Source organism: uncultured Erythrobacter sp. (genome assembly GCF_947499705.1).
GTDB lineage: Bacteria > Pseudomonadota > Alphaproteobacteria > Sphingomonadales > Sphingomonadaceae > Erythrobacter.
On the sequence record NZ_CANMPJ010000001.1, the window covers coordinates 2,664,090 to 2,715,731 of the forward strand.

The 51,642-nt window shown below is 60.3% G+C and carries 54 protein-coding genes (1 of these 54 cut by a window edge); 35 read left to right on the forward strand and 19 right to left on the reverse strand.

The genetic code is table 11. From position 1 onward, the window contains the following. A protein-coding gene (locus Q0837_RS12490; RefSeq protein WP_298469564.1) for a murein L,D-transpeptidase catalytic domain-containing protein crosses the window boundary here: on the forward strand, positions 1–7 show its 3' end. Its footprint begins 692 nt before the window's first position; only the last 7 of its 699 coding nucleotides appear in the window; the start codon falls outside the window, past its left edge; the stop codon is at positions 5–7. A gap of 7 nt (positions 8–14) precedes the next feature. After that, positions 15–431: a hypothetical protein gene (locus tag Q0837_RS12495; RefSeq protein ID WP_298469566.1), complete on the forward strand. Its 417-nt coding sequence runs from the start codon at positions 15–17 to the stop codon at positions 429–431. A gap of 9 nt (positions 432–440) precedes the next feature. On the opposite strand, the gene Q0837_RS12500 is transcribed toward Q0837_RS12495, so the two are convergent. Beyond that, complete coding sequence (locus Q0837_RS12500; RefSeq protein WP_298469568.1) at positions 441–1,820, reverse strand: L,D-transpeptidase family protein; 1,380 nt, start codon at positions 1,818–1,820, stop codon at positions 441–443. 178 nt (positions 1,821–1,998) lie between these two features. Between Q0837_RS12500 and Q0837_RS12505 the strand changes: the two genes are divergently transcribed. After that, the gene (locus Q0837_RS12505; RefSeq protein ID WP_298469569.1) at positions 1,999–2,952 is read left to right on the forward strand and encodes a DMT family transporter; all 954 of its coding nucleotides are present in this window, start codon (positions 1,999–2,001) and stop codon (positions 2,950–2,952) included. Between the two features lie 74 nt (positions 2,953–3,026). Here the strand turns inward: Q0837_RS12505 and Q0837_RS12510 are convergent, their stop codons facing one another. Then, the gene (locus tag Q0837_RS12510; RefSeq protein ID WP_298469571.1) at positions 3,027–3,185 is read right to left on the reverse strand and encodes a hypothetical protein; all 159 of its coding nucleotides are present in this window, start codon (positions 3,183–3,185) and stop codon (positions 3,027–3,029) included. A 274-nt stretch (positions 3,186–3,459) separates the two neighbouring features. Between Q0837_RS12510 and acnA the strand changes: the two genes are divergently transcribed. The 6 genes from acnA (at position 3,460) to Q0837_RS12540 (ending at position 9,644) form a co-directional block, all read left to right on the forward strand. Beyond that, positions 3,460–6,132 carry an aconitate hydratase AcnA gene (gene acnA / locus Q0837_RS12515; RefSeq protein ID WP_298469573.1) on the forward strand — a complete coding sequence of 891 codons (2,673 nt, stop codon included), beginning with the start codon at positions 3,460–3,462 and terminating at the stop codon, positions 6,130–6,132. A 9-nt stretch (positions 6,133–6,141) separates the two neighbouring features. Then, positions 6,142–6,594, forward strand: a complete 453-nt coding sequence (locus Q0837_RS12520; protein WP_298469575.1) for a rhodanese-like domain-containing protein — start codon at positions 6,142–6,144, stop codon at positions 6,592–6,594. 116 nt (positions 6,595–6,710) lie between these two features. Then, complete coding sequence (locus tag Q0837_RS12525; RefSeq protein WP_298469578.1) at positions 6,711–6,983, forward strand: hypothetical protein; 273 nt, start codon at positions 6,711–6,713, stop codon at positions 6,981–6,983. A 24-nt stretch (positions 6,984–7,007) separates the two neighbouring features. Then, on the forward strand, positions 7,008–7,295 hold the full coding sequence (locus tag Q0837_RS12530) for a hypothetical protein (protein ID WP_298469580.1): 288 nt from the start codon (positions 7,008–7,010) through the stop codon (positions 7,293–7,295). Positions 7,296–7,382: 87 nt separating this feature from the next. Further along, positions 7,383–7,892: a rhodanese-like domain-containing protein gene (locus Q0837_RS12535; protein ID WP_298469583.1), complete on the forward strand. Its 510-nt coding sequence runs from the start codon at positions 7,383–7,385 to the stop codon at positions 7,890–7,892. A 105-nt stretch (positions 7,893–7,997) separates the two neighbouring features. Further along, complete coding sequence (locus tag Q0837_RS12540; protein ID WP_298469585.1) at positions 7,998–9,644, forward strand: hypothetical protein; 1,647 nt, start codon at positions 7,998–8,000, stop codon at positions 9,642–9,644. Positions 9,645–10,604: 960 nt separating this feature from the next. Here Q0837_RS12540 and ruvB read toward each other — a convergent pair. The 6 genes from ruvB to ruvA form a co-directional block, all read right to left on the reverse strand. Further along, complete coding sequence (ruvB, locus tag Q0837_RS12545; RefSeq protein WP_298469587.1) at positions 10,605–11,651, reverse strand: Holliday junction branch migration DNA helicase RuvB; 1,047 nt, start codon at positions 11,649–11,651, stop codon at positions 10,605–10,607. Beyond that, entirely contained in the window at positions 11,644–12,108 is a 465-nt protein-coding gene (locus Q0837_RS12550) for a hypothetical protein (protein WP_298469589.1), read from the reverse strand. Before Q0837_RS12550 ends, ruvB begins: the two co-directional genes overlap by 8 nt. Before the next feature lie 4 nt (positions 12,109–12,112). Beyond that, the gene (locus tag Q0837_RS12555) at positions 12,113–12,790 is read right to left on the reverse strand and encodes a hypothetical protein (RefSeq protein ID WP_298469592.1); all 678 of its coding nucleotides are present in this window, start codon (positions 12,788–12,790) and stop codon (positions 12,113–12,115) included. Further along, positions 12,790–13,332 (reverse strand): DsrE family protein, encoded by a 543-nt coding sequence (locus tag Q0837_RS12560; protein WP_298469594.1) that lies wholly within the window; start codon positions 13,330–13,332, stop codon positions 12,790–12,792. Before Q0837_RS12560 ends, Q0837_RS12555 begins: the two co-directional genes overlap by 1 nt. Positions 13,333–13,338: 6 nt before the next feature. Then, complete coding sequence (locus Q0837_RS12565; protein WP_298469596.1) at positions 13,339–13,764, reverse strand: hypothetical protein; 426 nt, start codon at positions 13,762–13,764, stop codon at positions 13,339–13,341. A gap of 65 nt (positions 13,765–13,829) precedes the next feature. Then, positions 13,830–14,438: a Holliday junction branch migration protein RuvA gene (gene ruvA, locus Q0837_RS12570; RefSeq protein ID WP_298469907.1), complete on the reverse strand. Its 609-nt coding sequence runs from the start codon at positions 14,436–14,438 to the stop codon at positions 13,830–13,832. Between the two features lie 241 nt (positions 14,439–14,679). On the opposite strand from ruvA, the gene aroC reads away from it, so the two are divergent. Next, complete coding sequence (gene aroC / locus Q0837_RS12575) at positions 14,680–15,756, forward strand: chorismate synthase (protein ID WP_298469910.1); 1,077 nt, start codon at positions 14,680–14,682, stop codon at positions 15,754–15,756. Positions 15,757–15,891: 135 nt separating this feature from the next. Beyond that, positions 15,892–16,305: a BLUF domain-containing protein gene (locus Q0837_RS12580; RefSeq protein WP_298469598.1), complete on the forward strand. Its 414-nt coding sequence runs from the start codon at positions 15,892–15,894 to the stop codon at positions 16,303–16,305. A gap of 51 nt (positions 16,306–16,356) precedes the next feature. Here the strand turns inward: Q0837_RS12580 and Q0837_RS12585 are convergent, their stop codons facing one another. Further along, on the reverse strand, positions 16,357–17,169 hold the full coding sequence (locus Q0837_RS12585; protein WP_298469600.1) for an SDR family NAD(P)-dependent oxidoreductase: 813 nt from the start codon (positions 17,167–17,169) through the stop codon (positions 16,357–16,359). A 601-nt stretch (positions 17,170–17,770) separates the two neighbouring features. Between Q0837_RS12585 and Q0837_RS12590 the strand changes: the two genes are divergently transcribed. The 5 genes from Q0837_RS12590 to katG all read left to right on the forward strand — a co-directional run bounded on the left by Q0837_RS12590 (position 17,771) and on the right by katG (position 24,595). After that, positions 17,771–19,108: an NAD(P)/FAD-dependent oxidoreductase gene (locus tag Q0837_RS12590; protein WP_298469911.1), complete on the forward strand. Its 1,338-nt coding sequence runs from the start codon at positions 17,771–17,773 to the stop codon at positions 19,106–19,108. A 178-nt stretch (positions 19,109–19,286) separates the two neighbouring features. Beyond that, the gene (gene ahpC / locus Q0837_RS12595) at positions 19,287–19,853 is read left to right on the forward strand and encodes an alkyl hydroperoxide reductase subunit C (protein WP_298469602.1); all 567 of its coding nucleotides are present in this window, start codon (positions 19,287–19,289) and stop codon (positions 19,851–19,853) included. Positions 19,854–19,935: 82 nt separating this feature from the next. Next, complete coding sequence (gene ahpF / locus Q0837_RS12600; protein WP_298469605.1) at positions 19,936–21,525, forward strand: alkyl hydroperoxide reductase subunit F; 1,590 nt, start codon at positions 19,936–19,938, stop codon at positions 21,523–21,525. 64 nt (positions 21,526–21,589) lie between these two features. Beyond that, positions 21,590–22,228: a hypothetical protein gene (locus Q0837_RS12605; RefSeq protein ID WP_298469608.1), complete on the forward strand. Its 639-nt coding sequence runs from the start codon at positions 21,590–21,592 to the stop codon at positions 22,226–22,228. A 165-nt stretch (positions 22,229–22,393) separates the two neighbouring features. Next, positions 22,394–24,595: a catalase/peroxidase HPI gene (katG, locus tag Q0837_RS12610; protein WP_298469610.1), complete on the forward strand. Its 2,202-nt coding sequence runs from the start codon at positions 22,394–22,396 to the stop codon at positions 24,593–24,595. A 164-nt stretch (positions 24,596–24,759) separates the two neighbouring features. Here the strand turns inward: katG and Q0837_RS12615 are convergent, their stop codons facing one another. Further along, complete coding sequence (locus Q0837_RS12615; RefSeq protein ID WP_298469612.1) at positions 24,760–25,227, reverse strand: hypothetical protein; 468 nt, start codon at positions 25,225–25,227, stop codon at positions 24,760–24,762. A 102-nt stretch (positions 25,228–25,329) separates the two neighbouring features. On the opposite strand from Q0837_RS12615, the gene Q0837_RS12620 reads away from it, so the two are divergent. Both Q0837_RS12620 and Q0837_RS12625 read left to right on the forward strand, forming a co-directional pair. Continuing rightward, entirely contained in the window at positions 25,330–25,974 is a 645-nt protein-coding gene (locus tag Q0837_RS12620) for a hypothetical protein (RefSeq protein WP_298469614.1), read from the forward strand. 7 nt (positions 25,975–25,981) lie between these two features. Beyond that, positions 25,982–26,539 carry a hypothetical protein gene (locus Q0837_RS12625; protein WP_298469616.1) on the forward strand — a complete coding sequence of 186 codons (558 nt, stop codon included), beginning with the start codon at positions 25,982–25,984 and terminating at the stop codon, positions 26,537–26,539. Positions 26,540–26,548: 9 nt separating this feature from the next. Here the strand turns inward: Q0837_RS12625 and Q0837_RS12630 are convergent, their stop codons facing one another. Then, on the reverse strand, positions 26,549–27,364 hold the full coding sequence (locus Q0837_RS12630) for a LytTR family DNA-binding domain-containing protein (RefSeq protein WP_298469618.1): 816 nt from the start codon (positions 27,362–27,364) through the stop codon (positions 26,549–26,551). A gap of 187 nt (positions 27,365–27,551) precedes the next feature. Here Q0837_RS12630 and Q0837_RS12635 point away from each other — a divergent pair, with 187 nt between their 5' ends. Then, positions 27,552–28,112, forward strand: coding sequence for a DUF2306 domain-containing protein (locus Q0837_RS12635; protein ID WP_298469623.1), 561 nt, complete (start codon positions 27,552–27,554; stop codon positions 28,110–28,112). Positions 28,113–28,160: 48 nt separating this feature from the next. Here the strand turns inward: Q0837_RS12635 and Q0837_RS12640 are convergent, their stop codons facing one another. The 3 genes from Q0837_RS12640 to Q0837_RS12650 all read right to left on the reverse strand — a co-directional run bounded on the left by Q0837_RS12640 (position 28,161) and on the right by Q0837_RS12650 (position 30,661). Continuing rightward, entirely contained in the window at positions 28,161–28,733 is a 573-nt protein-coding gene (locus Q0837_RS12640) for a Smr/MutS family protein (RefSeq protein ID WP_298469625.1), read from the reverse strand. Beyond that, the gene (locus Q0837_RS12645; RefSeq protein WP_298469913.1) at positions 28,730–29,899 is read right to left on the reverse strand and encodes a murein transglycosylase A; all 1,170 of its coding nucleotides are present in this window, start codon (positions 29,897–29,899) and stop codon (positions 28,730–28,732) included. The genes Q0837_RS12640 and Q0837_RS12645 overlap by 4 nt, the downstream gene beginning before the upstream one ends. 114 nt (positions 29,900–30,013) lie before the next feature. Next, positions 30,014–30,661 (reverse strand): Tim44/TimA family putative adaptor protein, encoded by a 648-nt coding sequence (locus Q0837_RS12650; RefSeq protein WP_298469628.1) that lies wholly within the window; start codon positions 30,659–30,661, stop codon positions 30,014–30,016. A gap of 252 nt (positions 30,662–30,913) precedes the next feature. Here Q0837_RS12650 and secB point away from each other — a divergent pair, with 252 nt between their 5' ends. From secB to Q0837_RS12675, 5 genes are all read left to right on the forward strand, one after another. After that, a complete protein-coding gene (secB, locus tag Q0837_RS12655; RefSeq protein WP_298469630.1) occupies positions 30,914–31,450 on the forward strand; it encodes a protein-export chaperone SecB in 537 nt (178 codons plus the stop codon). A gap of 25 nt (positions 31,451–31,475) precedes the next feature. Beyond that, entirely contained in the window at positions 31,476–33,095 is a 1,620-nt protein-coding gene (murJ, locus tag Q0837_RS12660; RefSeq protein WP_298469633.1) for a murein biosynthesis integral membrane protein MurJ, read from the forward strand. Positions 33,096–33,266: 171 nt separating this feature from the next. Next, a complete protein-coding gene (gene trpS / locus Q0837_RS12665) occupies positions 33,267–34,286 on the forward strand; it encodes a tryptophan--tRNA ligase (protein ID WP_298469636.1) in 1,020 nt (339 codons plus the stop codon). A gap of 190 nt (positions 34,287–34,476) precedes the next feature. After that, on the forward strand, positions 34,477–35,133 hold the full coding sequence (locus tag Q0837_RS12670) for a DUF4136 domain-containing protein (protein WP_298469639.1): 657 nt from the start codon (positions 34,477–34,479) through the stop codon (positions 35,131–35,133). 118 nt (positions 35,134–35,251) lie between these two features. After that, positions 35,252–36,208 carry an energy transducer TonB gene (locus Q0837_RS12675; RefSeq protein ID WP_298469642.1) on the forward strand — a complete coding sequence of 319 codons (957 nt, stop codon included), beginning with the start codon at positions 35,252–35,254 and terminating at the stop codon, positions 36,206–36,208. A gap of 27 nt (positions 36,209–36,235) precedes the next feature. Here the strand turns inward: Q0837_RS12675 and dut are convergent, their stop codons facing one another. After that, complete coding sequence (gene dut, locus Q0837_RS12680) at positions 36,236–36,694, reverse strand: dUTP diphosphatase (protein ID WP_298469643.1); 459 nt, start codon at positions 36,692–36,694, stop codon at positions 36,236–36,238. Further along, complete coding sequence (locus Q0837_RS12685; protein WP_298469646.1) at positions 36,691–38,418, reverse strand: phosphopantothenate--cysteine ligase family flavoprotein; 1,728 nt, start codon at positions 38,416–38,418, stop codon at positions 36,691–36,693. The genes dut and Q0837_RS12685 overlap by 4 nt, the downstream gene beginning before the upstream one ends. A 265-nt stretch (positions 38,419–38,683) precedes the next feature. Here Q0837_RS12685 and Q0837_RS12690 point away from each other — a divergent pair, with 265 nt between their 5' ends. Further along, positions 38,684–39,091, forward strand: coding sequence for a hypothetical protein (locus Q0837_RS12690; protein WP_298469649.1), 408 nt, complete (start codon positions 38,684–38,686; stop codon positions 39,089–39,091). Here the strand turns inward: Q0837_RS12690 and ubiB are convergent. Next, positions 39,088–40,647 carry a 2-polyprenylphenol 6-hydroxylase gene (gene ubiB / locus Q0837_RS12695; protein WP_298469651.1) on the reverse strand — a complete coding sequence of 520 codons (1,560 nt, stop codon included), beginning with the start codon at positions 40,645–40,647 and terminating at the stop codon, positions 39,088–39,090. The genes Q0837_RS12690 and ubiB overlap by 4 nt on opposite strands. A 4-nt stretch (positions 40,648–40,651) precedes the next feature. After that, positions 40,652–41,419: a class I SAM-dependent methyltransferase gene (locus Q0837_RS12700; protein WP_298469654.1), complete on the reverse strand. Its 768-nt coding sequence runs from the start codon at positions 41,417–41,419 to the stop codon at positions 40,652–40,654. A 54-nt stretch (positions 41,420–41,473) separates the two neighbouring features. Here Q0837_RS12700 and mutM point away from each other — a divergent pair, with 54 nt between their 5' ends. The 5 genes from mutM to Q0837_RS12725 all read left to right on the forward strand — a co-directional run bounded on the left by mutM (position 41,474) and on the right by Q0837_RS12725 (position 46,035). Then, entirely contained in the window at positions 41,474–42,289 is an 816-nt protein-coding gene (gene mutM / locus Q0837_RS12705; protein ID WP_298469656.1) for a bifunctional DNA-formamidopyrimidine glycosylase/DNA-(apurinic or apyrimidinic site) lyase, read from the forward strand. A gap of 147 nt (positions 42,290–42,436) precedes the next feature. Then, entirely contained in the window at positions 42,437–42,697 is a 261-nt protein-coding gene (gene rpsT / locus Q0837_RS12710) for a 30S ribosomal protein S20 (protein ID WP_298469915.1), read from the forward strand. A gap of 444 nt (positions 42,698–43,141) precedes the next feature. Further along, positions 43,142–44,602, forward strand: coding sequence for a chromosomal replication initiator protein DnaA (gene dnaA, locus Q0837_RS12715; protein WP_298469659.1), 1,461 nt, complete (start codon positions 43,142–43,144; stop codon positions 44,600–44,602). Between the two features lie 134 nt (positions 44,603–44,736). Beyond that, complete coding sequence (locus tag Q0837_RS12720; protein ID WP_298469664.1) at positions 44,737–45,525, forward strand: HesA/MoeB/ThiF family protein; 789 nt, start codon at positions 44,737–44,739, stop codon at positions 45,523–45,525. A gap of 72 nt (positions 45,526–45,597) precedes the next feature. Continuing rightward, the gene (locus Q0837_RS12725) at positions 45,598–46,035 is read left to right on the forward strand and encodes a hypothetical protein (protein ID WP_298469667.1); all 438 of its coding nucleotides are present in this window, start codon (positions 45,598–45,600) and stop codon (positions 46,033–46,035) included. Between the two features lie 6 nt (positions 46,036–46,041). On the opposite strand, the gene Q0837_RS12730 is transcribed toward Q0837_RS12725, so the two are convergent. Beyond that, on the reverse strand, positions 46,042–46,740 hold the full coding sequence (locus Q0837_RS12730; protein WP_298469670.1) for an NAD-dependent deacylase: 699 nt from the start codon (positions 46,738–46,740) through the stop codon (positions 46,042–46,044). Between the two features lie 35 nt (positions 46,741–46,775). Here Q0837_RS12730 and dapB point away from each other — a divergent pair, with 35 nt between their 5' ends. The 5 genes from dapB (at position 46,776) to Q0837_RS12755 (ending at position 51,335) form a co-directional block, all read left to right on the forward strand. Beyond that, positions 46,776–47,516 (forward strand): 4-hydroxy-tetrahydrodipicolinate reductase, encoded by a 741-nt coding sequence (gene dapB, locus Q0837_RS12735; protein ID WP_298469673.1) that lies wholly within the window; start codon positions 46,776–46,778, stop codon positions 47,514–47,516. 39 nt (positions 47,517–47,555) lie between these two features. Further along, on the forward strand, positions 47,556–48,293 hold the full coding sequence (locus tag Q0837_RS12740) for a hypothetical protein (protein ID WP_298469676.1): 738 nt from the start codon (positions 47,556–47,558) through the stop codon (positions 48,291–48,293). Between the two features lie 42 nt (positions 48,294–48,335). After that, positions 48,336–48,986, forward strand: a complete 651-nt coding sequence (nth, locus tag Q0837_RS12745; protein ID WP_298469679.1) for an endonuclease III — start codon at positions 48,336–48,338, stop codon at positions 48,984–48,986. A gap of 99 nt (positions 48,987–49,085) precedes the next feature. Beyond that, positions 49,086–50,858, forward strand: coding sequence for a VWA domain-containing protein (locus tag Q0837_RS12750; protein WP_298469682.1), 1,773 nt, complete (start codon positions 49,086–49,088; stop codon positions 50,856–50,858). A 75-nt stretch (positions 50,859–50,933) separates the two neighbouring features. Continuing rightward, positions 50,934–51,335, forward strand: a complete 402-nt coding sequence (locus tag Q0837_RS12755; RefSeq protein ID WP_298469685.1) for a hypothetical protein — start codon at positions 50,934–50,936, stop codon at positions 51,333–51,335. Positions 51,336–51,642: the final 307 nt, after the last annotated feature.

Consider the following 51,642-nt stretch of genomic DNA (forward strand, 5'->3'; position numbering starts at 1 on the left):
GTTCTGATATTGCCGTGCAACGCACCGTTGAACTGACGGCGATTACTGTAGCAAGCCTCAAGGCTGCTTTCGTCGGCGCAACTTGCGTATCGATCTTTTTGCTCTGGTCTTTCGCCTCAGCGACACCCTCCCAAAGCTTGGGAGAGTTATTCTCTCTTGCGATAATTGGTTTCCCTTACGCGTTCATCGCTGGAAGCATTGGGACTGCCTTTTGTCTGCTTGCAATCGGACTGCCTCTCGCCATCGTCGCTCGGAACATATTGGCGCAGCCATCTGGATTTCTGATTGCTTTTGGGGGCGCAGTGCTTGCTTGCGCCACATTGGGAATTATCTTCGGAAACCTGCTGGCATCGGCTGTGTTTTTGCCCTTCGCGGTGCCCGCAGCGTACTTCTATCGCAGCGAGATATTGCTCGAACGTTCTCTATACTGAGAGAACACACTAACCCCCAGCCCGCGGGTCGTTCTCGATAACAATCACCTCATCATCGATCACATTGCTGCGATTGCCGACGCGTGGTTTGTCGAGGCTCGCCAGCACTGGCGCGTCGCGGCCGTAGATGTCCTTGAAGGTTTTCATCTCGCCATCGATGTCCGACGCCATCGTGAAATAGGTGATGTAGGCGGGCATCTTCTTCTCGATCATCACCTTGGTGTATTTGCCCGAGGTGGCGATTTCGACCGCTTCATCCTTGGTCGCGCCCTTGCCCAGGATCGCCATCGTGATCGCCAGTTCCAGCGCGCGTTCGGTGCGAATGCAGCCATGGCTCAGCGCGCGGCCGTCCTTGGCGAACAGGTGACGCGACGGCGTGTCGTGGAAGAAGATCGCATGCCGGTTCGGCATTTCCAGTTTCATCCGGCCCAGCGAATTGCCGGGACCCGGCTGCTGCACCACGGTGATCCAGCCATTGGCACCTTTGGTCGCCTTGTATCCGTTGCGCTTGGCCCAGGCAGGGTTGTTGAGCACGCGTTGGCCCAGCCCTTCGCCCTTCACGATCGACTGCGGGACGGTCCAGGTCGGATTGAACACCACGCCTGACACCGTCTCGGCGAGCTGCGGGGTCGCGGTGCGACCGGGCTTGCCTACGATGGTCTTGTAGGTGCTGATGATCTTGTCGCCGACCGTCAGACGCAGCTGATATTCGGGGACATTGGTGATCAGATATTGCTTGCCGAGATCGCGGGCGAGCCAGCGCCAGCGATCCATATTGGCGCGGATCAGCTTGCGCTTTGCCTTTTCGGTCGCAGGCGTGTTCGCAAGCTCTTCCCTTAGCCGCGCATAGTCGGGGTGAGTCGGGTTCAGCTTCGCGAGCGTACCCGCGACATCGCCGCTTTCGAGCGCTTCGGTCAGCAAATCACCGGTACGGAACGTGTCGCGGTCGGGATCGACCACAAACCATTGTTCACGCGCATCCATCGGTGTGCGGCCATCGCGTAGGTCCTCGACCAGCCAGACAAAGTTCTTCGAAGCCAGCTTGTCGAGCTCTTCGGACGGACCCGATGCCAGCGACACTTTGAGCGCTTGCAGATCGTAATCCAGCATATCGAGCCCTTCGGCGCCGATGCCTTCGATCACGTCGATCAGCGCAGCGGCATTGTCCGCCGTCCACGATTGCACCAGCGGACCGGGCGCGGAAAGGTCGCCCTGGACGACTTCGCCGGACACCATCTGCGGGAATGCTTCATCGAAGCTCGCGCCTTCGGCAGCGGTGGTTTCCTCGGCTTCAGGCTGCGGAGCGGCCTCATCTTGCGCAAAAACGCTGCTCGTTGCGATGGCTGCGAGCGCTGCTCCGCCTGCCAATGTGCTGACCCAAGTCCGCATAATCTCTCTCTAACTACCCCAATTGCACCGCCATGGCGGCTCATCTGTGATCAAACACAGCATATCGTGCGACAGACCTAAGTATCAACCAATACTGCTTTCGCTTGGATGAATCCCCCACAGCGAAGTGGATAGTGCGCGTGACCTTCCGGCATTCGCCAATTAGGGCGTCACGCCAATGACCTCTCAATCTGCCTCTTCGATGCTGTCGGCCCACCGGCTGATGCCGTTCGCGATCGCATTCGCAGGGGTGGGGCTGTTGTCGCTGATGGATGCCTTTATGAAAGAGGCGGCGCTGGCGACCGGGGCCTACACTGCGACGGTGCTGCGCTCGCTGATCGGTGCGGCGATGATCGCCCCGTTTTGGCTGGCGCGCAAGAATGGCTGGCCGACGCGCGACGTGATGAAGCTGCATCTGGAACGCGGCATAATCTCAGCCTTCATGGCGCTCAGTTTCTTCTACGCGCTGACCAAGCTGCCGCTGGCTGAGGCCATCGCGATCAGCTTCATCGCGCCGTTGATTGCCTTGTATTTCGCCAATGTCCTGCTGGGCGAGACGATCCGGCGCAGCGCGATCTTCGCCAGCATTCTCGGATTTATCGGCACAATCGTGATCATCGGCGGCAAGATCGGCGATGGAGAATTCGACCGCGACATTATCTATGGTCTGGCATCGCTGCTGTTTTCTGCCGTGCTCTATGCCTACAATTTCGTGGTGATCCGGCGTCAATCGCAGGTTGCGGGACCCGTTGAGATCGCGACCTTTCATAGCGGCGTTGGCGGAATAGTGTTGCTGCCGTTCGCGCCGTTCCTTTGGACTGCACCGCAAATCGACTCGCTCGGCGCTATTTCCATAGCCTCATTCCTCACCGTAACGGGAGCCATGGCAATTGCCTGGGCTTATGCCCGCGAAGAAGCGCAGGCGCTGGTGCCGATCGAATATTCCGGATTTCTGTGGGCCAGCCTGTTTGGATGGCTTTTCTTCCGCGAAGCAGTGACGCTGCCGACAATTGCGGGAACGCTGCTGATTGTGACCGGATGCTGGCTCGCAACCCGGCAACCAAGAGCGACTGGAGAGGAAACGCCGAAAAAAAATGACCGGGACGGCGAGGCGTCGCCGCCCCGGCCATAACCTTTTCGGACTTGGATGTCGGGCGCGGCTTTGCGCCCCCGTGCGACCCTGTGGGCTTGATTACTTTGTCGCCTTCATCGTGCGATCAAAAGCGTTTCGGAGCTTGCGGCCTGCGCCGTCTCTTCCGAAAAGGCGACGGCAGCACCAAAGCAGGCGAAAACCATAAGGGTCGCAGCGACTACACCGGCCCGAAGGCTGGATCTGCGCGCGTTCCACTCATCATTCTCGCTCATAGCGCCCCCGCCGCTTTGAGTGCATACCGTCGACAACGCTATTAGCCGGGGCGGCGCGATTCCCCGAGTTAACAATCGTAAATTCTGCGGTTGTCACGATTTTGAGGTCGGATTTTGCCGCCAATGTCGCAATCGACTCGCAACAGGCCGCCTGCCACTTGACCTCTCGCGCGCAGTCTAGCACTTGCCTCTGAGAGAACACTCTCCGGAATTGAATCACCCGGATTCTCCCCCGCTCTCCACGGGGGAACAGCCAAAAGGATGGAACGCCCCGATGACAGCTATCGGCAAGGACACGCTCGCAACCCGCTCAACCCTCTCGGTGGGCGGCAAGGAATACGCTTACTACTCGCTCGCCAAGGCGGCTGAGCAACTGGGCGATGTTTCGAAGCTCCCGAACTCGATGAAGGTGCTGCTCGAAAACATGCTGCGCTTTGAAGACGAAGGCTTCACCGTCGGTCGCGAGCACGCGCAGGCGATTGTCGACTGGCAGAAGAACCCCGTCACCGGAAACGAAATCCAGTACCGCCCGGCGCGCGTGCTGCTTCAGGATTTCACCGGCGTGCCTTGCGTGGTCGACCTCGCGGCAATGCGCGATGCGATCAAGGAGCTTGGCGGCGACACGCAGAAGATCAACCCGCAGGTTCCCGTCAACCTCGTGATCGACCACTCGGTCATGGTCGACGAGTTTGGCCATCCAAAGGCGATGGAAGCCAACATGGCGCTCGAATATGAGCGCAATGCCGAACGTTACGACTTCCTCAAATGGGGTTCGAAGAGCTTCGAGAACTTCTCCGCTGTGCCTCCCGGCACCGGCATCTGCCACCAGGTAAACCTTGAGCACATTGCGCAGGGCATCTGGTCGAGCAAAGATTCGAACGGCGAAATGGTTGCCTACCCCGATACCTGTGTCGGCACCGACTCGCACACCACCATGATCAACGGTCTGGGCGTTCTGGGCTGGGGCGTGGGCGGGATCGAAGCCGAAGCGGCGATGCTCGGCCAACCGATCTCGATGCTGATCCCCGAAGTCGTCGGTTTCAAACTGACCGGCAAGATGGCCGAAGGCGTCACCGCAACCGACCTCGTGCTGACCTGCGTGCAGATGCTGCGCGAAGTCGGCGTGGTAGGCCGCTTCGTCGAGTTCTACGGACCGGGCGTTGCCACACTTACCCTGGCGGATCGTGCAACCATCGCCAACATGGCACCTGAATACGGCGCGACCTGCGGCTTCTTCGGTATCGATGACAAGACCATCGAATATATGCGCCTCACCGGTCGCAGCGAAGAGAACCTCGCACTGGTCGAAGCCTATGCCAAGGAACAGGGCATGTGGTTCGATCCGGAAGCCGAGCCAGTGTTCTCGAACACGCTCTCGCTCGATGTGTCCTCGGTTGTACCGAGCCTTGCCGGGCCAAAGCGTCCGCAAGACCGCGTGATCCTTCCCGAGGTAGACGAACTGTTCAACGGGGACCTCAAGACGACGTACAAGAAAGACGCCCCGGTTCGCGTCGATGTTGCCAATACCGAGCATGACATTGGCGATGGCGATGTTGTGATCGCGGCGATCACCAGCTGCACCAACACCTCAAATCCAGACGTGTTGATTGCCGCTGGTCTGGTCGCGAAGAAGGCCGTCGAGAAAGGCCTGAAGCCGAAGCCATGGGTGAAGACCTCGCTCGCACCTGGTTCGCAAGTGGTCACCGACTACCTCGTGAAGTCGGGCCTGCAGGACGATCTCGATGCGATCGGTTTCGACCTGGTGGGCTATGGCTGCACCACTTGCATCGGCAATAGCGGTCCGCTCGCTCCGCCGATCAGTCAGGCGATCAACGGCAACGATATCGTCGCTGCCAGCGTCCTGTCGGGCAACCGCAATTTCGAAGGCCGCGTGTCGCAAGATGTGCGTGCCAACTTCCTGGCGTCGCCGCCGCTCGTGGTCGCTTACGCGCTGAAAGGCACCGTGACCGAAGACATCACCACGACGCCGCTTGGCCAGGACCAGGACGGCAACGACGTGATGCTCGCCGATCTTTGGCCGAGCAACGCTGAAATCGCCGAACACCGCGCGGCCAATATCGACCGCTCAATGTTCGAAACCCGCTATGCCAACGTCTATGACGGCGATGAGCACTGGCAGGCGATCACTGTCGAGCCATCGGACACCTATCAATGGCGCGCAGGCTCGACATATATCGCCAACCCGCCTTACTTCGAAGGCATGGAGATGACCCCGGCGCCAATCACCGACATTGTCGATGCGAAGCCGCTGGCGATCCTTGGCGACTCGGTCACCACCGACCACATCTCGCCCGCCGGCGCGATCAAGGAAGACAGCCCGGCTGGTTCCTACCTCAAAGGCAATCAGGTCCCGAAGAAGGACTTCAACTCCTACGGCTCGCGCCGCGGCAACCATGACGTGATGATGCGCGGCACATTCGCCAATATCCGCATCAAGAACGAAATGGTCCCCGGTGTTGAAGGTGGTGAGACCACTTACAGCGGTGAGCAAATGCCGATCTACGACGCGGCCATGAAGCACAAGGCGGACGGAACTCCGCTGATCGTGGTTGGCGGCAAGGAATACGGCACCGGCTCCAGCCGCGACTGGGCGGCCAAGGGCACGATCCTGCTCGGCGTTCGCGCCGTGATCGTCGAGAGTTTTGAACGGATCCACCGTTCGAACCTCGTCGGAATGGGCGTGCTGCCGTTGCAGTTCAAAGGTGGGGACACGCGCAAGACGCTGAACCTGAGCTCAGATGATACTTTCAGCATCAAGGGGCTGGATGGGCTGACCCCGGCGCAGGATGTCGAGATCGAAGTTACCCGCACCGATGGCTCGACCTTCAACTTCACCGCGCTTTGCCGTATCGATACCGCGAACGAAATGGAGTATTACCGCAACGGCGGCATCCTCCACTACGTGCTGCGCAAACTGGCAGCGTAAGGAAACCCGATGCGACGCGTGCTCCTCCCCCTTACCCTCACAGCGCTGGCGATCACCGCCTGCGCGCCGGAAAAAGAGGGCAAGGACAAGGAGCACGCACCGCTGCCATTCGGTTATGAGCTGGCATCGGCAAAGGCGGCTTCGGATTTCACCGAAAGCGCAGTCATCGACTTAGCAGCTGAAGAATTGGCTGCGATGCAGGCCAATGGGACCGTCCGGCTGATCGATATCCGCACGGCAGAAGAGGTCGCGGAGGGCTCGATTGCCGGGGCCGAACACATCGCAATGGATGAATTCGATCCTGCAGTGCTGGACCAGGCAGATGACCGCGAAGTCGTTCTTTATTGCCGTTCTGGACGCCGATCGCGCCTGCTTGGCGAGAAGCTTGCGGCCCAAACCGGCAAACCGATCAAACATTTAAGCGGCGGAATCGTCGCCTGGCGGGCCGCTGATCGGGACTGATCGGCGGTTCATGGAGTATTATGATACTCTGTGTCACATTGATGAGATGATCTGCACCTAAGATCAGGAGGATGTCGGAAAGGCTCTTTGAGCAACCGATGAAAGGATAAGGGGCAATGATGGAATTCACCGCAATTATCGCGAGCCTGCTGTTGGCCGCACAGGCACAGCCCGCTGTAGAGACTTCGGCCAAACAAGCTGAACCCAAGGCGGAAGAAGCGGCCAATGATGACGACAAGATCATTTGCCGCCGGACGGCAGTTGTTGGTTCGAAGTTCAAGAAGAAGATTTGCGGCACCAAGAAGCAGTGGGAAACACTCTCAAATCGCGGCACTGACACCACCCGGGAATTCCAGCGGCGCGGCAAAGGTCTCGAACCCGTCAACTAAACTGCGAAATAGGAGGCCATTAGCATGACCGTGTTCTCATCAAGCCTCGCCGCCTTGCTACTGTCTTTGCAAGGGCAGCCTGCTGCCGTTGAAACGTCGGCCACCGAAACTGAGGCCAAGACAGAACAAGCAGCCAACGACGACGACAAGATCATCTGTCGCCGTACCGCCATTGTCGGATCGAAGTTCAAGAAGAAGATCTGCGGCACCAAGAAGCAATGGGAAACGCTGGCGAACCGCGGCGCTGAGACAACGCGCGAATTCCAGCGGCGCGGTAAGGGACTCGAGCCGAACGACGTACCGGGCACCTGACGCGCCAAGCCTTCCTTCTGAACATCGCGTTCAGGGCGGTGTCATCGAGAATGTGAGAAGGCCTTATCCTACAAAGGGGAAGGTCACATGATCCGCAACATCCTGTTCGCTCCAGTGCTTTTGCTAGCTGTTCCGGCACTTGCCGACGAGCAGGTTCCGGCTTCGCAGGCGGAGCAAGTCGACTATGCCGGGTTCGCCCTGCTGACCGAAGAAGTCGCGACCCTGCGAGCCGAGCGGCTGCTTACCAAAGACGAGTTCTTTGCACGTGCAAGCGCAGACGGCGCTTTGTTGCTCGACACCCGATCGGCCGCCGCCTTTGCGCAAGGCCACATAAAGGGGGCTGTGAATTTGCCCTTTTCGGATTTCACAGCTGACAAACTGGCCAAGGTGATTGGCGACACTGACCGTCCGATCTACATCTACTGCAACAACAATTTCAGCGATGACGTTGTGCCGGTGCGGACCAAAATGGCGACGCTCGCGCTCAACATTCCGACCTTCATCAATCTGGTCGGGTACGGCTACAGCAACGTCTGGGAACTGAGCGGCACGATGCCGATGGCCGAGGCGGACTGGGTCTCAGCCGAAGCGGGCTAGCGCCTCACTCCACACAGTCACGGAATGAAGAAAGGGCGGCCTCCCCATTGCCCGGGAAGCCGCCCTTTCTGTCTTGGACTGAATGGACTGGATCAGATCTCGGTCTTGACCGGCTTGATCTTGCGCCGTCCCAGGATCGCTGCAGCGGCAAGGCCGAACAGGACCATCATCGGCGGGGCCGGGACTTCAGTGCCCGAGCTGGTGCCGCCCGACGTCGAAGAACTGCTCGACGAAGAACTGGAGCTGCTCGAGCTCGAAGACGAACCACCCGAAGACGAGGAGCTGCTGCCGCTCGAACCGCTCGACGACGATGTGCTGCCGCCGAAGCTAGAGCTGCCGGTGCTGCTACCCGACGAAGACGAGCTGGACGAGCTGCTCGAAGACGAGGAGCTGGTGCTGCTGGTCATGTCGCCCGAAGTGCTACCACCGCTGGTGGCACCGCCAGAGCTGCTGCTCGACGAAGACGAAGAGCCGCTGGAAGACGAGGACGAAGAACCACCGCTGGTTGCTCCACCCGACGACGTGTTGCCGCCCGACGTGCTCGAACCGCCCGAGCTGCTGCTCGAAGACGAAGAACTGGAGCTACCCGAAGAGCTCGACGAACCGCCGCTGGTGTTGCCACCCGACGAAGTGTTGCCGCCGCTCGAAGAGCTGGACGAACCACTCGAAGACGACGAGCTGGAGCTGGACGAGCTGCCCGAAGATCCGCCGCTGCTGGTGTTACCGCCGGAGGTGCTGGTCATACCGCCCGTGCTGGTGTTGCCACCGCTGGTCGACCCACCCGAAGAGCTTGAAGACGAGCTGGAGCTGCTCGACGAAGAGCTCGACGAGGAAGACCCGCCCGACGAACCGCCAGTGCTGGTGTTACCGCCAGAGGTGCTGGTCATGCCGCCGGTCGACGTGTTGCCGCCGCTGCTGCTCGAACCGCCCGAAGACGAAGAGCTGCTGCTCGATGAAGACGAACCCGAGCTAGAGCCAGACGACCCGCCGCTGGTGTTGCCGCCCGAAGAGCTGCTGCCGCCCGAGGAGCTGGAGCTGCTCGAAGACGAACCTGAGCTGGACGACGAACCACCCGACGAACCGCCGCTGCTGGTGTTACCGCCAGAGCTGGTCATGCCGCCGGTGCTGGTGTTGCCGCCCGAAGTCGCACCGCCCGAGCTCGAAGACGAGCTGCTGCTCGACGATGAAGAGCTGGAAGAAGATGACGAGGACGAAGAGCTGCTGCTGGAAACATTGCCCGAGGAGCTCGACACGTTGCCCGACGTGGTGGTGCTCGAAACGGCGCCAGTGCTCGAAGACACAGCGCCCGTGCTGGACGATACTCCGCCAGTGCTGCTCGAAACCGCGCCGGTCGTCGATGAGATCGAACCGGTCGAGCTGGTCGAGGAGACCTTGCCCGAAGACGAAGTCGACGAAACCTTACCCGACGAAGACGTCGAGGTCACAGTGCCCGATGTGGTCGAGTTATCGATGTCGATGTCGATATTGATGTTGCCCGACGAACCATCACCGCCCGACGTGCCGCCCGAGCTTGAGCTGACGTCGCCCGAAGTCGATGTGCCGCCGCCCGATGTGGTGGTTGAAACCGAGACGTCACCTGAAGACGAACCGCCTCCGCCGAAGAAGCCGCCGAAGAAGCCGCCACCAAATCCGCCGCCGAAGCCGCCAAGCCCCCCGCCAACGATAACCGGCGAACCGCCACCACCGCCACCGCGGATCGGTGGAAGTGGAGGAAGCGGTGCAGGTGCATAGGCAACCTGAGCGATCGGTGGGCATTCGGCAGGATCGTAATATGCAGATGTGGCGCCGGTAGGCAGCGGCGCAGCAGCAATGGCATCGGCTCCACCCGGACCATATCCGGCAGGCAGCGGCTGACACTCAATGGTGCGCTCAACAATCCGGCGGCGCCGATCTTCCGGCGGCGGGATGATGCGCTCACGCGTCTTGATATATTTGGTCTGCCGAGGAACTGGCTGCGGATCCGTTTCGACCAGCTTACCATTGATGTTCGTCGTGAACTGCGGATCATCCGTGTTCATTGGCTCGGCGACGCGCACCGCGCCACCTGTCATCAGGGCGACGCCAGCGGCGGTTGCCGAAAGCTTTGCTGCAGCCAGTTTGAGCGACATAAATCCGAACCTTACTTGCCTGTGGTGGTTTGAGGCGGCCGACCCGCTTCTTCACCAAATCCAATCCTCTCATGATGATGTAAGGCCCGGCTCGGCAATGCGATTAACCATGATTGGGAGGTTCGGATCGCCCTAACTGGCGCAAATCCGTGGTATTTCAGGGTCGCTGTCCCGTTTTGATACCGAACTGGCAGGCTGCGTTAGTCGAATCGTTAGTGTTAACCCGTCGGCATTTGTCTGCAGGCACTTCGCATGCCATACTCGCACTTCTTGATCAGGGGAGGAAACCACCGTGGCAACAACATCTCTTTTATTGGCCGCCGCCCTCGCAGCGCAAGCGCCGGCTGCCGAGACTTCAGCCGCTCCGACACCTAGCGCTCAGGGGAATGCGGCTACGGCGGACCTTGGCAGCAAAACGATCTGCAAGCGGGTCAACGTTCGGGGCAGTCGGTTCACAAAGCGAAAATGCGGCTCCGCTGATCAATGGGAAAAGCAAAGGCGCCATAACGTTCAGATCACTCGCGAAATGCAGCAGAGCGACGGTAGCTCTAAAGCCGGGACTTAAGCCCAGTCACATCGGAACTTAATCCGGCTGGTCAAACAATCCCGATTGATCGTTTCCAGGTTTTGGGGACGTTGGCGGCGTCATTTCCAGATGTTCCCAACCCGCATCGTTGAGCATCCGCCCGCGGGCGGTGCGCGCGAGCAAGCCTAACTGTATCAGGTACGGCTCGACCACATCCTCGACAGTGTCGCGCGGCTCAGCGAGACCGGCCGCCAGCGTTTCAACGCCCACCGGTCCACCTTTGTAAGTGGTCGCGATCATGGACAGATATTTGCGGTCCATCGCGTCGAGGCCAAGCCGGTCGATCTCCAGCCGCGTAAGCGCCTGATCGGCAGCGGCACGGGTCACGGTGCCTTCACCCGCCACATGGGCAAAGTCGCGCACCCGGCGCAGGAGGCGTCCTGCAACGCGCGGCGTCCCGCGCGACCGGCGCGCAATTTCGCGCGCGCCTGCGGAATCGATGTCGAGCCCGAGTAACCTTGCACCGCGGCTGACCACCAGGTCGAGCTCGTCATGAGTGTAGAAGTTGAGCCGCACCGGAATTCCGAATCGGTCGCGCAATGGCGTCGTCAGCAGACCTTGCCGCGTGGTCGCCCCGATCAGCGTGAACGGCGGCAGATCGATCCGCACGCTGCGCGCCGATGGCCCTTCGCCGATGATGATATCGAGCGCACGGTCCTCCATCGCCGGGTAGAGCACTTCCTCGACAACCGGATTGAGGCGGTGAATTTCGTCGATGAACAGGACATCGTGCGGTTCGAGATTGGTGAGCAGCGCGGCGAGATCGCCCGCCTTGGCAATCACCGGGCCAGAGGTCGCGCGAAAACCCACGCCCAGCTCAGCCGCAACAATCTGAGCCAGTGTGGTCTTACCCAGCCCCGGTGGGCCGAAGAACAAGGTATGGTCCATCGCCTCACCGCGCGACTTCGCGCTGTCGATGAACACGCGGAGGTTATCCCGCGCCGCCTCTTGCCCGATGAACTCGGCAAGTGACTTGGGCCGCAGAGCGACATCAGGATCTTCAGGCTGCCGGTCAGGGGTATGGATGGGAACGGGTTCAGTCATCGGAATGGTAGCCAGCCTTCGTAAGCCGTTCTCTGGCGGCTTCGAGGGTTGCAAATTCGAATTTTGCGCTGTGCCTGAGCGCTACCGCTTCGAACGCGAGATGCAACATGGATCGCTCAGCCAACATCTTAAAACCTTCGGATTCAGTTCCAAGGATCAAGTCCTTAACCGTTTGCAATTCACCAACACGAGCAATTTTTTGCCGCGTCCTAGCAAGCCGGATTGTCTTCCCGCGTTCGGTGGACAAGGCGTCTTCTAACGCGAATATCGATTGCCAGACATCATGCTCGAATGTTCCTGGCTGTTCATTGGGTAAGATCTCGAAAAGCTTCAGCTTCGCCACTCGGAAAAGCTCCTCAGCGCCACTGCGGTGAGCATTGGCAGCGATTCCGCGCAACTTCTCGGCATCGACGCAGGTACGGACAAATTCGATCATCTTAGCTTCTTGATCGGTCATACCTTTATCCATGCACTGTGGTGAGCCACTGCGCAAACAGATCGCCCCCTGCATCCTCGTCCATATCAGGCATTTCGCCTATGATGTCTGAGGCGCGCTCCGGAACGGTCACTTCAAAAGTCTCAGCCAACCATTCGCGCAAGGCCACAGGAGCCTCCGGCGGAGCCGGGCGCTCATCCTCCACCCCCTCGTAATCCTCTTCAGGATGTTCCTCCTCGTGGAGTTCCTCTGGGCTCATGCCGTGCTGTTCGGGCCAGCACAGCTCGTCATATCCGATCGCCAGCAGGCGCAGGAAGTCGACGGCATCATCGACCATCACCCCGATCATAGTCGAGCCCGAACCGGAACCGAGGTGGACGATATGCGTCTTGCCCGCATCGTCGGCCCAGAACGCCGCGTAAGAGCCATCGCCTCCGGTTTTGCAGAAGGGGACCAGCCGCTTGCCGATACCGGGATCGGTTGCTCCCGCCCAAAGCCGGGCATGGTCCGGATCGGGCGGAATGATACCCATGCAGCTGTTTTCCAAAGCGGGGTCGAGCAGAGCGTGGCGATACCCCTCCGATCCGTCGAAATGGCGATCGAGCCCATGCGCTTCGATCCAGTCGAAATAGACGCGGATCGGTTGTGGCACCGTTACGTCCAGCCCAATCTCCGCGAGCATCGTTTCGGCAAAACCAGCCATCAGAACGGGTTTACCGTATAACCCTGCCGTTGCAGCACGGCATGTGCGGTCATTGCGGAGAGTGCCAGTTCTACACCGGGGACAAGGTCTTCCTTGGTGATGCCATACGCGGCCGCGCTTTGCCCGCACAGGATGATACGCACGCCGTTATCGACGAGCGCCGGAATGATCGCTCCGGTGGCGTTGGTGCCTTCCTTGTCGCGCGCGGCCCATGCCGCGTCGGTCAGCAAATCCATCGAGCCTTTGCCATGCACCACCACAGCCGCCCGGACGCGTGCAGGCTCGACCCCGGCAGCGTTGTGCATGTTCACATAGCGAGCCGCGCTTTCGACGGTGCGGTTGATCGCACCGTTTTCGGCAGGCTTGGCGACGTCGAAGGCGATATAGAGGTCCATCTCCTCCGGGATTGCGAAGTCGGTGTCAGGCACAGGCGCGTGCGGGCCGAAATCACTGAAGACCGGGCCGGTCTTGAAGGCCGAGAGGTCTTGCGCGGCAGCGGGGGATGCAAGGAGCAGCGCGGCTGTTATGAAGAGTGGACGCATCGAATTCTATCCCATCGGTTCGCCAGTTGGAAAAGGTATTGGTCCCGGCCCGGTTTTCCCTGGCCAACGCCATGGTCGCCCGCCCAGAACACGCTGCACCTCATGGAAGAACGAAGGCTCATATTCGACGGCTGCAAAGAATTTCGTTTTCTCGCCAGTCTTCTCAGTCGCTTGTTCAAGCAACTGCTTGCGAACAACGAGAAACCCTTCTGTGGTACCAAGCCCTACACAAGAACTGCTTCGTTCGCCGAGGAACCGGTATACCCGCCCCTTCATCTTCTCCGGACCTTCGAGGACTCTCGCACGAAAGCCCCATGAATTCTCGATCCCGCCGACGAAGCTTACTTTCAGAAGCATAGCGTCTTGCGGGATTTCGGATTGCTTCGTTTCCCAGATCAAGCCGTAGACGTAGCCGTCGGGTCCGGACGCCATGCAGGCCTGCACAGGCGCAGCCATTACCAGCGCGCAAAATGCTAAGAGACCAAGCCAAGCTCCCCTCACCCGGCAGCCCTCTTCAGCGCCACGCGGATCAGCTCGCCCTCGCCCGCATCTTCACCCAGTTCCGCCTGCGCCCGCGCGACAGCCTGTGCTGCCACAGCAGGTTTGAAGCCGAGGTTCTCCAAAGCGCTCACCGCATCGGCGCTTGCGCTGCCTGCCGCCGACACCGCGCTGATCGGCACACCGGCCATGCCGCCGCCCGGTAGCGCGCCGGCCTTGTCCTTCAACTCATTCACGATCCGCCCGGCCAACTTTGGCCCGACCCCGTTCGCTCGCGCCACCGTTGCCGCATCTCCGGAAGCGCAGGCATCGCGCACTTCGCCGGTCGAAAGCGCCGAGAGGATCGCCAGCGCGACCTTGCTGCCAACACCCTGAACTGTCGTCAGCAGGCGGAACCAGTCGCGCTCGGCGCTTTCGGCGAAGCCCAGCAGGCGCATGTCGTTCTCGCTGACCTGCAAATCGGTGTGGATGGTGCACCCCTCGCCGATTTCTCCGAGAGCAGCGAGTGTCTTGGTCGAGCAATGGACGAGATAGCCGACACCCTGGACATCGACGATGGCCCAGTCTTCGCCGGTTTCGTCGAGGCGTCCTGATAGCTTTGCAATCATGATGAGGTAGTGGCGCATCCGACGTTTCGATTCCAGTGCTCGCCAGGAGATATCGTCATTGCGAGCAACCGAAAGTTGCGCGGCAATCCAGGGCCCGACCATGGATTGCTTCGCTACGCTCGCAATGACGATGAGAATTATTCTCCTGGCTCATCATCTGTCTCGTATGCATCGCGACTTCTCCGTGCAGCACACGCGCTGCAATCTCGACACTCCGCCGCTTTTCGCTATTGCAGCATCCATGAGCTGGAACACATTCGGGCGCGTGCTGCGCTTTACCACTTGGGGAGAGAGTCACGGGCCGGGTCTTGGCGCGGTGCTGGACGGCTGCCCGCCGGGATTGTCGCTGACCACGAAAGACATCCAGCCCTTCATGGACGCGCGCAAGCCGGGTCAAAACAAGTTCACGACCCAGCGCAAGGAAGCCGATCTGGTCAAGATTCTGTCGGGTGTGTTCGAGGACACGACGACCGGTACGCCGATCCATCTGATGATCGAAAACACCGATCAGCGCTCGAAAGACTATTCGGAGATCGCGAAGTCCTATCGCCCGGGCCATGCCGACTACACCTATGACGCGAAATACGGCATCCGCGACTATCGCGGCGGCGGGCGCTCAAGCGCGCGCGAGACGGCAGCGCGGGTGGCGGCAGGCGCAGTCGCGCGGCTGATCATCCCCGAGGTAAAGATCACTGCCTATGTCTGCGAGCTCGGCGGCGATGCAATCGACCGCGACGCGATCGACCTGAAACAGATCGACCAGAACCCGTTCTTCTGCCCCGACAGCTGGGCGGCAAAGCGCTGGGAAGAGAAAGTCGACAAGGCACGCAAGGATGGCTCGTCCTTAGGCGCTGTGGTCGAATGCGTTGCCGAAGGCGTACCCGCCGGATGGGGAGCGCCTGTCTATGGCAAGCTCGACAGCGATCTCGCCGCTGCAATGATGACGATCAACGCGACCAAGGGCGTGGAAATCGGCGACGGGTTCGAAGCTGCACGGCTGACCGGCGAGCAGAACGCCGATGCGATGACACCGGGCGAGGATGGCAAGCCAATCTATGCCTCGAACCATGCTGGCGGAACAGCGGGCGGTATCTCAACCGGCCAGCCAGTGGTGTGCCGCGTCGCATTCAAGCCGACCTCTTCAATCCTGACTCCGGTGGACTCCATGACATCGGACGGCGAAGCGACGCAGGTCCGCACCAAAGGCCGTCATGACCCCTGCGTTGGCATCCGCGGCACGCCCGTAGTCGAGGCCATGATGGCGCTGGTATTGGCGGATCACAAACTGCTGCACCGCGCTCAAGTAGCGAAGCGGTAGCGCAAAAACGTCTCGCTCAGGTAGGGGAGCGATGGCGCAGACGACGCCCGATACAGGCAGGCGGATCCTATTGTTTGCTGGGCATGGCGACCGCGATGGCGTAGCGGTCATGTCCGCCGAACAGGACATTCCCAAATGAAGCAGCTGATCTATCGCTCGCAACCGTTCGGGTTCGACAATTCCATGCTCGCTGGGATTCTAATGCAGGCCCGGCGCAACAATCCTCGCAACGGCATCACCGGGGCGCTGATATGTAGGCAGGATATGTACATTCAGCTGATCGAAGGCCCCAACGACGCCATCGATGGCTTGTTTGCCCGTATCAGCGGCGATGACCGGCATACCAATGTGCAGGTCATGTTGTCAGAAGAGGTCGTGGAGCGGATGTTTCCCGATTGGGCGATGCTCGACGACGCGTTTCCCTCGATGACCTGGTCGCCGGAGGAAATCGCTGGCGGTGCGTTAGAAGACGCGACCACCGCCGCCAAGCGCGAAGTGTTTCAGCATGTGGCGAACAGGGCGGGCGAGCGCGCAACGGGCAGTGATTGAAGCGAGTGCAGACTGCACGCTAGACGAGGGATTGTCGCAATCGTCGATATCCTAAAGGTTCAGCGTTTGGAGCACGGTCTTGATACGCGCGACCACAGCAGCGTTTTTCTCCGGATCGAGCGCGTCCGGGTGCGGATCGCCAAAGTTTCCGCTGTCATTGTCGAAGTACCGGCCCGAGGCCGCGCGCCCAAACTCCGGCGCGGTCGCGGCGAGCGTCAGAATGTTCGCCCCGATAGAAAGGTCATTGCCTTGCATGCCGTAAGCTTCCTTCACCATCTTGCTGGCGAGAAATGACCCGGGATTGACCGCCACAACACTCGGCCCGGTATCGCCCCACTCCTCAGCAAGCTGGCGGCTCCACATGGTCAGCGCGAGCTTGCTTTGTGAGTAAGCCGCATTGTCCGTCAGCCTCTGGCGGCCTTCCAGCGCACCATTGGTGACGGGTGACTGCGCGGCCGAGGACAGATTGACGATCCGCCCTTCGGCACCCAGCAGCGGCGCGAGGGCACGCGCTAGGATGTAGGGTGCAATCGTATTGACTGCGAAGCGCGCATCCAGCCCCTCATCGGTCTTCGGGTTGGCCATGCGAAAGACCCCGGCATTGTTGATGAGCACATCAAGCGCTTCTTCTTGGGCCAGCACTTCGCGGGCGAACTCGGCTGTATCCGCCAGATCCGAAAGATCGGCGCGATAGGTGGCAACGCGGCCGTCTGCATGGATCGCTTCCAGGGCAGCGCGAACATGGTCCAGCTTTTCCTCGCTGCGGCCATGAAGGAGCAGATCATGCCCTTGCGCACGCAGCAGCTTGGCAGTTTCGAAACCGATGCCGTCAGTCGCGCCGGTGATGAGAATGTTCATTGTCATAACGGTGTGTCTCTTCGTTCTGAGAACTGTTTCAGAATGTGTTAGGCGACGTGATCGGGTGTGTCAGCGGTCGGTGCCTGATTGAACTGCGAAATTGGCGCGACACGTTTTGAGCTGGATTGCCCCTGTAAACGTCGAAACCACCCAATTGTTTCCGGGTGAGTTATCGGCAACAGAATTTGAATTCACGAAAAAATGACGGCGGCAGCTTTGCGACGAGCGATGGCTGCAAGGACCGTGGTCGATTTTCCTACATGTCGCGACACGGCTATCCAGCCACATCGCTCCTTCCCCTTGCCAACCCACAGTTCGCACCAAAGGAAGTAGATGATCGAAGCGTTTCGAGTTGGACAAGTGTCAACTTCGCCCAAAGTCCATTTTTGCTCGCTGTTACAAGGTCCTATCGAGCGATGGGCAGGCTGACAGGGTGTCAATTGTGTCAACTTCGCCAGACGTGCTCGCAGGGGGCGTTCGGCACAACACGCGCGCTTGTGCGTTATCAGATTGGATAGGTGCATCACACAGGCAGCAAAGGGGCCGTAAGTCTATGAATTTTCAGCCGCAAAACGACTTGGCAGACGCTGTCGTGCCTGCGGCTGACATGCACCCTATTGCCCCAATCGATGCGGGGGATCGCAAGACACAGATCGTTGTCGTCGGCGGCGGCGCGGGCGGTCTGGAGCTGGTGCGGAAACTGGGTGCGAAATACGGGCGCAAAAAGCACGACATCATTCTGGTCGACCAGAACCTCAGCCATATCTGGAAGCCATTGCTGCACGAGGTTGCGGCGGGGTCGCTCGACGCCAATCTCGATGAGGTCGGCTATCGCGGCCACTGTTACCGCTGGGGTTACCGTTTCTTCCAGGGTTCACTGGCGAGCATTGACCGCGAGGCCAAGACCATCACCCTTGCGCCGGTGCTCGACAAGGATGGCAGTGAGCTGATCTCCGATCACGTGATCCGCTATGACATTCTGGTGCTGGCGGTTGGTTCGGTGTCGAACGATTTCGGTGTACCCGGCGTCAGCGAGCACTGCATCTATCTTGATGCGCGCGACCAGGCCGACCGGTTCCGCACCAAGCTGCTCAATCACTGCCTGCGCGTCAGCCGCGCGATGAGCGCCGATCCCACAGCAGACGAGCGGGTGCGGATCGCGATTGTCGGCGGCGGAGCTACCGGTGTTGAGCTTGCAGCCGAGTTGTACAATGCAGCTGGCGCGCTGCGGCACTACGGTCTTGAGGTGTTCGACGAAAGCCGACTGGACGTGACCTTGCTCGAAGCCGGTCCGCGCATTCTCCCCGCCCTGCCCGAAAAGCTCTCCGATGCAGCGCGACAGGAGCTTGCGACGCTCGGCGTGGAAGTGAAAACCGAAACGCAGGTGATCAAGGCCGAGCGCGGGCGCTTGTTCACCCAGCGCGGTGAAGAGATCCGGGCCGATCTGATGGTCTGGGCAGCGGGCGTGAAAGGCGCGGATTTTCTCGCCGAGCTTGGCCTGGAAACCAATCCGCGCAATCAGATTGTTGTCACCGACACACTGCAAAGTGTGACCGACGAAGACATCTTCGCGCTGGGCGATTGCTGTTCGTACATTCCCGAAGGCGGGCAATCGCCAATCCCGCCCCGCGCGCAGGCCGCGCACCAGATGGCGGACACCGTCTTCACCAACATCAAGCGCAAGCAAAAGGGCAAACGGCTCAAACCCTTCGTCTACACCGATAACGGCTCGCTGATTTCGCTCAGCCGTTTCTCAACCGTGGGTAGCCTGATGGGCAATCTAGTCGGCGGAGCGATGGCGGTGGAGGGGCGTATGGCGCGGTTCATCTACACCTCGCTCTATCGCATGCATTTGCTGGCAATCCACGGCTGGATCAAGGGTATCGGTCTGATGATCATTGGCCGGGTGAATCGGATCGTTAGGCCAAAGTTGAAACTGCACTGAGCAGGCGCAGCGAAATTCGGTGGGCACCGGAACGACTTCAAGGGCCCCGCATTTGATTCATTGAAAATTTCGATCTTCGCAATCGCACAAATCGTCTTTTTTGCACTGCAGCATTTCCTATGTGGGCAGCATCAAATTCACATCTTTCAAAACCATCCAATAAAGGGGTAATTCAACCATGGGTATCATCGGTTCAACCATTCAGCCGTTCAAAGCCACTGCATTCAAGGCGGGCGAAGATTTCTTCGACGTCACCGAAGCCGACATTGCCGGCAAGTGGGCAGTGTTCTTCTTCTATCCGGCCGACTTCACCTTCGTCTGCCCGACGGAGCTCGAAGACATGGGCGAAAAGTACGACATGCTTCAGAGCATGGGCGTGGAAGTCTATGCCGTCAGCACCGACACGCATTTCAGCCACAAGGCATGGCACGACAGCTCCGACAAGATCGGCAAGCTGCAGTTCCCGTTCCTTGGCGACCAGATGCACACGCTCTCCAACCAGTTTGGCGTGCTGCGTGAAGGCGTCGGCCTCGCTGACCGCGCAACCTTCGTCGTCGATCCCGATGGCGTCATCCAGATCATGGAAATCACGTGCGAAGGTGTGGGCCGCAACGCCAACGAACTGACGCGCAAGATCAAGGCTGCACAATATGTGCGTGCCAACCCTGGTCAGGTCTGCCCAGCGGCGTGGGAAGAAGGCAGCGACACGCTGGCTCCTTCGCTCGACCTCGTCGGCAAAATCTAAGCACCACTACTGACTGAACTGCGGCGCCGCGCTCTCATCTGGCGCGGCGCCGTCGCTGACTTTAAGACTTACGGAACACCCAATGCTCGACACAAACATGCAGACCCAGCTCAAACAATATCTCGCCAATCTGCGCGAGCCGATCGAGCTTGTTGCGTCTTTGGATGAGAGCGAGAAGTCGGCGCAGACCCGCGAGCTGCTGACCGAGATTGCGGCGCTGCACGACATGGTGAGCGCGAGCTTCGACGGCACCGATACGCGCAAGCCGAGCTTCATCATTCGCCGCGCGAGCGATGCGGATAAGTGGGTGCGCTTTGCGGGCCTGCCGATGGGTCACGAGTTTACATCGCTTGTACTCGCGCTGCTGTGGGCCGGTGGTCATCCGCCGAAAGTCGACGCCGACCTGATCGAACAGGTCCGCGCGCTCGAAGGCGACTACGAGTTTGAGATGTATTTCTCGCTGAGCTGTCACAATTGCCCCGACGTGGTGCAGGCGCTGACACTGATGGCGTTTGAAAACACGCATATCACTGCCACGCTTATCGAAGGCGGCGCCTTTCAGACTGAGGTCGAAGATCGCGGCGTGCTCGCAGTCCCGGCGACCTTCCTCAACGGTGAAAGCTTCTACAACGGCAAGATGGAACTCGCTGAGATCCTGTCGAAGCTCGATAGCGGCGCAGACGAAAAGGCGGCTGAGAAGATCAGTGCCAAGGATCCGTTTGAAGTGCTGGTGATCGGCGGCGGTCCTGCTGGCGCGGCATCGGCAATCTACACCGCGCGCAAGGGCTTCCGCACCGGCATCGCCGCCGAACGGTTCGGCGGGCAATTGCAGGATACGCTCGGGATCGAAAACCTTCCCGGCACCAGCTATACTGAGGGACCGAAGCTGTCCGACGATCTGAAAAAGCAGGTCATCGACAACGAAATCGACCTGATTGACCTGGCGCGTGCGACCCAGCTCAAGCCCGCGAGCGAAGCGGGCGGAATGCACGAAGTGACCTTTGCCAACGGCGCGGTGCTCAAGGCGCGCTCCCTGATCCTGTCGACCGGCGCACGCTGGCGCAATCTCGGCGTTCCGGGCGAGGCGGAGTACCGCAATAAGGGCGTGGCCTACTGCCCGCACTGCGACGGCCCGCTGTTCAAGGGTAAGCGTATCGCCGTGATCGGCGGAGGCAATTCCGGCGTCGAGGCGGCAATCGACCTGGCTAAAATCGTCGGACATGTGACGCTGATCGAATATGACGAAAAGCTGCGCGCCGACGAAGTGCTGCAACGCAAACTCCGTTCTATGCGAAATGTCGAAATCGTGACCAGCGGTCAGACCACCGAAATCCTCGGGGATGGCACGCGCTGTAACGGCCTCGTTCTCAAGGATCGCATGAGCGGTGACGAGCGCCGGATCGAACTCGAAGGCGTGTTCGTTCAGATCGGGCTTGTGCCGAACACCGAATGGCTCGCCGATACCGGTCTCGAACTGTCGCAATATGGCGAAATCGTCGTCGACGAGCACGGCGCAACCAATCTGCCGGGCATTTATGCGGCGGGTGATGCGACCACGGTTCCTGACAAGCAAATCGTAGTGGCGATGGGTCAAGGCGCAACGGCAGGACTTGGCGCGTTCGACTATCTCATCCGGAACGAGCCGGTCGAAGATATTGCGCAGGCCGCGTAAGCTTTCTGCGCGCTGAAGCGTCCGTTCAATGCTGGCAAAGCGCCTGTGTGCTAAGGCATTGGGCATGATCAGGAAACTCGCCGCCCTCACCGTCGCTGCCGCCGCTTGCACTGCCACGGCGCTCACCGCCATGCCACCCGCCAGCGACTGGGAAATCGGCCCGTGGGCGAGGGGCAAGAATTATTCGGTGAACATGCCAGCCACGCCTAGCGCTGGCCGCGATGGCACGCTTGTGGTTGACTTCCCGCGCGCCGGTCGCGGCGAATGGGATGCCCTGACCACCGGGATCTATCCGCTCAAGGATTTTGAACGCGTCACCGTCCGCTATCGCATCGACGCCTCCCCCGGAACACGCTTTGTCGCGGTCGAAGACCCCAAGACCGCCCCTACGATCTCGCTCTATTTTCAGCGCGCCCGCGACAATTGGACGGCGAAAGGGAAATACGCCTCCTATCGCTGGTACGCGCCCAAACACACGCTGATGCCGATCACCCCGGGCGAGCACACGATCTCGATCCGCTTCGATGATCGCTGGACCAATGTCGCGCACCGTCCGAACACGGAGCATGCGCGCGCCTACAATGCTGCGCTTGCCAAAACCGCGCGCTTTGGCTTCGCTTTCGGTACGCCATTGCTCCGCAGCCACGGCGTTGCGGCAACCGGCCAGGCCAGCTTCACGTTACTTTCGGTCGAGTTCGAATAGACTGAAGAACCGCACTTCGGCGTCACTCCCCACTGATCTAGTCCATCAATCAATCAACGCATATTAATCGATTGGACTGATCACAGCACATCCATCATTCTCCTGCCATCAAACTCGGATATTCCGAGTCTCATCAAGAGTTTTCGATTGAGAGGAGAACACCCCATGGATGTAAAAACTGGAGATATGAGTGGCTGTCCGTTCCACGGAGATGCCGGTCAACGCGGTCTATTTGGTCGCACCAATCGCGATTGGTGGCCAGAGGCGACACAACTCGACATCCTGACCGAAGGTGGTCGCAGCGCAAATCCATTGGGTGAAAGCTTCGACTATGCCGAAGCCTTCAACGCCATCGACTACACCGCGCTGAAAGCGGATATCACCGCACTCATGACCGATAGTCAGGACTGGTGGCCCGCCGATTACGGCCATTACGGTCCATTCTTCATCCGCATGGCATGGCACGCGGCTGGCACGTACCGCACCGGCGATGGCCGCGGCGGCGCTGGCAGCGGTCAGCAACGCTTCGCCCCGCTCAACAGCTGGCCGGATAACGGCAACCTCGACAAAGCGCGCCGCCTGCTGTGGCCGATCAAGCAGAAATACGGCAAGCACATCAGCTGGGCCGATCTATTCATCCTCACCGGCAATGTCGCGATTGAAAGCATGGGCGGCCCAGTCTTTGGATTTGGCGGCGGACGTGCCGACGTGTTCGAGCCCGAGAGCGTCTATTGGGGCACGGAAGAGCAATGGGTGAACGAAGGCGTCGCAACCCGCATCCGTCCGGATGACGGTGCCGCTCTTGAGAACCCACTCGCTGCGATCCAGATGGGTCTGATCTACGTCAATCCAGAAGGCCCCGGCGGCGATCCCGACCCGCTCGCCAGCGGCCGCGACATGCGCGAAACTTTTGCGCGCATGGCCATGAATGACGAGGAAACCGTCGCTCTGACTGCAGGCGGCCACGCCTTCGGCAAGGCTCACGGCGCGGCACCTACGGATACGTTTGGTGACTCACCCGAAAGCGAAACACTTGAGCTGCAAGGCTTTGGTTGGCTCAACGACGCCGAAGAGATTGCGGCAGGCAACATCACCACGTCGGGGATCGAAGGCAGCTGGTCGAACAACCCGACTTCGTGGAGCCACGACTATTTCCGCCTGCTGTTCAAATACGACTACGAACTGACGGAAAGCCCGGCTGGCGCGAAGATGTGGACTCCGGTCAATCCCGATCCGGAAGACATGGCGCCCGATGCACGCGATCCTTCAAAGAAGGTTCCGACCATGATGACCACCGCCGACATGGCGCTGAAAATGGACCCGGATTACCGCGTGATCTCCGAGCGCTTCCTCAACAACCCTGAGCAGCTCGACGACGCATTCGCACGCGCATGGTTCAAACTGTGTCACCGCGATATGGGTCCAAAGATCCGCTACATGGGTCCGGAAGTTCCCGAAGAAGACCTGATCTGGATGGATCCGGTCCCTGCTGGCACTGCGCCATCTGCTGAAGCAGTCGACGCTTTCAAGGAAGCGATCCTCGCCAGCGGTCTGACCGTCAGTGAGCTGGTCAAGGCGGCATGGGCTTCGGCTTCGACCTACCGCAATTCGGACCACCGTGGCGGTGCCAACGGTGCCCGCGTCCGCCTCGCTCCGCAAAAGGACTGGGCTGCGAACGATCCGGACGAGCTGGGCAAGGTGCTCGCGAAGATCGACGAGCTGCGCGGCGATATGTCGATGGCCGATGCCATCGTGCTGGCTGGTTCGGCAGCGGTCGGCCATGCGGCACGCAAGGCAGGCTTCGACGTCACCGTCCCATTCACGGGCGGGCGCGGCGATGCCACCGACGAGCACACCGATCACGCCAGCTTTGAACCGCTGGAGCCGTTTGCCGATGGTTTCCGCAATTACCTGAAGACCAAAGCCGACGTGAAGACCGAGGAAATGCTGATCGACCGTGCACACCTGCTCGGCCTGTCGATTTCCGAGATGGCGGTCTTAGTCGGCGGCTTGCGCGCTCTTGGTGCAGTAAGCGGAAACTCGGCTCTCGGTGTACTCACCGATCGTCCGGGCACGCTGACGCCGGACTTCTTCACCAACCTCCTCGACATGAGCACCAAATGGGCTCCGGTCGATGGTTCGGGCGATGAGGAATATGTCGGAACCGACCGCAAGACCGGCGAAGAAAAGTACCGCGCGACCCGCGCCGACCTGATCTTCGGTTCGCACTCACAGCTGCGCGCTCAGGCAGAGCACTACGCCGAAAACGGCAACGAAGCGCAGTTCGTGGGCGACTTCATTGCCGCATGGAACAAGGTGATGAACGCCGACCGCTTCGATGTGACCCACGCGAAATACCACGCGTAAGGCTCACTCAGCTTGATCCGGCCGCCCCCCTTGGCCGGATCGCATAAAGGCCCTCGGCAGCAATGCCGGGGGCCCTTTTTCATGCCGAACGAAAAAAGGGCCGCGAAACCAATCCGCAGCCCTTTCTGTTTTCAGGAGCGGTCCAAAGGACCGAACACGGAAGCCTACTTCTTCTTCGGCTTCTTGTTCGCCTTCTTGAACATCTCTTTGTCATAGGTTTCCGGCGCAGGAGCCGTTTCCGCTTCGACACCCGCTGCGATTTCTTCCTCGGTCAGGAACCTGATCGCAAAGCCCAGCGCGCGGGTCTTGCCCCAGCTATCGAGGCTGACCTTGCTTTCGCCATAGGTCACATTGACCACCGCATCTGCGCCCATCTTCTCGCCGCGCTCCCAGACCTCATTGTAGATCTTCTGCTGCGATGGCTCTTTGCTGAAGATCGTGGCCTTGCGCACACCGGCGGACACCGGTCCGACGATGGTGTACGGTTTGTCAGTGATGTCATACGGGAAAACGGGGACACCCATTTCCTCGTTCACGACCGCATATTCGTCGTGATCGTCCGCCAATACCGGCATGGCTGGCACACTGAGCGAAGCCGCAACAAACGCGGCGGTAATAATCCTGGATTTCAAAACGACCCCCCAATTCTGTCAAAACGACGGTTGTATAATTCTTGGATTTCTCGGTAGTGTCAATTCCCTAAGGCGCGTCTCTGAGGGGGGAGGCGCCGTGTAATGCACGGGGGGCGCATGATTTCAGGACTGATATTGGCTTTGGCTCTGCAGGCAGCTGAGGCCCCGATTGAACAACAGCCAGCCGAGCCGGAAGCCGAGATTGCGGCGAGCGGCGCACTTGAAACCGCCGAGCCTGCTGCAACGGATATGTCGGAACCGGCCCCATTCGCAGTTGCGGAAGCGGTGCCAATCGTAGCCGAGCCTGTTCCGGATATTCCGCGCGACACACCCATACGGCTGATGGTGCTGAACGAAGTTTCGACCAAGGACCATGATCCGGGTCACAAATTCAAGCTGCGCGTCGACAAACCGGTTCTGGTCGATGGAAATGAAGTGATACCGGTCGGCACTATTGCCTGGGGCGAATTGTTGACCGCGAAGAAGAGCGGCAATGTCGGCAAAAGCGGCAAGCTCTCCGCCCGTTTGCTCTATGTCGACCTCGATGGCCGCGAGATTCCGATCGATGGAGAAACAACGGCGGATGGCAAGTCGGGCAAAGGCGAAACCATCCTCGGCGTGCTCAGCGTCGGAGTGCTGGGCCTGTTCGCCAAGGGTAACAATGCCAAGCTTAAGGCGGGCGAGAGGATCACCGCCTTTGTCGCTGAAGATGTGATGCTTGATGATGCGCCTTCCACTGAAAGTTAGTCGAGCGTTGTCCTCCGCCGCTTTCGCGCTTGCGGCCCTAGGCGCGCCTCTCGCAGCGCAAACTGAGACGAAGTCAGCTGCCGAAGCAGCTGACGCCTCGGGGCCAACCCTGCGCGGCAATACGCTTATCTTGCCTGCCCAAACCCGGTTGGCGTTTGTCGTTGCCGAGGAAGTGTCCAGCAAGAAGGCGCGCAAGGGCGATCTGATCGCGCTGACGCTGAGAGATGATCTGGTTTTCAATGGAACTCTGATCGTTCCGGCAGGCGCGCCGGCGATTGGGGAGATTACTCGAGCCAACAAGAAAGGCTGGATGGGCGAAGGCGGGCGGCTCGCAGCGCGGATGCTCTACTTCGACTTTGAGAGCGGTCCGGTGCGGATTTCGGGGCCGTTGGGCGGCACGGGCGACGATCAGACCGAATTGGCCACGCTAACAGTGTTGGCGACCGGGGGACTGGTTCCATTCGTCACCGGAAAGAGTGCGGTGATCGCCGAGGGTACCGAGCTGTCTGCCGTGCTTGACCGCGAAGCGCGCATTCCATTTATCGCGCCACCTGTCTCCGACTAAATCCTGCCGCTAGATCCAACCCGCGTCGCGCAGCTCGCTGACCTGCGCGCGTGCGACCGGGGCTTCGATTTCGCGCGCCAGCTTTAGCCGCACATTGCGGCCTTCGCGGATCACATCTTCTACCGCCCCGCGCGCCACCCACCAGCTGCGATGAACCTGACGCCCCTCGATCCCGCCCAGTTCGGCAATCGCGTCGCGCAGCCGCATCAGCACCAATTCCGACCCCAGTGCCGTGTGGACGCGGACGTAGTGATCCTCCATCTCGAGCGCGATCACATCGCTGCCCAAGGCTGGCGGGAGCCGGTCGACTAGGCGCGGTCCGCTCGGTTCCGGCTCAGCCGGTACGGAAGCGGGTGCCTCAGTAGTCTCTGCTTCAGGTGCCAACTCACTACCAGTCGAAGTCTTGCTGGCTTCGATCATGTAGAAAAACGCAGTGATCCCGCCGCCGACCAGGAAGACGTAGAAATAGGACACAAGCCCTTGTTCCAGTGTGGGCAGCGGGACCGGATTGGGAAAGAACCCGATCGACCAAACGATCGCGGTCATCGGGATGGTCGCAAGGGCGACCCCCACCACCCAAAGCGCCGGTCGTGGTAATTCGAGCGCGACATAGAGCCGATCAACCACCCAATTCATCGGGCTGTATACAGCGTAGCCAACCCAGGCAAAAACCACCCAGCTGACGAGGCGATAGGCCAATGGCTGCTGGAAAGTGCCGAACGGACCGATAAAGGCGAGCACCACGCCGATCACGGTCATGATCGAAAGGTCGATCACGATCTTGCGGGCGACACGATTGGTCGGAGGGGCAGTTCCAGCACTCATCGCGCCATTCCTGACTGCCCATTCGCGCTTCGTAAAGTGGCAAAGCGCCGGAAATCCGCGCTTTTCGAGGCGTCAAACCGACACTTCACGCAGCAACAAGCCCAACCGCGCAGTCCCGATTGCCGGTGAGCGGGTACGCGGCATTGTGGCTTCAGCAAACACGCCAATCGCACCTTGGAGACGCAACATGCTCAACCTCGCACAATCCCTTCCGCTTCCGTTTCTCGCCAGCAGCAACAGCAAACCGAAAGCCCGGAACGCCTTTGATCTGACGCCCCCGATGCGCGCAATTGTTGGACTGGCAGCCACCGCCATGTCTCTCGCAGTAGCTTACGCCGTCACTCGCGGATTGCTGGGCATTGCCCCTGATCATGCCGCAACCCGGCACCTCGCGGTCGTGATCCACGTTGCAACCGTTATCCCGGCCATCCCACTCGGCGGGTTCCTGTTGCTGGCTCCGAAGGGCACGCCGATGCACAAGCAGCTCGGCAAGTTCTGGGTCGCTTTGATGGTGACAACGGCGCTCTCGGCAATCTTCATCAAGACCAGCGGCAGCTTCAGCTTCATTCACATCTTTATACCGATGACGCTGTGGGCTTCGTACAAGCTGATCGCGACGGCACGCCGCGGCGATATGAAAGGCCACAAGAAAGAGATCCTCAGCCTTTATCTCGGTGCACTTATGATCCCGGGCATTGTGAGCATGGCCCTGCCGGGTCGTCTCATGAATGTCTGGCTGTTTGGGTGAGCGGGTGCGACGGCTTCGCCCAACAGGACGGCGGCGTTGGCCAGATGGTCAGCGCCGCCGTTTCAGCACGAGATAGAGCGCGCCCTCGCCCCCGTGCCGCTGGTGCGCTTTGCGGACGGCGGCGACGGCATCTGCATGATGACTGGCCGCGATCCAGTCGAGCAGTTTGGCTCGGATCGCTCCGCGCTTGGAAGCCCGGTCCGCCGGATCGACCGGACGCTCGCGCCCGGCAATCACCAGCACAACCCGCGCGTCCATGGCTCTCGCCTGATCAAGGCCGGTTGTGATCCGGCTATAGGCGCTGTCGAGCGTGTGGCCGTGAAGGTCGAGAGTGTAGTCAGGGGCGATCTGGCCCGCTTTGAGCTTGCGGTTCCAGTGCGAGTCGAGCTCTGACGAAAAGGCAGGGCGGGGTATCGATCGCATTGCCATGGGCTTGTTCGAGCCGGGAACGGGCTTGGGCCGTTTCGGAGCCAGTGGCTTAGTGTTGGCCTTCACAAGCGCTTTGGGCTGGTCCGCATTCGGCAGCCCGGGCCTTGTGCGCCCTTCAAGCGGCGTGACGCTTTGCGCAAGCTTTGCCCATGCCGATTGTTCTTCGGGGCTCAGCCCGCGCGGAATGCTCATTGGTCTGCGGAGTTCAGCCGCTCAACGGTGCCCTTTGGCAGAAGCACCAGTGCATCCCCGCGTCCGCTCATCCCCCCGGCGATCTCACGCGCCTGCGTGCCAGCACCCCAGAACGTGTCGAAACGGTTCGCGCCCTTGATCGCGCCGCCGACATCCTGCGCGATCCACAATCCATCGGCCTCATTGCGGTCCAGATCGAGCCATACGGGCGCGCCGAGCGGCACAAAACGCGGATCGGTCGCCACAGAGCTTTCCGGACGGACCGGCACGCCGAGCGCGCCAAGCGGTCCATCGCCGGTCAATTCGCGGAAGAAAATCCAGCTCTTGTTGAGCCGCATCAGGTCGCGACCTTCCGCCGGGTTCTCGCGGATATAGGCCATGATGCCCTGCATCGATCCGGGATATTGCCCCGGCCCATCGCCGAGCAGCCCGCGTTCGCGCATCACTCCGCCGATGCCGGTATAGCCGCGCCCGTTCTGCCCGGCATAACCGATGCGGATCACTTCGCCTTCGGGAGTGCGCAGGCGGCCCGAGCCCTGAATCTGCAGGAAGAAGAACTCCACCGGATCAGCAGCATAGGCGATCACGGGGACCCGGCCTTCCAGCACGCCTTCCTCGATTTCGGTCCGGTCGTAGTAGCGCACGAACTCGCCCGCTTCGTTGACCCGGCCAAGCGGTTGGCGTCCGGTGCGCTCGGCCTGCGGCACGTCGGCGGGCCAGCCGCGGTTCAGATCGCTGGGCAAGACATAGACGGGGACTTCAAAACCCGGGCGGCGCGTGCGGCTCCCGGCGATCTCCGGTTCGAAATATCCGGTCGCGAAGGCATTGCCATCGCCGATGCGGGCGGTCTCGAAATTACCCGTGAAAAACTCGCGGCCATTGTCCGAAGGCCATCCGGAGGCGAGATCGCAAACCCGTCGCCAATTGGCGAAACCGTTTAGCCCGCTTTGGTCATCGCGCCTGAGCAGCTGTGGGCAGGATTCATTGAAACTCGCCAGAGCCGAATTGGCATCGCGTGCGCTCATGCCGAGTGACCGCACATTGGGGCCCAGGCTTACGCCCGCCATCGCCGCAGACGTGGCGGAAGAATTAGTCGGGGGCGTTGAAACAGACCCACCCGGAGGCGCTGATTTCGGGATGATGGTGCAACCGGCCAGCGACAGCATTGCTGCCAGAGCCAGCCCGGCTCGCCATGTCAATTTGGGGTGAGGTGCGGTGTCGGAACCCGGCGCGCCCAGCCGAATGACATCAGGCGCGCGGTGCAGACCCCACAGCAAGGCTCAACCTTCGTCGGTTTCGTCTAGCACCCAGTTCGGATCGCGGTCGATGACATTGCGCGAGAATGTCCAGACGTCGCGGCTTTCGATCGCATCGTCGAGCGAACCGGCGATGACGTTGCCGTCCTTGTCGCGCGTTACAGCCGCGATATCGGCCACAAACAGCACGGCAATCCGGGCCAGCTTGCCATCGAGCGATGCCGAGTGGATGCGGGTTTCTTCAATGCGGACCAGCGAATTGTCGAGCTTCTCGCCCGCCTCTTCGCGCGCGGTGATTGCGCCGTCGAAGCCTTCGTAGACATCATCGTCGCACAGTTCACGCAGCGTTTCGCGGTCACCATTCCAGAATGCTTCGAGCACCATTTCATAGGCGCCCTTTGCACCTTCGAGGAAGGCGGCGAGATCGAACTTGCTGTCAGCGCTGGCAATCTCGCGGATACCGCGTTCCACGGCTGGCATCATGCCATCCATCTGAACCACACGGGCTGGCGCTGCGGGTACAGCTGGCTGCGGCGCAGCGGGCGGCATGCTGTTTTCCTCTGGCCGTTGAGGAACCGATTCCTCTTCGTGCTCAGCGCGGCGGCCAAGCACCGAATAGAGCCGCAATCCGAGGAAAGCGGCGACCATGGCGAGAAGAATGATTTCTAACATTCGATATTATTCCGATAAATCCTGCGGCTTGCGCCTGTTCGGCGCGCAAACCTTGGCACCCTTACGTGCCTTAAATAGGCTCTAAATACAATTGGACAACGACCTTTCGGTTCCACTTTGTGCCTTTTTGGCCGTGTTTCGTCCGGTTGCGAGCACGCTTTGCGCCTGCTAGGCGCGCCGCCGATACTTATCACGCGCTTCGATGAATGAAGTGCGAATTCCCGTACCCTGAAAATCGAAAGACGAAATCACATGGCCGAAGAAGGCGACGTTCTCACCGATCTCAACAACAACGCTGCTGCTGGCAATGGTGCCGACACCCAGCCCGCCGCCGGGATCATCACGCAATATGTGAAGGATATGTCGGTCGAGAACCCGAACGCGCCCGATTCCTATCAGTGGCAGGAACAGCCCAAGATGGACGTGCAGTTCAACATCGGTGCGGAGCCGATCAGCAACGAAGTCACCGAAGTGACGCTGAAAATGAACATCAACGCCTCGACTGAGCAGGGCACGATCTACATCGTCGAGCTCGATTATTGCGGCCTTGTCGGCATTCGCAACATTCCCGAAGATCAAGCGCACGCCTTCCTGTTTGCCGAAGCGCCGCGCATACTGTTCCCCTTCGCTCGCCGCGTCGTCGCCGATGCCGTTCGCGATGCCGGGTTCCCGCCGCTGATGGTCGATCCGGTCGATTTCAACGGCCTCTACGTGCAGCAATTGCAGGCCAAGCGCGCCCAGGAAGAGGCTGGGGGTGGCGACACTCCGGCGACCGGCGGTGACGCGTAACCACGACGCAATGCGGGCCTAGAATATGAGCCTGCTCAAGAATGTTGGGACCATTGGCGGGCTGACCATGCTCAGCCGCATCGCCGGGATGGCGCGCGAGATGATTTTCTCGCGCGTGCTCGGCGCGAATGCGGTGACCGATGCGTGGTTTCAGGCCTTCATCATCCCGAATGTGTTCCGCCGCCTGTTTGCCGAAGGCGCGTTTTCGGCTGCCTTTGTGCCGATGTTTTCGAAACGGCTGCACGGGCACGAAGACGATCCGGAAAAGGGGCTGGAGGAAGCCCGCAGTTTCAGCGCCGACGTGCTGAGCGTGTTCTTGCCGGTGCTGATCGCGCTGGTGGCGGTGTTCGAAATCGCCATGCCCGGCGTGATTTGGCTGCTTTCGGAAAAGCCGGTCGATCCGCAGACTTACCCACTCGCGGTCGATTTCGCGCGGATCATGTTCCCCTACATTGTCCTGGTGAGCCTGGTGACTCTGTTCACTGGCATGCTCAATTCGGTGTCGCGATTCGCGCCGGGAGCAAGCTTCCCAATCATCCTCAATCTGGTGCTGATCGCGGCCTTGCTCGCAGGCGAATGGTTCGCCGCCAATACCGGGGCGAGTGTTGAGCAGATCGCATACGGCATTGCGTGGGCGGTCACCGGAGCAGGCGTAATGCAGCTCGCGTGGCTGTATTACTGGACGCGGGTCGAGGGGTTCCGGCCAAAACTGCTGTGGCCGCGCATCACGCCCGAAGTGAAGCGACTCTCGATCATCGCCCTGCCCGCAGCGATTGGCGGCGGCGCTTATCAGATCAACACGCTGGTCCAGCTCTACTTCCTCAACCAGCTTGAAGACGGATCGGTCAGCTACATGAATTATGCTGACCGGCTAAACCAGTTGCCGCTCGGCATCATCGGCATCGCGCTGTCGACCGCGATCCTTCCAACTCTGTCGAAGTTCGTGGGCAGCGAGAACAAGGAAGGCGCGGACCGGATTCAATCCGATGCGATTGAGCTCGCAATGCTGCTGACGATCCCGGCTGCGGTAGCGCTCGCCATCTGCGCGACGCCGTTTGTCACGATGATCTTTCAAGGTGGCCGGTTCGCGCTCGACGATGCGGCGGCGACCGGCAATGTGCTCGCGGCACTCGTGATGGGCCTGCCCGCCTATGTGCTGGTCAAGGTGCTCGTGCCCAATTTCTACGCCCGCGCCGATACGAAAACGCCGGTGGTGGCCGCGTTTATCTCGCTCGGCGTGTTCATCGCCTTCAACATCGCCCTGCTCGATACTTACGGTGTGATCGGCGTCGCCTATGCCAGCGTGATCGGGGCATGGATCAATGTCACTTTCCTGCTGATCGTGCTCGCCCAGCGCGGATTCTATCGTATCCCAGCCGCGCTGGTGCTCAGGATCGCGCGTCAGGCTCTCGCTGCTGCGGCGATGGGCGCGGCCTTGTTCTACACGCGCGATCTGCTGACCGACTGGTTCGCCGCCGGTCTGTTCGCCCGGCTCGGAGCTCTACTCGCGCTCGTCGCGGCAGCCGCCATCGTCTATTTCAGTGTAGCCTTTGCGGTCGGAGCCATCGACCGTCAGCGCATCGCGACGCTAACTCGCAAGCAATCCGTGACGCCCGAAACGCCTTCAGACGATCTTGCCAGCTAGATCGGATGAAACTAGACCCGCTCGATATGGCTATGAAATTCTCTCTACGTTCAGCCCCACTGCGCTTCGCAGTGCGCGGGCGGGCGGCCTGGCGATGGCAGACGCGCTCCTGATTAGCGCCCTTTTCAAGGCCGAAACGGCCAGACCCACGCATTCAAGAAGAGAATTTCCATGAGAGTTGTTTCGGGCATTCAGCCCACCGGAAAGCCGCATCTCGGCAATTACCTCGGCGCGATCGTCAACTATGTGAAGCTGCAAGACGAAGCCCAGGCCGCAGGCGGCGATTGTTTCATCTTCCTTGCCGATCTCCATGCAATTTCGCTGCCGCATGACCCGGCGGATTTGACGACCAACACCCGCGAGATGGTCGCCACTTTGGTTGCGTGCGGCGTCGATCCGGCGAAGACCGTGCTCTTCAATCAGGCGCAGGTCCCCGCCCATGCCGAATTGCAATGGCTGCTCAACGGCACCGCGCGGATGGGCTGGCTGAACCGCATGACGCAGTGGAAGGACAAGGCGGGCAAGAACCGCGAAGGCCAGTCGATCGCGCTGTTCACCTATCCAGTGCTGCAGGCTGCAGATGTGCTGCTCTACAACGCAACCCACGTTCCGGTGGGCGAGGACCAGAAACAGCATCTGGAGCTGGCCCGCGACATCGCGCAGAAATTCAACAATGATTTCTGTCCCGAGGATGCGCCGCTCTTCACCCTGCCAGAACCCTACATCCCGCCCGCCGCCGCGAGGATCATGAGCCTGCGAGATGGCTCGGCGAAGATGAGCAAGTCCGACCCTTCCGAGATGAGCCGGATCAGCCTGACCGACGACGCGGACACGATCATGAAGAAGGTCAAAAAGGCCAAGACCGACCCCGAACCGCTGCCAAGCGAGGAGAAGGGTCTAGAGGGCCGTGCCGAGGCGAAGAACCTCGTCGGCATCTACGGCGCGCTGACCGGCAAGAACGTCAATGAAGTGCTCGCCGAACACGGCGGCCAAGGCTTCGGTGCGTTCAAACCCGCTCTGGGCGAAGCCCTGGTCGAAACGCTCGCCCCGATCAACGCCCGCTTCCTCGAACTGAAAGACGATCAGGAAGCGCTCGACGCAATCCTGGCCCGCGGCGCAGCGCAAGCCCGCGAGCACGGGCTACCAACGCTGGACGCGGCGTATAGGGCGCTGGGGCTGGTCCGAGGGTAATCCACGTTCAATGGGTGTTCAGACCCGTTGATCTAAGCCCTGTGTCACAGTGACGAGATGACGTTTGGTCAGATTGTCCGGTCCGTGCCGCATGCCTTGCGGCCATACCTAGCGGATGGGGCATTCACGCGAGGGGTACGCACGAAGTCGCTGGCTAACTGACAAAGGGTATGCCATGACTAGTCCTCTAATGAATACACGCAAAAACCTTGGACGTATTGCGCTTCCGCTGGCGCTTGCTGCGGGCCTTGCCGCCTGCGCGCCATCGTTCAAAGCCGACGTATCGCGGTTCGCGAGCACGCTTCCGGCGCCGCAAGGTCAGACCTTCGCGGTGGTTGCTGAAGATCCAAAGCTCGCGGGCGGGCTCGAATTCGCGCTCTACGCCGACATGGTCGAGGCTGAGATGGCCAAGCTGGGCTACAGCGAAGCATCGCCCGAAACAGCCAATCTGTTGGTTCGCTTCGATTACGGGGTCGATAACGGACGCGAACGCGTGCGTACGACAGGCAATGGTTTCAATGATCCGTTCTATCGCGGCTTTGGCCGGTTTGGCGGATTTGGCTTCCGCCGCAGCTATGCCTTCGGGTTTTACGATCCGTTCCTGGCTGGGCCAGAAGTGCGCAGCTACACGGTCTATACCAGCGACATCGATCTGAAGATCGACTCAGCAAGCACCGGCGAACGTTTGTTCGAAGGTAAGGCTCAGGCCGTGTCGCGGACCAATCGTTTGCAGCAAATCGTGCCCAATCTGGTCGATGCCATGTTCACGGATTTCCCGGGCAATTCCGGCGAAACCTTGCGCATCACGATAAAATCGGATGAAAAGATTGTGAAACGGACGGATTAGGGTCGAGTAGGAGCAATCCACCCTTGGATGGGACGGAAAGGCGGCGCAAGGGATCAGCGCCGCCTTTTTGCGTTCTGGCTCGGTTAAGCGAACCCGGCCTATCAACACATGGACCGACATGATCGTTAAGCGCTTTCATATTCTCAGAAATACGTTCTCGCTCACCGCGGTTGCCGGGTTCATAGCGCTTGCGCCATCCGGAGCGACTGCGCAAAGCCGCCAGAGCGAAGACGTCTTCGTCGATCTCGGCCGCTGGATGATCGTTCAACAGCCAGAATCGCGATCCTGCGAACTTCGCCTGACATCCGGTGTTTCCGGCAGTCTGGTTTTCACCAAATACCAAGGCAGGACCGGCGCACTCAGGCTGGACGGTCCCGGCAGAGGCTTCACCAATGGCGGCGAAATTGCCTGGGCCTTCGATGACACCCGGTTTGGCGGACAATTGCTCGGCGGACGCACCTATGCCCCTTCGAGCGACAGCTCCGCGATCGAACAGCAGTTCCGGCAAGCCAAATTTTTGACAGTCATCGATAGCGGCCAGATCGTTGCGCGAGTCTCGCTGAAAACAAGCTCGGCGGCGTTCCGCTTGCTCAACCAATGCGCCGAGCAATGGCGCTATGGCACCCAGACATTCGAGCCTGCGCGCACGGCCTCGATTACGCGCCGACCGGAAGCGCCCGTGCCGCAGACGCGCGCGCTGCCCCAACCGCGAACGCAGCCCGCAGCTCAGCCACAGCCACAACAACCGGCGAGGGCTAGCTTTCAGCCAACCGGGCGTTTCCCACCAAACCGCGTCGTCAAACCGATCAATCCCGGCGGCTGGGTTCGCCCGGATGATTTTCGCAGACTCAATCAGCGGCAATTCGGAAATGGTACGCTGCGCTTTACGCTGGCCGTAAACAGCCGAGGCCGCGCAGAAGAGTGCATCGTCAACACCTCAAGCGGATCACGCGATTTCGATTCGAGAGCATGCAGGACGTTGCAGAAGCGAGCCCGCTTTGAGCCAGCGACCAACGCAAATGGCGATGTGACGACATCGACGTACAGCTCGACGGTGAGGGTCGCGGTCGAGTGATGAACGCCAGCTCGCCTCCACGGCGGGCTATAGTTTTTCGTGACCGCCAGTTGAACCGAACCCGCCCGCACCGCGTTCGGTCGCGTCGAGTTCTTCGACCTCGGACCAGGCCGCCTGCACAACAGGTGCGAGCACCAATTGCGCGACGCGGTCTCCACGCGCGATTGCGAACGGTTCACTCCCGTGATTGATCATGATGACCTTAAGCTCGCCGCGATAATCGCTGTCGATCGTGCCCGGCGTATTGGGCACGGTGATGCCATGTTTGAGCGCGAGGCCCGAACGCGGACGCACCTGAATCTCGTATCCCTGCGGTATCGCTAGCGCGAGGCCGGTTGCGACCGGATAGCGCGCACCGGGTTCGAGCGTCACATCTTCGGCCGCGACAACATCCATTCCCGCCGCACCGCTGGTTGCATAGGCTGGCAAGGGCAGATCTTCGCCGTGCGGTAGGCGCTTCACTTCAACGCCGACAGAAGCGCTCACTCTGCGGCCTCGGCTTTAAGGCTCGCGGCGATCCGTTCTGCGATCGCCAGTGCCACAGCGCGCTTTGGCATCTTCTGCAGGCTTTCGACGCCATCACCGCTGACAATGTGGATGGTGTTTTCGTCGCCGCCCATGACATCGCCCGACACATCGTTGGCGATGATCCAATCCGCCGCCTTGCGCTTACGCTTGACGGTGGCGTTCTCGATAACCTGCTCGGTCTCCGCAGCGAAGCCGACCACCAGTTCAGGCCGATTCGAGCCGCCTGCAATGTTGGTGAGGATGTCGGGATTTTCGGTCAGCAGCAGCGCGGGCGGCGCCGAGCCGCGCTTCTTCAGCTTTTCCGGTTCGTACATTTTCGGACGCCAATCGGCGACCGCTGCGACCATCACTGCGACATCGGCAGGCAGCGCCTTCTTGACCGCCGCATTCATCTGTTCAGCGGACTCGACATCGATGCGGTTCACCCCGCCCGGCGTCTTGAGCGAGACAGGACCTGCAACCAGAGTAACGTCCGCGCCAAGTGCAGCGGCGGCGGCGGCAATTGCAAAGCCCTGTTTGCCGCTCGAACGGTTGGCGATGTAGCGCACCGGATCGAGCGCTTCCCAAGTCGGCCCGGCAGTAATCAGCACATGCCGGCCCTTGAGCGGTTGGTAATCCTTCGAAATGCCAAAACCCTGACCGCCGAGCGCGTCTTCCTCGATTTCCTCGACGGAACCGCGCGGCTTTGGTTTGTCCAGCTCCGGCCTCGGCGCGGACCGACGCTCATCGAATTCGTGATTGATGGCATCGGGGTCCATCGGCGGCGCGGAGGCTGCATCGCCCTTGCTCGCAAGCAGCGGACCTTCGAGGTCAGGGTTGAATTCGATCTCTTCCTCTTCGGCAACTTCATCGGCTGCCGCTTCGCAGTCCTCTGCGACCTCGTCCGCTTCCGTCGTCTCCTCAGCACTGGCCGCAGCTTCTTCCGCTTCAAGGTATTCGGCTTCGATCTCTTCGTGCGTCCGCTTGGCCGTCGAGCGCGGGATGATCTTCGACAGCAAACCGCCCAGCCCGCCTTTGCTCTCTACCTCGGGTTCGGGCTCGAGTGCTTCTACTTCGATCTCAGCTTCGTCGGCGGTTTCCTCCGCAACTTCGACCTGATCGTTTGCAGCGACCACCGGCTCGGGCTCTTGGACTTCGATCCCGAAATGCGCGGCGATTTCGCGCCAGATTGCTTCGGGCTCCGGCAAACGGCCATAACCGAACTCGCCGCAGGCCATCGGGCCTTCATCAGGGTGCAGCACCTTGACGCCATTCGCGTTCAGCTGCTCGACGTTGCGCTTGGTCGCCTCATGCTCCCACATCCGCACATTCATCGCCGGAACCGCCATCACCGGTTTGTCAGTGGCGAGGATCAGCGTGGTCGCAAGATCATCCGCGATACCTTCGGCCATCTTCGCCATCAAATCCGCCGTTGCGGGGCACACGACAATTAGGTCGGCCTCTCGCGAAAGCTGGATATGGCCCATTTCGGCCTCGTTCTTGAGGTCGAACAGGCTGGTGTAAACCTGGTTTTCGCTCAGCGCGGCGAGCGACATCGGAGTGACGAATTGCTGCCCGCCTTTGGTCACCACGCAGGTTACATCGCCACCGCCCTTGCGGATCAACCGCACGAGTTCGCACGATTTGTAGGCAGCGATACCGCCGCCAACGACCAACAGGATTTTCGGCCCAGCCTTACTCACCGGCATTCCTCCACCAGCGAGCCGACATGCAGGACATCCCAGCGGCTCATGTGTTCCTCAACTCCCTTGCAGCACCATTACAACGGGATACGTCGCACAGAGCCTAGCGGCCTCGCGCGTTTCCGCCAAGTGCCTGCGCAGTCATGGAGATGCTTGGTTAAGATTGCGCTTAAATCGGGTGGGTGACGAATGGTCGAATTGGGTTGAGCGCCACACACAAAGCGGGGCATAGTCACCGCGAGGGTTGAGGCGAAGGGGATTGGCGATGGTGATGTTGGTGCGGACAGTGCTGCTGGTCGGCGGATTGCTGTTCATCCTGATCGGCGCGTCATTCCTGCTCGATCCCGCTGGCCAAGGCGGCGATTTCGGCCTGACGCCAAAGGGTAATCAGGGCCTCTCCACCATCCGCGCCGATTTCACGGCCTATTTCTGGGTCGCGGGCGGAGCGATGGTGATCGGCGCATGGAAGCGCAAAGGCGACCTGCTGCTGGTGGCTGCCGCGCTGATGGGGATCACATTTGTAGCACGCGGGCTGAGCCTTGCGCTCGACGGGTTCTATCCGGGATGGATGATGCCGATGGCAGTCGAAGCCTCCACCGTCATCATCGCATTATTTGGCAGCCGCGTGTTGCCGCATGCCGCTTTGGTGCCGGATCAGGCAGATACGCTCTAGAGCCAGCCAAGCCATGTGAGCGCGAAGATCGTTCCCGCACCCGCCAGCCCAGCAACAATATAGCCGAGCCATCCGCCGCCGGAGCCTTCCTTGCGGTCAGTCATCAGCTTTATCTCTGGCAATGGCTGTTGTTCGGGCGCGCCGCCTTTTGGCGGGAACTTTTCTTCCAGCCGCCGGATCAGGCCGGGCAAGCGGAACAGGGTCTCGGTGTCCTCTTTGATCCGGTCGGCTACGGCCGCTTCCGGGCCGAGCTCATCGCGGATCCAGCTGCGGACATACGGCGCGGCGGTGTCCCACATGTTGATCTCGGGATTGAGCTGCGTCGCGATCCCTTCGACCATCACCATCGTCTTTTGCAGCAGCAGCAAATGCGGCTGTGTCTGCATGTCGAAATCGCGGGTGATCGCGAACAGACCGTCGAGCATCTGGCCGACGCTCAGTTCCTTCACCGGCTTGCCGCGCATCGGCTCACCCACAGCGCGAAGAGCTGTCGCGAATTCGCCGACCGAGTGGTAGCTCGGCACATATTGCGCCTCGAAGTGGATCTCGGCAACGCGTTTGTAATTGCCGGTCGTCAGGCCGTAGAGAATTTCTGCGAGCCATTGCCGCGCTTGGCGGTCGATCCGCCCCATGATCCCGAAATCGATCGCGACGATCGTGCCGTCATCTTCGACGAACAGATTCCCCTGATGCATATCCGCATGGAAGAAACCCGCGCTGATCGCCTGCGTGAGGAATGAGATCACCAGCTTTTCGGCGATGGCATTGAGATCGTGCCCTCGCGCGATCAACTCGTCGCGATTGCTGATCTTTACCCCGTCGATCCACTCGATGGTGAGCACGCGGCCATTGGTCCGGTCCCAGTCAATCTCTGGAATGCGATAACCGCCGACGCCCGACATCTCTTCGGCGAGTTCGGATGCCGACGCGGCCTCTCGCCGCAGGTCGAGCTCGGAATTGGTCCAGCGCTTGAAATTGGCAATCGTCGCGCGCGGACGCAGTCTTGTCGCCTCAGCGCCCATCGCTTCGACATGCGCAGCGGCCCATTCATATGTGGCGATGTCACGCGCGAACTTCTCGCGGATACCGGGGCGCAGGACCTTGATCGCAACGCTGCGCCCATCCGTCGTCACGGCCTTGTGCACCTGCGCAATCGAGGCCGCGCCGACCGGATCGGGATCGATCTCGGAGAACAGCGTATCGAGCGGCTGCGCGAAGCTCGATGCGATTGAGGCCTCGATCTCCTTGAACGGGACCGGCGGCAAGTTGTCCTGCAGGCTCAGCAGATTGGTCGCCGCTTCCTCGCCGACCAAATCCGGACGTGTCGCGAGCGATTGGCCAAGCTTGATCGCAGCAGGCCCGATGGCTCGGAATGCTCCGGCGTAATCTGGCTCCTTGCCTTTACCGGTCAGCGTCACCCAGCGGGCCAGCTTGACCAGCCGTTTGACCGGCGTGGGCGCATTGGGATCATTCTCGATCCCCACAAGCGCGCGGCGACGCGCCAGCGTGGTGCCCCAACGTGCGAGGCGGGTCAGGTGGACTACCGGCGACGTCACGCTCTTATATCTTCCACCCGGAATGGATCGCGACCGCGCCGCCCAGGATCGATTCGTACTTGGTATTCACAAAACCAGCCTTCGCGATCATCCGCTCGAATTCAGGCATGCTGGGAAACTTGCGGATCGATTCAACGAGGTAGCGATACGAATCCGCATCGCCTGCGATCATCTGCCCCATGCGCGGCAAAAGCTGCTCGGAATAGACATCGTATATCTCTCTGAAGCCCGCCCATTCGGTGGTCGAAAACTCCATACAGTAGAACCGCCCGCCCGGACGCAGCACGCGCAATGCTTCGCGCAGGGCCTTGTCCTTGTCTGTCACATTCCGAATGCCAAACACGATTGTGTAGGCATCGAAAGTGTTGCTGGCGAAGCTCGTTTCCTCGGCGTTCTGGCAGGAGAAAACGAGGCTTCCCGTGTCTTCGGTTTCTGTCCGATCCATCGCGCGCTCGGCGCCCACGTCCAACATGTCCTGATTGATATCGGCCACGGTGATATCCGCCCCGCGATCCGCCATGCGGAACGCGATATCGCCAGTGCCGCCCGCCATATCTAGGATGCGTTCGCCCGACTGCGGCTTCACCCGCTTGACGAAGCGATCTTTCCAGCCGCGATGCATGCCCATCGACATTGCATCATTCATGATATCGTATTTGCGCGCGACGCTGGAAAAAACCTCGCCCACGCGGCGGGTCTTTTCTTCCGGGCTGACATTTTCGTAGCCGAAGGAAACGGTCTCGCCAGAGCTTTCATTGGATGCTTCGTTCATGCGCGGGCCTTAGAGGGAATTGTGCGGCGCGCAAAGAGTGTTACAGCGCCGCAAATGCCCGAATTACCAGAAGTTGAAACAACGGTTCGCGGTCTTGCGCGGTTCCTCGATGGCGAGCGGATCGAGCGGGTCGTGCTGAACCGCCCCAATCTGCGCCGCCCTTTCCCGCCGGAACTGGTGCAGGTGATGACAGGGGCGATCGTCACCGGTCTGTCACGCCGCGCCAAATACGGGCTGATCCATCTGGATCGCGGATCGTCGATGATCTTTCATCTAGGGATGAGCGGGCGCTGGCGCATCGATCCCGAGGAACCGGACAAGCACGATCATCTGGTTATGGAGACTGCGAGTAACCAGTTCGCCCTGTGCGACCCGCGCAGGTTTGGCTCGGTCGATCTGATCGACACGGCGGCGCTCGATGACTGGCCGCAATTCGTCGCCCTCGGCCCGGAGCCGCTTGGTGATGGGCTTACGCCTGTGCACCTTAAGGCCGCTCTCAAAGGCAAGAGCCAAAGCATCAAGCTGTGTCTGCTCGATCAGCGAATCATCGCCGGGCTCGGCAACATATATGTATGCGAGGCGCTGTGGCGCGCGGGCATACATCCGCGCAAGGCAGGGGGCAAGGTGACAAAGCCTCAGCTCGAACGCCTGGTCCCGGCGATAAAGGACGTGCTCGAAACGTCGATCAAGGATGGCGGATCATCCCTGCGAGACTACGCACAGCCCGATGGCGAGCTTGGCTACTTCGCAACTCGCTTCGACGTATACGACCGGACTGATCAACCCTGCCGCCGGGACGATGGCGGTGCAATCCGCCGGATCGCACAAGGCGGACGCAGCACCTGGTTCTGCGCGAAGTGCCAGAAGTGAGGAGTTTCTTGACGATTCGGCGACTCCGCCCTATGTGCGCCGCTTTCCGGCATACGGGCTAAGCCTGCCTGCCGATCTTCGGATAAACCGATACAGACATTCGGCTCGCCCATGGCGGCCATACAGAAACGCGAGACAGACACACCTATGGCCAACACGCCGCAAGCCCGTAAGCGCATTCGTCGCAACAATCGCCGTTCGGAAATCAACACCGCACGCGTCAGTCGCATTCGCGGCTTCGTCAAGAAAGTCGAAGCGGCCTGCGAAGCCGGCGACAAGACTGCAGCTTCTGAAGCGCTGAAGGCAGCCCAGCCCGAAATGGCTCGCGGCGTCGCTCGCGGCGTGATGCACAAGAACACCGTGGCGCGTAAGATGTCGCGCCTAACGAAGCGAGTTGCCGCTCTCTGATTCGGCCGATTCGCTTGTCCGACCTACGCAAACGGGCTTAGGTCGGCGGGTCAGAACACATAAGGGTCGCTCCATAGTGGGGCGGCCCTTTTTGTTTGCGACAATTGTGACACCGGCGCGCCTCAAAAATGTAAGGATTCCTCGCGATTCGCGGGCTCCTAAACCAATTTTTAATGATAATTCAGCCGCTTGAACGCACGCCTGCGGGTTGCAGCCGAGTCAACAGGATTATTTCAGTTTTTTTAAAATTCCGCGCTTGCGCAAAGCGTCGATGCGTCGTTTATTCGCATCTCACTCGGGGCGGGACAGCCTGAGTTTTACAGTCTGATCGACAGGGGGGACCCGCGAATACTGCTTCGCGGGGTTGGAAAAGGTTTGCCTGTCACAGGTCAATAATAGCGCTTCGGATCGCGGCTCCGGGAGCGGGAGACAATTGGGGAAACAATGGTGCACAAAATGGACAAGGCGCGGACCACGCGCCGCAACTCGGACGATGACTTGATGGAAGATGCCGAAGCCGTAAATCTCGCAGCAGACTGGTCCGATATCAGTCAGGGGCTTCGGAAAGATCTGGGACACCAATTGCACAGCCAGTGGATCAAGCCGATCCAGGTTGGCGGCATCGACAAGGAGACGGGTCGGCTCGACCTGTTCCTGCCAACCGAGTTCTCTGCGAATTGGGTCAAGGATCGCTTTCACGATCGGTTGCAGCTCGCATGGAAGATTGCGCGCAGCGAAGTGCGCGAGGTCAACATTCAGGTCCATCCCGGGCGCCGGCAACTGCCCGAACTTCGGATCGACGATGGTCGCCGCCCCGCGAATGACGGAGCCAGCGCGATTGCCGTCGCCGCCGGCACGATTGGCGATGCGGGCTTCACCAGCTCGGTTGGCCTTGATCCGTCGCTGACCTTTGCAGCCTTCATTACCGGCGAAGCCAACGTACTGGCCTGCAACGCAGCGCAGCGCATGGCCGCGACCGAGCAACCACAATTCTCGCCGCTCTACCTCAAGGCCGCAACCGGCCAGGGCAAGACGCACCTGCTGCACGCCATCGGCCACGCATTCCTGCAAGCTCACCCGCGCGCACGCATTTTCTACTGCTCGGCAGAGCGCTTCATGGTCGAATTCGTCCAGGCGCTCAAAGCCAACCAGATGATCGAGTTCAAGGCGCGGCTGCGCAGCTTCGATCTGCTGCTGGTCGACGACATCCAGTTCATCATCGGCAAGGCATCGGCTCAGGAAGAGTTGCTTTACACGATCGATGCGCTGCTCGCCGAAGGCAAAAGGCTCGTGTTTGCCGCCGACCGCGCACCACAGGCATTGGACGGTGTCGAACCGCGCCTTCTCAGCCGCCTTTCGATGGGTCTGGTCGCCGACATTCAGGCCGCCGATATCGAGCTGCGCAAGAAGATCCTCGAATCGAAGCTCTCGCGCTTTGCGCCTCTGAACGTGCCAGACGATGTGCTCGATTTCCTCGCCCGCACCATCACGCGCAACATTCGCGAGCTGGTCGGCGGTCTCAACAAGCTGATCGCCTATGCGCAACTGACCGGTCAGGAAGTGTCGCTGCAACTCGCCGAGGAGCAGCTGACCGATATCCTGTCGGCCAATCGCCGCCGGATCACGATCGACGAGATTCAGCGCACGGTTTGCCAATTCTACCGGATCGATCGCAGCGAAATGTCATCCAAGCGCCGTGCGCGCGCCGTGGTTCGTCCTCGGCAAGTGGCGATGTACCTGTCCAAGGTCCTGACCCCGCGCAGCTATCCTGAAATCGGCCGCAAATTCGGCGGGCGTGATCACTCGACCGTGATCCACGCGGTTCGCTTGATCGAAGACCTGCGGCAGCGCGACGCCGATATGGATGGCGACGTGCGCAGCTTGCTTCGGCAGCTTGAGAGTTAATGGAATAACCCGCAGCACCTTCGGCTCGCATCCACGAAGGAACCACAAAGACTGCACCGTTTGTCGACAGGCCTGACCACAGGCTTGCCGACAGCGGGTGCACAGGCTGCCAACTGCCTGTAAACAGCTTCTCCATGAGTTCTGCACCGCCTTCTACACCGCTCTCACCGGCCCGCCTGGACCGCTTTGCCCGGCATATCGTGCTGCCCGAAATTGGCGGCGCAGGGCAGGTGGCGCTGGCGACCAAGCATATTGCGGTGATCGGCCTGGGCGGCATCGGTTCGCCCGCGCTGCAATATCTCGCCGCGAGCGGGATCGGGCGCTTCACACTGGTCGACGACGATGTGGTCGACGCCAGCAATCTCCAGCGTCAGACGATCTTCACCGCGCGCGATGTCGGCCACGGCAAAGCAACCAGTGCGCGCCGCTGGCTCGCCAATTTCGACGACGCACTGGATGTTGCGATCAGCGACGCGCGGATTACCACCGAAAATGCTGGCGAGCTCATTGCAGGCGTCGATCTGGTGCTCGACGGCACCGACAACTTCGCCACCCGCCTCGCGGTCTCCGATGCCTGCGTCGCTGAGCGCGCGCCGTTGCTGTCAGCAGCCGTCGGACGCTTTCAAGGGCAAGTGGGCGCCTTTGCCGGGCACCTCGTGGGGCAGGCTTGCTACCGCTGCTTCGTCGGCGACGCGTTCGATGCCGAAGACTGCGACACCTGCGCCGAAGACGGCATGCTCGGCGCGATGGCGGGCTGGACCGGCAGTTTCGCCGCAATGCAAGCGGTGCGGGTGCTACTCGCCGGTGTCAGTATGTTTGGCGATCCGATGTGGGGCAAACTGCACCTGCTCGACGGCATGAAACCGGGAATGCGGACCCTGACGATTTCGAAAGACCCGGAATGCCGGGGGTGTGGCGCCTAGCCGCGAGAAGACCGCGACGTATGGATACTGGTAGTTCTTGCAAAAAATAGAGAGGTATCGCGGGATTGAAAAATGACGAACGACATTCCTCTCAAACTTCCGCCCGAAATTCAACGCGAGGTCCCTTATGTTGTGCGCTGTGTCACGGCAATGAATGACCGCCGCATTTCCGAGGCGAAGACACTCTTGGATGGTTTCAAAGACAGTAAGTTGCCTCGCCACATCGCTATCGCGGGAAGGCTACAGATGCTCGACAAACAGTACGCAGCCGCAAACGAGCTGTTCGAGAAAGCTGTCAGACTGATCCTCAAAAAACGATCGAGCCAAAACAATCAGTATATTCTCCATTACTGCTTGGCATTCCTACACGCGGATTCGAACCCCGAAGTATCGAAGAACCACGCCAAAAGCGCAGCATCATTGAAGCCGCCAAAGGCGCTCTTTTTGAGTATCCCTATCTTCGATCCCGACGAACCGGATACATTCCCCGACTACTTCGAATCCGAATAGATTAACTCAACCAAGCACCTCCCCTACCCATTCCGGCACCAGCTGCCCAGCAGGTCCGTGACGGGCCTCAGCGAAGAAGTGGCTCCCTTCACTCGGTTCCAGATTCAGCTCTAAGGTTCCCGCGCCCGCGGCTCGGGCCTCCTGCACAAAACCTGCCGCTGGATAGACCGCACCGCTGGTGCCGATGCTGACGAACAGATCGCAATCGGATAGCGCCGCGTAGATCCGCTCCATCTGATACGGCATTTCGCCGAACCAAACGACGTCGGGGCGCAAGCTTGGCGATTGGCACACCGGGCATGGCGGGCGATTTAGCATCGGCGCATCCCAAGAAGTTCGGACCTCGCAGGCAAGGCACAGCGCACTTTTCAATTCACCGTGCATGTGCAGCACATCGTTCGAGCCGCCCCGCTCGTGCAGGTCATCGACATTCTGGGTGACAAGCAGCAGCTCACCGGAAAACTCCGCCTCCAACCTCGCCAGCGCACGATGTGCATCGTTCGGTTCGACCTTAGCCAGAGCCTCACGCCGCATATCGTAGAAGCCCAGAACCAGATCGGGATCGCGCGCAAAGCCCTCCGGCGTCGCCACATCCTCCACCTTGTGCTGCTCCCACAATCCTCCAGCCGAGCGAAACGTGTCGATCCCGCTTTCTGCGGAAATCCCTGCTCCGGTAAGGATGACGATGTGTTCGATCTCTGCCATGACAGGCATGAAACACGGATGGCGGAGGTGAAGCAATGTCGCATTCGAAAGCGCAGTTCGGAGTAATCGGTCACAAGGGCCGCATGGGTCAGGCGCTCGCCGACGCAATCGCCGATGCGGGGCACGAATTACGGGTCGGTGTCGATGAAGGCGGACATCCCGGTCCGCTGGCGACTCAATGCGACGTATTGGTCGATTTCTCGGTGCCCGAAGCGCTTGGCGAATCGCTGGGCGCGGCCAAGGTTGCGGGCATTCCGATCCTGATCGGAACAACCGGACTGACGACCGAGAACCACGAAGCCATCGATGCGGCCGGGGAAGTCATTCCCGTCCTGCAGACCGGAAACACCTCGCTCGGCGTGAACCTGCTGTGCCACCTGATCCACCGCGCTGCGGCAACTCTGGGCGATGATTGGGATATCGAGATCCTCGAAATGCATCACCGGTACAAGGTTGATGCGCCCTCAGGCACGGCCCTGCTGATGGGCTTGGCGGCGGCCGAAGGTCGCGGCATTGCGCTGGACGCCAATAGCGAGCGCGGCCGCGACGGCATGACCGGCGCGCGCGAAGAAGGCGCGATCGGCTTCGCATCTTTGCGCGGCGGCACCGTGGCTGGCGATCACAGCGTGATCTTTGCGGGCGCAGAAGAGCGGATCACGCTTTCGCACTCGGCAGAGAACCGCATGATCTTCGCGCGCGGCGCGGTGAAGGCAGCCAGCTGGCTGATCGGCAAAGAGCCGGGGCGGTATACGATGAACGATGTGTTGGGGTTATGATTTCGGGCTAGAAACCAGGCCCGGGAAAGGCGCAGGAACATGAAACCGTCAGACTTCATGATCGGCCTGATCAATTTTCTGTCGATCCTGCTTCCGGGCGCGATTGCGACGACGCTTCTACTCCATGTAAGCCCAGAACTGCGCGAATTGTCGGATACTCTGCCGCAGCACGACGTGTTTGCATGGACAGCCTTTTTCGCCGCTGCCTATTTCGCGGGGCATCTGATCTTCCTTGTCGGATCATGGCTTGATCCCGTCTACGATGCCGTGCGTCGGCGGCGGCACCCACTGCCAGAAAAGGAGCCAAAGGACCCGGTCTGGTTCGATCCGATCCTCGACTTTCTGCTCAAGCGCCGTCTGCCATGGGTGAGGAAAGAACCAGATCAGAAGTTTGCCAATTCTTACACAGTGGTCGACACCCTCCGCCGCGACATCATGACCGAGGCAGAGGTTGCGGGCACCAACTCGTTCCAATGGAGCCGAGCGCTGCTGATCCAGAATTGTTCGGCGGCGCACAAGGACATCGAAGTCCACGAAGCAGACCAGAAATTTTTCCGGAGCCTTGTCATACTGTCGTTCGTGCTGGCGGCTGGCGCAGCGATTGCGCTGGAATGGGTCGTGGCCGTAATCGCGCTTGCCGCTATGGTCGCAAGCTTCGTGCGCTACTACAATCGGCGGCTAAAGACGGTAACGCTAGCCTATATCCATGTTCTGACGCTCTACCGCAGCGGCGATCTGAATTTCCGTCCGGTCCGGGATGAACAGGATCAGCCATGATCCGCTGGCGTCGCTGAACCCGCGCGACTATCGCTGAGCGCCATGACCAAAGATCAGATTTTCGAGTTCTTCCGCCGCCTTGCCGAAGACAATCCCGAACCCGAAACCGAGCTGCAATACGGCAACGCCTATCAGCTGGTCGTTGCGGTCGCTTTGTCGGCGCAGGCAACCGATATAGGGGTCAACAAGGCCACGCGGGCATTGTTCGCCAAGGTCGAGACGCCGCAGCAAATGCTCGATCTCGGGCTGGAAGGCCTGATCGAACACATCAAGACAATTGGCCTGTTCAACTCCAAGGCCAAGAACGTAATTGCGCTCTCGCAACTGCTGATCGACGAATATGGCGGCGAAGTTCCCGACACGCGCGAGGATCTGGTGAGGCTGCCCGGCGTAGGTCGAAAAACCGCGAACGTTGTACTCAATTGCTGGTTCCGCCAAGAAACCTTCGCGGTCGACACCCACATCCTGCGCGTCGGCAACCGTACTGGGCTGGCCAAAGGCAAGACACCAGAGAAGGTCGAAGAGAAGCTCGAAAAACGCGTCCCCCAGCCATTCCGCCTGCATGCGCACCACTGGCTGATCCTGCACGGGCGCTATGTCTGCAAAGCACGCACGCCCGAATGCTGGAACTGCAAACTCGTGGACCTGTGCAGCCATCGCAAGAAGGTACTTGAGAGGCCGAAGGGTCGATAAGTCCCGCAATGAAACGGAATTCCGTTGCAAAAACATACTATTAGGAGATCGACGGATCGAGGCGTAGGCTTACGACTCACAACATAGGGGAGAAGAACCATGAAGTTCTCTGCAACGTCCCGCCGCGCTCTGATGCTGAGCGCATGTCTGTCGCTTGCCGCGCCAATGTCTTTTGGACCGGCCTTTGCACAGGACGCAGCCCCGCCCGAAGATGACGAAATCTATGTCGACAGCCAGACGGTCATTGTTACTGCCACACGCGCAACGCCCGGCGGCGCGCAGGATGTGAAACACTTCCGCTCCATCGCGCTAGACGAATTCAGCGAAGACGGCCTGCCCCGCGCTTCCAGCTTCACGGTCGAAGGGCTGTTGAGCGAACACGACCTGATCCTGCCTAGCAAAGGCGGGTGCGAGCAGCTGTTCTGCGTCTCAACTCACGCCATGCCCGCCTCACGCACCGACGATGAACACTTTGTCGGGATCGGGTTCGAAAGCGGGATCGACGCAGAGGCCTATCGCGCCGAACCACTCAGCCTGATCGCAGTGGTCGACCGTTCAGGTTCGATGGGAGGTGAGCCAATCACACGGGTCAAGGAAGGGCTGCATGCCATCGTCGATCAAATGCGTGAAGGCGACCGGCTCGGGATCGTGATTTACGGTTCGAGTACCGTGGTCCATCAGGACGTGATCGACGTTGAGAACAACAAGGCCGCCCTGCACGCTGCAATCGACGGGATCGCGATCAACGGTTCGACCTATATGGAAGCGGGGATGAAGCTCGGCTTTGCGACCGCATTCGAAGAGTTGGAGCATAGCCGTGGCAAGACCCGGCTAATGCTGTTCACCGACGAAAACCCAAATGTCGGTGACACCAGCGCGGAAGGCTTCATGGGGCAGGCGATCGACGGGTCCCGCAAGGGCGTGGGCATGACAACCATTGGCGTGGGAGCGCACTTCGACGGGGCGCTTGCTACCAAGGTTTCGAGCGTGCGCGGCGGCAACTTGTTCTTTGTCCCCGAAGAAGGAGCTGCAAACGAGCTGTTCGCGACCGAATTCGAGAACATGGTCGGAGAGGTCGCGCAGGATCTCGTCATCTCGATTGACCCTGCGGACGGCTTGAAGGTCGGTGCGATCTACGGTGTGCCGGGCGAACTGATTGCCGATGCCGGTTCGGGAACGGTGACAGTCACGATCGGTAGCGCGTTTCTATCCAGCAAAGGCGGCGGCATCTTTGCCACGCTTGAAGGGGAAGGCGGCGTGTCGGAACTGGCCGAAATCTCGGTCGCCTACACCGATGCCGTCAGTCAGAAACGTGAGGCCGATGCAGATACGGTCTTGGTATCTTCGGAAGGCATCCCAGCCAATCTCGCCAAGGCGGAATTGCTGGTCGATCAATATGTCACGACGACACGGGCGCTAGCCCGATTCCATGACAAGGGCGATGCCAAAGGCGCCTCCAAACTCCTCGCCGGACTTTCGAAGCGCATTGCGGCCTCGGACTTTGAAGGAATGGAAAGCGAAGTCGAACTGGTCGATGGCCTGGCCGCCAAGGCTACAAAGCTGGCTCACCTCGCAGGACGCACCCTGCCCTCCGATCTCTACGGCGACTGGAAGGTGGTGCGCCATCGCGGCGTGGAAGACCTTTCGCGCGGCGATCTGATCGAGATCAACGACTATGGCGAGTTCATCACCGAGCGCACACGTGGCCGTGACAAGGGCGAGGAAATCTATCAGGAATTCGCGATCAACGAACGCCAATTGCACATCGAGGACACGGGATTGGTGTTCGATTACCGCGTACGCGGCGACAGGCTGACCTTGCGCAACCGCCTGGACGGGACTGAAATCGTGATGCGGCGCGATACGACCTGAGGCTTCGGCTAAATCGCGGGTTAAGGTGAGGACGCGCTTACTCGGATCGAGGGGTTGTGCAGAGGGAGATTTCCGATGATCCGTTCACTCGTCCTCATTACCGGCGCACTCACCGTAGCGTCCTGCGCGCCAGTCGACCCCGAAACCCGCGTCGACCCGGCCCTCGCCGGACCGCCCGTAAAGGTGCTCGGCGAAGAACGCAGCTGCATCCAGCGCTCGAACATTCGCAACAGCCGAGTGCGCAGCGATCAGGTGATCGACTTCGAAATGCGCGGCGGGAAGGTCTATCGTAGCGTGCTGCCGAACAAATGCCCGCGCCTCGGCTTTGAGGAAGCGTTCTCCTACAACACCTCGATCAACCAGCTGTGCAACACCGAGATCATCTACGTGGTCGAACAGATCGGCGGCCAAATTCAGCGCGGTGCCGGGTGCGGCTTGGGCCGGTTTGTGCCGGTGGAGTATGCCGAGGATAAATAAAAAGGCGGCGAGCCGAAGATCACCGCCCTCAATATTATTTCTCTTTCGGCGTTCGCAACTGAGTGATCGCTATGACCAATGCTGCAAGACCAATCAAGAAATCAATTATCTCTAAATAGTCCATCATAAATCTCTTCATGATGGGAACGCGTTCCCGTTGAATTGGGAAACGTCGCGACGCGCGGTCCGGTTTTTCAGAGCCGGGACTCTGCTTTTTCGCGGTCTATGTGGGTCTATGTGGGTCTATGTGGGTCTATGTGGGTCTATGTGGGTCTATGTGGGTCTATGTGGGTCTATGTGGGTCTAT

Bases quoted from the DNA above. Each gene is read 5' to 3' on its own strand.
- dnaA (WP_298469659.1), top strand. From the start codon at position 43,142: ATGGTGCACAAAATGGACAAGGCGCGGACCACGCGCCGCAACTCGGAC.
- Q0837_RS12520 (WP_298469575.1), top strand. From the start codon at position 6,142: ATGCGACGCGTGCTCCTCCCCCTTACCCTCACAGCGCTGGCGATCACC.
- Q0837_RS12670 (WP_298469639.1), top strand. From the start codon at position 34,477: ATGAATACACGCAAAAACCTTGGACGTATTGCGCTTCCGCTGGCGCTT.
- secB (WP_298469630.1), top strand. From the start codon at position 30,914: ATGGCCGAAGAAGGCGACGTTCTCACCGATCTCAACAACAACGCTGCT.
- ahpC (WP_298469602.1), top strand. From the start codon at position 19,287: ATGGGTATCATCGGTTCAACCATTCAGCCGTTCAAAGCCACTGCATTC.
- acnA (WP_298469573.1), top strand. From the start codon at position 3,460: ATGACAGCTATCGGCAAGGACACGCTCGCAACCCGCTCAACCCTCTCG.
- Q0837_RS12650 (WP_298469628.1), bottom strand. From the start codon at position 30,661: ATGTTAGAAATCATTCTTCTCGCCATGGTCGCCGCTTTCCTCGGATTG.
- Q0837_RS12675 (WP_298469642.1), top strand. From the start codon at position 35,252: ATGATCGTTAAGCGCTTTCATATTCTCAGAAATACGTTCTCGCTCACC.
- Q0837_RS12585 (WP_298469600.1), bottom strand. From the start codon at position 17,169: ATGACAATGAACATTCTCATCACCGGCGCGACTGACGGCATCGGTTTC.
- murJ (WP_298469633.1), top strand. From the start codon at position 31,476: ATGAGCCTGCTCAAGAATGTTGGGACCATTGGCGGGCTGACCATGCTC.
- Q0837_RS12645 (WP_298469913.1), bottom strand. From the start codon at position 29,899: ATGCTGTCGCTGGCCGGTTGCACCATCATCCCGAAATCAGCGCCTCCG.
- Q0837_RS12725 (WP_298469667.1), top strand. From the start codon at position 45,598: ATGACGAACGACATTCCTCTCAAACTTCCGCCCGAAATTCAACGCGAG.
- Q0837_RS12755 (WP_298469685.1), top strand. From the start codon at position 50,934: ATGATCCGTTCACTCGTCCTCATTACCGGCGCACTCACCGTAGCGTCC.
- Q0837_RS12590 (WP_298469911.1), top strand. From the start codon at position 17,771: ATGCACCCTATTGCCCCAATCGATGCGGGGGATCGCAAGACACAGATC.
- mutM (WP_298469656.1), top strand. From the start codon at position 41,474: ATGCCCGAATTACCAGAAGTTGAAACAACGGTTCGCGGTCTTGCGCGG.
- katG (WP_298469610.1), top strand. From the start codon at position 22,394: ATGGATGTAAAAACTGGAGATATGAGTGGCTGTCCGTTCCACGGAGAT.
- ahpF (WP_298469605.1), top strand. From the start codon at position 19,936: ATGCTCGACACAAACATGCAGACCCAGCTCAAACAATATCTCGCCAAT.
- Q0837_RS12550 (WP_298469589.1), bottom strand. From the start codon at position 12,108: ATGACCGATCAAGAAGCTAAGATGATCGAATTTGTCCGTACCTGCGTC.
- Q0837_RS12690 (WP_298469649.1), top strand. From the start codon at position 38,684: ATGGTGATGTTGGTGCGGACAGTGCTGCTGGTCGGCGGATTGCTGTTC.
- Q0837_RS12620 (WP_298469614.1), top strand. From the start codon at position 25,330: ATGCACGGGGGGCGCATGATTTCAGGACTGATATTGGCTTTGGCTCTG.
- Q0837_RS12565 (WP_298469596.1), bottom strand. From the start codon at position 13,764: ATGGCGTCCGGACCCGACGGCTACGTCTACGGCTTGATCTGGGAAACG.
- rpsT (WP_298469915.1), top strand. From the start codon at position 42,437: ATGGCCAACACGCCGCAAGCCCGTAAGCGCATTCGTCGCAACAATCGC.
- Q0837_RS12505 (WP_298469569.1), top strand. From the start codon at position 1,999: ATGACCTCTCAATCTGCCTCTTCGATGCTGTCGGCCCACCGGCTGATG.
- trpS (WP_298469636.1), top strand. From the start codon at position 33,267: ATGAGAGTTGTTTCGGGCATTCAGCCCACCGGAAAGCCGCATCTCGGC.
- aroC (WP_298469910.1), top strand. From the start codon at position 14,680: ATGAGCTGGAACACATTCGGGCGCGTGCTGCGCTTTACCACTTGGGGA.
- Q0837_RS12500 (WP_298469568.1), bottom strand. From the start codon at position 1,820: ATGCGGACTTGGGTCAGCACATTGGCAGGCGGAGCAGCGCTCGCAGCC.
- nth (WP_298469679.1), top strand. From the start codon at position 48,336: ATGACCAAAGATCAGATTTTCGAGTTCTTCCGCCGCCTTGCCGAAGAC.
- Q0837_RS12530 (WP_298469580.1), top strand. From the start codon at position 7,008: ATGACCGTGTTCTCATCAAGCCTCGCCGCCTTGCTACTGTCTTTGCAA.
- Q0837_RS12560 (WP_298469594.1), bottom strand. From the start codon at position 13,332: ATGCGTCCACTCTTCATAACAGCCGCGCTGCTCCTTGCATCCCCCGCT.
- Q0837_RS12640 (WP_298469625.1), bottom strand. From the start codon at position 28,733: ATGAGCATTCCGCGCGGGCTGAGCCCCGAAGAACAATCGGCATGGGCA.
- Q0837_RS12580 (WP_298469598.1), top strand. From the start codon at position 15,892: ATGAAGCAGCTGATCTATCGCTCGCAACCGTTCGGGTTCGACAATTCC.
- Q0837_RS12630 (WP_298469618.1), bottom strand. From the start codon at position 27,364: ATGAGTGCTGGAACTGCCCCTCCGACCAATCGTGTCGCCCGCAAGATC.
- Q0837_RS12720 (WP_298469664.1), top strand. From the start codon at position 44,737: ATGAGTTCTGCACCGCCTTCTACACCGCTCTCACCGGCCCGCCTGGAC.
- Q0837_RS12525 (WP_298469578.1), top strand. From the start codon at position 6,711: ATGATGGAATTCACCGCAATTATCGCGAGCCTGCTGTTGGCCGCACAG.
- Q0837_RS12555 (WP_298469592.1), bottom strand. From the start codon at position 12,790: ATGGCTGGTTTTGCCGAAACGATGCTCGCGGAGATTGGGCTGGACGTA.
- ruvB (WP_298469587.1), bottom strand. From the start codon at position 11,651: ATGACTGAACCCGTTCCCATCCATACCCCTGACCGGCAGCCTGAAGAT.
- Q0837_RS12535 (WP_298469583.1), top strand. From the start codon at position 7,383: ATGATCCGCAACATCCTGTTCGCTCCAGTGCTTTTGCTAGCTGTTCCG.
- Q0837_RS12605 (WP_298469608.1), top strand. From the start codon at position 21,590: ATGATCAGGAAACTCGCCGCCCTCACCGTCGCTGCCGCCGCTTGCACT.
- Q0837_RS12730 (WP_298469670.1), bottom strand. From the start codon at position 46,740: ATGGCAGAGATCGAACACATCGTCATCCTTACCGGAGCAGGGATTTCC.
- Q0837_RS12750 (WP_298469682.1), top strand. From the start codon at position 49,086: ATGAAGTTCTCTGCAACGTCCCGCCGCGCTCTGATGCTGAGCGCATGT.
- Q0837_RS12700 (WP_298469654.1), bottom strand. From the start codon at position 41,419: ATGAACGAAGCATCCAATGAAAGCTCTGGCGAGACCGTTTCCTTCGGC.
- ruvA (WP_298469907.1), bottom strand. From the start codon at position 14,438: ATGATTGCAAAGCTATCAGGACGCCTCGACGAAACCGGCGAAGACTGG.
- dapB (WP_298469673.1), top strand. From the start codon at position 46,776: ATGTCGCATTCGAAAGCGCAGTTCGGAGTAATCGGTCACAAGGGCCGC.
- Q0837_RS12635 (WP_298469623.1), top strand. From the start codon at position 27,552: ATGCTCAACCTCGCACAATCCCTTCCGCTTCCGTTTCTCGCCAGCAGC.
- Q0837_RS12510 (WP_298469571.1), bottom strand. From the start codon at position 3,185: ATGAGCGAGAATGATGAGTGGAACGCGCGCAGATCCAGCCTTCGGGCC.
- Q0837_RS12740 (WP_298469676.1), top strand. From the start codon at position 47,556: ATGAAACCGTCAGACTTCATGATCGGCCTGATCAATTTTCTGTCGATC.